This is a genomic window from Pseudomonas sp. MPFS (genome assembly GCF_022537035.1).
In the GTDB taxonomy this organism is placed as follows: Bacteria; Pseudomonadota; Gammaproteobacteria; order Pseudomonadales; family Pseudomonadaceae; genus Aquipseudomonas; species Aquipseudomonas sessilinigenes.
In genome coordinates, this window is the sequence record NZ_CP066123.1 from 4,375,968 (window position 1) to 4,433,332 (window position 57,365).

Here is a 57,365-nt window from a genome sequence, read left to right on the forward strand (position 1 = left end):
GGACAACGCCACCCCACTACGCATCCAGGGCTCCAACAGCAAGGCGTTCCTGGGTCGCGACAGCGCTGGCGAAATCCTCGATACCCGGGTCCATCGCGGCATCGTCAGCTATGACCCCACCGAACTGGTGATCAGTGCCCGGGCCGGGACGCCGCTTAGCGAATTGCAGGCGGTACTGGATGCCGCCGGGCAGATGCTGCCCTGCGAGCCGCCGGCGTTCGGTACCGGTGCCACCCTGGGCGGCATGCTCGCCACTGGCCTGTCCGGGCCTCGTCGGCCCTGGGCCGGGGCGGTGCGTGACTTCGTCCTTGGCACCCGGATCATCAGCGGCCTGGGCCAGCACCTGCGTTTTGGTGGCGAGGTGATGAAAAACGTCGCCGGCTACGACCTGTCGCGGCTGATGGCCGGCAGCTACGGCTGCCTGGCTCTGGTGACCGAAGTCTCGCTGAAGGTGCTGCCCAAGCCCCGCCACTGCCTGAGCCTGAGCCTGGAACTGCCTGCCGGGCAAGCCCTGGCCAGGCTCGCGCAATGGGGCCAGCAGCCGTTGCCCATCAGTGCCGCCTGCCACGATGGCAGCTTCCTGCACCTGCGCCTGGAAGGGGGCGAAGGCTCGGTGGCCGCGGCCCGCGATCGGCTCGGCGGCGAGCCCCTGGACAGCCGCTACTGGAACCGACTCAACGAGCAGCAACTGCCCTTCTTCGACCCCGGCCTGCCGCTCTGGCGCCTGTCGTTGCCGCACAACACCCCGGAGCTTGCGTTGCCCGGCATCCAATTACTGGACTGGGGCGGCGCCCAGCGCTGGCTCAAGTCCGATGCTCCGGCCGAGCGCATCCGCGCCGTGGCCAGCGCCGCCGGCGGTCATGCCAGTTGCTACAGCCATGGCCTGCTGGACAGCCCCTTCCAACCCCTGGAACCGACCCTGCTGCACTATCACCAACGCCTCAAGGCGCAGCTCGATCCCCAGGGTATCTTCAACCCCGGCCGACTCTACGCGGAGCTCTGACCCATGCAGACCACCCTCAGCCCCGAGGCCCGGCAGTTGCCACGGGCCGCCGAAGCCGAACGCATCCTGCGCAGCTGCGTGCATTGCGGGTTCTGCAACGCCACCTGCCCCACCTACCAGGTGCAGGGCGACGAGCTGGACGGGCCGCGCGGCCGCATCTACCTGATCAAGCAGGTACTGGAGGGCGCCGCGGTCACCCATCAGGCGCAGTTGCACCTGGACCGCTGCCTGTCATGTCGCAACTGCGAGACCACCTGCCCATCGGGCGTCGAGTACCACAACCTGCTGGACATCGGCCGGGCAGTGGTGGACGCCGCCCTGCCCCGGCCCGCCGGCCAGCGCCTGCTGCGCCAGGGCTTGCGGGCCCTGGCGGGCAACCCGCAGCTGTTCAAGACACTGGTGCTGGGCGGCAGCCGCTTGCGCCCACTGCTGCCCCAGGCCCTGCAAGACAAACTGCCGCGCCAGGTATCCACCGCCGGCGTGCGCCCGGACAGGGTCCACGCGCGGCGCGTGCTGCTGCTCGAAGGCTGCGTGCAGCCGGGGCTGTCGCCCAACACCAACGCGGCCGCGAGCCGGGTCCTGGATCGCCTGGGCATCAGCGTGCAGCCGGTGGCCGAGGCCGCGTGCTGCGGCGCCGTGGACTACCACCTGGATGCCCAGGAGCGCGGCCGCCAGCGGGCCCGGCACAACATCGATGCCTGGTGGCCGCACCTGCAACAAGGTGCCGAGGCCATCGTCCAGACCGCCAGCGGCTGCGGCGCCTTCGTCAAGGACTACGGGCACCTGCTGGCCGACGACCCGGCCTATGCCGCCAAGGCGCAGCAAGTCAGCGCCCTGGCCCGGGACCTGGTGGAGGTGGTGCGGGCCGAACCTCTGGCAGCGCTGCAAGTACGCAGTGGACAGCGCCTGGCCGTCCATTGCCCCTGCACCCTGCAACATGCCCAGCAACTGGGCGGCGCCGTGGAAAGCCTGCTGCAACGCCTGGGTTTCAACCTGACTTCAGTGCCCGACGGCCACCTGTGCTGCGGCTCGGCCGGCACCTATTCGCTAACCCAGCCCGCCCTGGCCCGGCAACTGCGCGACGACAAGCTGCGGGCCCTGGAAAGCGGCAGCCCGGACGTGATCGCTACGGCCAACATCGGCTGCCAGAGCCACCTGGATGGCGCCGGGCGCACCCCGGTACGCCACTGGATCGAACTGCTGGACGCCGCCCTCAACCCTTGAACCCCCTGGAGCCTGCCATGCACCACAAAGCCGTGTTGTGCCAAGACGACGTCAGCCGCATCCTCGCCGCCGCCCGCACCGAGGCCCACCGCCAGCAGTGGCCGGTGAGCATCGCCGTGGTCGATGATGGCGGCCATCCCCTGGCCCTGGAGCGCCTGGACGGCTGCGCACCGATCAGTGCCTACATCGCCTTAGAGAAAGCCCGCACCGCCGCCCTGGGCCGGCGTGAGTCCAAGGCCTACGAAGACATGGTCAATGCCGGGCGCAGCGCCTTTCTCTCAGCGCCGCTGCTGACCTCCCTGGAAGGCGGCGTGCCGATTCGCGTGGATGGCCAAGTGGTCGGCGCGGTGGGCGTGTCCGGCGTGCGCTCCGGCGAAGATGCCCAGGTGGCGCAAGTGGCCGCCAACTGCCTGGAAGGCTCCTGAGCCCTCAGCTACGGCGCAGGCTGCTGCGGTACATGAACAGCAAGGCCAGGGCCAGGCACAGCATCGCCAGGATACGGTTGCCGGAGAGTGCCATGGCCGGGTTGCCGAACCAGCCGAAATGGTCGATCAACATGCCCATGCCCAACTGCCCGAGGATCACCGCCACCGTCGCCACGGCAGTCCCGACCCGGGGCACCGCGCCAACCATCACCAGCATGTACACCACGCCGAACAGCGCGCCGCTGAGCTGCCATTTGGGCGCCTGCAACAGGCCCATGGCCTGGGGCGGCTGGAAGAACACGATCAGCAGCGAGGTGACCAGGGCACCCACGGCGAAAGTCAGCAGGCTGCTGCGCAGCACCCCCACGCTCTGCCCCAGGCGGCCGTTGATCGCCGCCTGCACACTGAGCACCGCACCTGCGGCCACCACGACCACCAGCAATAGGATCAGGTTCATGTTCAACCTCGGGCAATCAGGATCAGGGCGCCGACGATCAGCACCAGGGCCAGCCAACGCTCGGCGTTGACCGGTTTGCGGGCACTGCCGAACCAGCCGAAGTGGTCGATCAGCACGCTCTTGCCGACCTGGCCGGAAAGAATCGCGATCATGGTCATGGCAATGCCGATATGGGGGGTGGCCAGGGTCAACACCACCACGTAGATCGGCCCCAGCACTCCGCCCAGCAACTGCCAGCGCGGCAGCTGGCTCAAGGCCGGCCCCGGCTGCGGGCCACTGAACAGCAACAGCAAGGCCAGCAACGCCGCGCCGACGCCGAAGATGCTCAGGGTCGCCCACAGGTGGCCGACTTGGGCTCCCAGGGGGCCGAGCAAGCCGGCCTCCACCGACAGGCCCATGCCGGCCAGGATCACCAGCGGCAGCAGGGCCAGGCGTTGCCAGCCGGCAGTGGATACAGCGCTGGCCACTGGCGGTGGCAGCGTTGGGTCAAGGGTTTCGCAAGACATGGGGCACCTGTTCGGTTCATGGAATGGCGAACATTATTGGTTGCCCATGCTTTGCGATAAATGGGAGCATGCCGACAACACCTTTGCATAAAGCGCACAGCAAGGATTCCCCATGCAAGGCTTCAACGACCTGGGTTTCAAGGCCCTGCGGCTGTTCATCGCGGTGCTCGACCAGGGCAGTTTCTCTGCCGTGGCCCGGCGCGAGGGGCTAGCGCCCTCCTCCATTTCGCGGCAGATCCAGCTGATGGAACAGGCCCTGGGCCAACAGTTGCTGTATCGCCATACCCGGGCGGTCAGCCCCACCGAGGCCGGGCGCCTGTTGGGGCACCATGCCCGGCGGGTGCTGGCGCAATGGGAAGAAGCCGAGCAGGCCCTGCAAGAACAGCAGGACGAGCCGACCGGGCTGGTGCGGATCAACGCGCCGGTGGTGTTCGGCCAACGGCATATCTCGCCCTGGCTGGGCGAACTGCACCGGCGCTACCCCAAGCTGCAACTGGATATCCAGCAGACCGACAGCTACATCGACCCGTTGCAGGACGGCACCGACCTGCTGTTTCGCATCGGCGTGCTGGGAGACTCCTCGATGCAGGCCCGGCTACTGGCACCCCAGCGCTACCGGGTCGCCGCCAGCCCGGGCTACCTGGCCCGTCACGGCCACCCCCAGCACCCCGACCAGCTGCACCAGCACCAATGCCTGGCCTACAAGGGCGAAAGCGGCCAGCAACGCTAGTTCTTCCGCCAGGGCCAGGAGTCCTGGACGCCCTACAGCGTCACGGGCCCACTGACCGGCAACCACGCCGACACCCTGACCCAGGCCGCCGAACAAGGCCTGGGGCTGGTGATGTTTCCTTCCTGGCTGATCGGCGAGGCCCTGCACCAGGGCCGGCTGGTGGCGCTGTTCGAGGATTTCGAAGTGGCCACCAGCCTCGAACCGCAACAGATCGCCGCCCTGTGGCCGGGCAGCCGGCGCCTGTCGGTGAAGGTCCGCACGGTGATCGACTTCTTCGTCGAGACATTCGGGCCAATACCGTATTGGGATCGCTAGCGCGATCAGCTTCAAGCTGCAAGCTGCAAGCGGCAAGTTGAAAGACGGACGTGATCAGCCTTTGCTTGGACGCTCTGGCTTTGGCTCTGGCTCTGGCTTGAAGCTTGCCGCTAAAGGCTAGCTATGAGCCAGGCATTGGCTGCGCTGATCACGGCGAACAGGCTCCAGGCCAGCCAGCGGGTCGGCCAGCGGTTGACGAAGACGCCCATCAGGCGCGGGTCGTTGGTCATGCGGATCAACGGGTACAGGGCGAACGGCAATTGCAGGCTGAGCACCACCTGGCTCAGCACCAGCAGCTTGCCCACGGCGCCGTCGCCCAGCAGCCAGACGCCGATGAACGCCGGGATCAACGCCAGGCCGCGGGTGATCAGGCGGCGCTGCCAGCAGGGAATCCGCAGGTTCAGGTAACCCTCCATGATCACCTGGCCGGCGATGGTCCCGGTGAAGGTCGAGCTCTGCCCGGAGGCCAGCAGTGCCACGCCGAACAGCACGCTGGCCAGGGCCCCGCCCACCAGCGGATTGAGCAGGTGGTAGGCATCCTGGATCTCCACCACGTCGCTGTGCCCGGTGTTGTGGAAGGCCGCGGCGGCGAGGATCAGGATCGCCGCGTTCACCAGCAGCGCCAGGGCCAGGGAGCCGATGGTATCGATGCGCGCCAGGCGGATCGCATCGCTGCGGCTGGCAAGGTCCTTGCCCACCAGCCGGGTCTGGACCACCGAGGTATGCAGGTACAGGTTGTGCGGCATCACCGTAGCACCGAGGATGCCGATGGCCAGGTACAGCGGCGCGGCATCGCTGATGGCCGCCAGCGACGGGGTGAAGCCCCGGGCCACGTCCGGCCAGTGGGGCTTGATCAGCAACAATTCGATGAAGAAGCACACGCCGATGGTCGCCACCAGCGCCAGCATGATCGCTTCCAACCGGCGAAAACCACGGTTCTGCAAAGCCAGTACCAGCAAGGTATCGAAGGCGGTAATGACGATCCCCGTACTCAACGAGACTCCCAGCAAGAGGTGGAAAGCCAGGGCGCAGCCCAGCACTTCGGCCAGATCGGTGGCGATGATCGAGACCTCTGCCAGCAACCACTGGACCCGCGCCGAACGTGGGCTGTAGCGCTCGCGGCAGAGCTGCGCCAGGTCACGTCCGGTGGCGATGCCCAGGCGTGAGCAAAGGCACTGCACCACCATGCCCGCCAGGCTCGCCAGCAGCACCACGAACAGCAGGCTGTAGCCATAGCGCGAACCGGCCTCGATGGCCGTGGCCCAGTTGCCCGGGTCCATGTAGCCGATGGAAATCAGCAACCCGGGACCGGCAAAACGCAGCAGGCGCTTGAACAGCGAGGCACGGGGGTCGACGGTGACGGAACCGGCCACTTCCGGCGGGCAGAAAGGAGCGGTGGCGATTTTCGGCAGGCTGAATTTCACAAGGGGGATTCCACGGCGGCTTGAAGCAGGTGCCCAGCTTAGAGGTTTCGCCGCGACCGCCCAAGCCTGAAATTCATCGGCCAAGGCGAGTATGCTGCGCAGGTTCCGGCCCGGGCCGGACGTCGTTCCACCCTTGCAAGGTTTTCTCCGTGGCTGACTCCGCAACAACTCGGGCAGGCGATGCCCTGCCGCCCTTCCTGCAACCTGGCGAGCGAGTGCTGCTGTTCGATGGCGTGTGCACAACTGCGAATTAGCATGTACTGACACTCACACCATCAATTCATACCATGGACATCGTCGACAAGCGTGCAGCTCGAGATCGACTGTAGTGATCTAATTTAATCGCCCCCCATTGCGGACACCAGGACTGGAACACCATGAAGCCTGATGCCGACCTGGTGATCAAGGCTTTGGACATGGCGTATGAACGGCGTGACTGCCCCCAGAATGTGCTGTTTCACAGCGACCAAGGAAGCCAATACGGCAGCCGGAGCTTTCGCCAGCGTCTATGGTGTTATCGCTTCACGCAAAGCATGAGTCTGCGTGGAAACTGCTACGACAACGCACCGATGGAACAGTTGTTTCGCAGCCTGAAAACGGAATGGATACCGACCGAGGGCTACATGAGTGCATCGCTGGCACAGCAGGATATCGGTCGTTTTTTGATGCAGAGGTACAACTGGCAACGGCCACATCAATTCAACAGCGGGTTGGCGCCCGCAGTGGCCGAGGGAAAACCTAACGCAGTGTCCGGGATTAGTTGACCACTACACATTTGACGATACGTGTATCAAGGTACGTGGTCGGTGGTGAGGCCTATGTAAACGGCACCCCAGTGTTCGGAGAGACCTTCTCATATTGGTATGGTTTCCTCACCAACTCCTTCTTTGCTGACGGCATAAAACAGGCCAAGTAGCCTACAATGTCAGGGGCTGCAGGATGCACCGGGCGTCTCGCACGATCCGCGTCACCATCTCCCTCTGGTGGGCCACCGCTTGCCAGTATCCCTGACGCTCCGCCAGTGCCATTGCAAGCTGAAAATCCTGCTGCCTGATGGCCAAGGCTGTGTACTTGCGCGCCACCTCAGGTCAGGCGGCAAACAAGGTTTCCTCTGCTGAACGAATTGCACCCTCCTCGTCCAGCACAATGGGATAGTCGCCGTCACCGTCAATGGTGTAACACCAGGAGGAGTTTTCACTGGGCGAACAATCTAGGCCGAAGCTGACGGCCAATAGTTCAACAAAAATGCCCACCTCTATGAATGGGAATCGTGGGTGGGGCCTGGCTTCTCGCATCATGATCTCTTACCGCCTCTAATGGTCAGCATCCGGCTCCGGTACCGGACTGTCGCTCTGATTTCAGTCTGCAGAGGGAGCAGAGCCAAACTCAAGGCTTAGCGGACTGAAACCTTCGAGGCCACATGTCCCTACTGCATAACCACCAAGAGTCGGCAGAGAACATCAAGCTCTGGGCGAACAAAAATAGCTGGCTGCCGAAAGCACCAAAGCAGCTGGAGACATCGGCTAAAAAGACGTTCGCTTTGCGTTCAAAACCAAAACTCGATAACCCTGTTCATGCAAAGCAGAGCTATCCTAATCTCGTAGCTCGATTCTACTGGCGATCCGGTTCAGTAAATTTTTCCGAGTACTCCCTTCGTCTGTCTAGCTTGGCCGCTCTCGAAAAATCCGTAAGAATGCCATTTAGCCATTACCAACTGTACGGAACACTTACATGCCACGGAAGCGCAAAGGGAGCGGCGGCGGGCCGATCGCTCTATACGCCTTGTTATTCGTCGTTGCCCTCTTGGCACAAGTTCCTAAACAGGCATGGATTGCCCTTGGAATTATCTTGGGCATAGGCGTCCTAGTATGGGCCGTCAGACGCGCTACCCAGACAAAGCCCTACGCTCCTGGAGATGATATTGCCGCCGAGATTGCAGCCTCATCTCGACAAGCAACATCCCCCACTGTAACCGTTCAGTTCAATGCAAGCACCCGCGAGCGTGACTTCCACACCATCCAAATAGGTTCCCCCGGCGACAGCCAGAGCTACGCCATCCCAAAGCCAAGTGCAAAGCCCATGGGGGTTCGATGGCTTGCGGAAGGTGAATCCATTAACGTAGCCGGCCTGGCCATCCCTGGCGGAATGCTCTACATCACCGAGCGAGCGACACAGTTCGGTCAATCTGAGCCGTCCTTGATCGATGCCACGCTTCGAGTCGCGCGCTCACCTGTGAGTCTAACCGAACGGCAGATGCCCTATTGGCCAAACTACCGGAGCATCACGCCTGAGGCACGGCGAGCGTATCTGCAATGGTTGGCAGGAGGTCGTTGCCAGCCTGCTGATGCGGGATACGTGTTCCTGTTTTTCTATGGGCTTGAACGCCGCGCGTTGATCGATGCACCGACCGATCCTCAGGCCAAGGCGGAGATCCTGGCCATCAAAGCCGAGGTCAAGCGTTTGCTTGAACTCTACGGCGACAACAACTCTTTCCGTAGCTACGCCACCCGCTTGCTCGGCCATATCGACGCTGGTTCTGTTCAACCTCAAAGCTACATGAGTGAGCCCGCCGCCAGCGCCGCAGATGGTTATGAGCTGCCTATGTCACTGCGCGTTGCACTGGGCCAGATGGCCGTGGACAAGTATCCGCTGAACCCGGGCTGGGCATTGGCCTGGGCGCTCGCAGAGCCCAACATTTCCAGGCGTACACCGGTGACCCGGTGTCCTGAGCAATTCGCAGCGCTGTTCAAAAACGAATTCGCGAAACGCTATCCCAACGGCATTGCGCTCCCTCAGAACAAGACCAAGCTCAAGATTGCCTATCGCCCTGCCTCTGCCGGATTGAGCATTCCGGCAGTGGCCGTAGGCGACCTCCCCGATGTTGCGGCAACCTCAGGAACCCGTAATAAGCTGCAGGTAATTGTCGAAGAATGCACCACCGTACTCGACGGTTATAGCCGGTATCTGGGGCGCAACCCAGACGCAGGGAATAGCCTGGAAGCCATCCTGCAGTTGCCAACCGAACTCTGGCCTGCTGATGCTAAAACGGAACTCGATCAGTTGGAGCAACGCGTCGGTGGCGAAACCATCTGCATGAGCTTCGGGGAGTTGGCAGGTCGATTCAAATCCGCCGGCGCGCTTTCCCGCGACAAAGTGATCGCGCTCGCCCGGGCTTTGGAAAGCAAGCGGATCGGATTGGAGCCCGATATCCTTTCCGGCAGCCGTACGCCCAAGGCAGAAGATACCATCGCGCTGTTCGCCGCGGACTCTGACGAAGGCACGCTTCGCGCTACCGATGCCTACAGCGCTGCAGCAGTGACTTTAGACCTGGCCAGTGCAGTCGCTGCGGCAGACGGTGACACCTCACTTGAGGAGATAAGTCTGCTATCAAGCCACATTGACTCGTGGGATCACCTTTGCGTTGCGCATCGTAAACGCTTGAAAGCGCACCTCCAAATCCAGCTGAAGCAACCGCCCACACTAGCAAGCCTCAAGAAGAAACTTGAGCCGTTGACCATCGAAGCCAAACGAAAAATTGCTAGCTTTCTGGCCCACCTGGCACATGCGGATGGTGAAGTGACACCACAGGAAGTGAAGCTGCTTGAGCGCGTGTACAAATCGCTCGCTCTCGATCCGCAGTTTGTCTACAGCGACCTCCATAGTGCAGCCGTTCGCCCCTCTCATGTAGTGGAGGCAACAATCGTAACTGCCGCGCCGGGCACGGAAATTCCGGCATCAGAAAGCGCTGGTTCAGGCTTTGCGCTCGACATGACCAAAGTTGCTCGCCTGCAACAAGAAACGGCAGAAGTGTCGGCGCTACTGGCCAGCGTCTTCAGTGAGGAAGCGTCCACTGAAGCACCTAGCGCACTTGAGCCCGAGTCACCCCAACGGCAGGAAAACAGTACCGCCGAACAGCTTGCTACCGTACATGGCTTGGACGTTGAGCATTCTGCGTTCCTTCGACTTCTAGTTTCACGACCTGAGTGGAGCCGTGCCGAGCTGGAAGACGCAGCCAATGATATGGAACTGATGTTGGATGGCGCCTTGGAGCGGATCAACGACACAGCGTTCGAGCTATTCGATATGCCCGTGACCGAAGGCGATGATCCCATCGAAATCAACCCCGATATTCTGGATGAATTAGCCCTATGAGTAAGATACGAGCCAAGGATCGCGACGCGGTCATTCAATCGCTGCGTGCAGGTGTTGTGCCCCGTGTTGGGCAGCATCTGATCCAGGTAGGTCGGGCGGGTGAACTCGACTCACTGCTCAAAGATGTGGATCGTCTCGCGGATGGCGGCTCGGCATTCCGTGTCGTTGTTGGTGAGTACGGCGCGGGCAAAACCTTCTTCCTCAACCTGGTTCGCGGCATCGCTATGGAGCGCAAGCTCGTCACGATGCACGCTGACTTGAATCCTGACCGCCGTCTTCATGCTTCGGGTGGCCAAGCGCGCTCCCTTTATTCCGAGCTGGCAAAAAACATGGCCACGCGCACCAAGCCCGATGGCGGCGCGCTCCAGGGTATCGTCGAGAAATTCATCTCCCAAGCTAAATCGGAAGCCAAGGCCAATGGTGTCGAGAGCGAGGTGGTCATTCGTGAGTACCTGGCGGAGCTCACCGAGATGGTCAACGGCTATGACTTTGCCGACGTCATTGCCGCCTACTGTCGCGGCTTCGAGGAAGGCAATGAGCAGCTCAAGGCTGACGCCATCCGTTGGCTGCGCGGAGAGTTTTCCACCAAAACCGATGCCCGCGCTGCACTGGGTGTGCGTACAATCGTGGACGATGCTTCCGTCTACGATCAGTTGAAATTGCTGTCACGGTTCGTTCGCCTGGCTGGCTTCGGCGGCTTGATGGTCTGTCTGGATGAATTGGTCAACCTGTACAAGTTGGCAAACACCCAGGCCCGCAATGCCAATTACGAACAGATTCTGCGCATCCTCAACGATTCTTTGCAGGGCTCCGCTGAAGGCCTGGGCTTTGTGCTGGGCGGCACACCGGAGTTTCTAATGGATACTCGTCGAGGGCTCTACAGCTACCCAGCCCTGCAATCACGTCTAGCGGAAAATACCTTCGCGAAATCTGGCCTGGTCGACCTTTCTGGGCCTGTCATTCGGCTCAGCAGCCTGACCCCAGAAGACTTCTACGTACTGCTGCAGAAGCTTCGCAATGTCTATGCCTTCGGCGAACCTGAGAAGTTCTTGCTGCCGGATGAAGCCATTCCTGCCTTCATGGCGCACTGCAACCAACGCTTGGGCGAGGCGTACTTCCGGACACCACGCACGACCATTACAGCCTTCATCAACCTGCTCGCAGTAATCGAGCAAAACCCGACAGCGGACTGGCGAACGTTGCTGGGAGCCGTGGAGCTGTTCAGGGATGAGGGTGGGCAACAAGATCTTGAAGTCGAGGCCGACGATGAGCTCGCCAGCTTCAAGCTCTGACTCTTCTTCGTTCGAACGTCTACACCCCGAAGTTCAACAATGGGTCTGGTCACAGGGGTGGACGTCATTACGTGATGCCCAGGAGTGGGCGGTACCGGCCTTGGTGGGCGCTGATCGCGATGTGATTATTGCAGCGTCAACCGCCGCAGGTAAAACAGAGGCCGCATTCCTACCCATCTTGACCAACTTGCTCAACGACAGTGAACATGCTGGCGCGGTGCTGTATATCAGCCCGCTCAAGGCACTGATCAACGACCAATGGGACAGGCTTAGCCGGCTATGTGAAAGGCTCGAGCTACCCGTCGTTGCTTGGCATGGTGACGTGGCAGCAAGCAAGAAACAACGGTTTCTGAAATCGCCTGAGGGTATCTTGCTAATCACGCCGGAGTCCCTCGAAGCCCTCTTCGTAAACAGAGGCTCGAGTTTACCTGGAGCTTTTCAGAACCTGCGCTACATCGTCGTAGATGAGCTTCATGCTTTCATTGGTAGTGAGCGCGGGAAGCAACTGCAATCGCTCATGGAACGGGTTGAAATCGTCGTCGGCAGAGCCTTGCCTCGTGTAGGGCTTTCCGCGACTCTTGGGGAGATGTCACTGGCCCAAAAGTTCCTGAGGCCACTTCGCCCCGATGACATTACCGTCATCGAATCGAAATCCTCTGGCCAGGAACTCCAGGTACAAGTACGTGGGTACATTGAACAGCCCATGCAGCAGCTAGTGGCGGAACACCAGGGAAGTGCGTCAACAGATGAAGAAACCGAAAAGGAAGACACCTCAGGTACCAAAGTGGCTATCGCAGGTCACCTGTACAAAGTACTGAGGGGGTATAACAACCTGATTTTCCCCAACAGACGCCAAGAGGTTGAATGGTTTGCCGACCGTCTGCGCTCACTGTGCGAGAACGATGGAGTGCCAAACGAGTTCTGGCCGCACCATGGCAGCTTATCCAAGGAACTGCGGCAGGATGCAGAACGGGCGCTGAAAGCGGGAGATCCTCCAGCTTCTGCCGTATGCACTACCACCCTGGAGCTGGGTATCGACATCGGTAACATCAGGACGGTCGCGCAGATCGGCTGTCCGCCCTCCGTGGCGAGTCTTAGACAACGGCTTGGCCGCTCAGGTCGTCGACCCGGTGAGCCTGCCATGCTCAGGGTGTACTGCCGAGAGCACCCCTTAACGGATCAGTCTGACCTCTCCGATCAGTTGCGTGAAGGCCTTGTCCAAACGGTCGCCATGATCCGCTTGCTGATCAGTGGATGGTTTGAGCCACCTCGGTCGGGAGGCTTGCACGCCTCGACACTGGTGCAACAGTGCTTGTCGTCTATTGCTCAGCTCGGCGGTGCATCGGCGGCGCAATTATGGGGAAATCTTATAGCAAGTGGCGGTTTTGCGAGCGTCACCAAGCCTGATTTCCTGTCTTTGCTCAAAGGTATGGGTGAGAAGGAGTTGATCGTCCAGGACAGCTCAGGACTTCTGCTGCCAGGCGAACTCGGGGAGCGGTTGATCAACCACTATGAGTTCTACACCGCCTTCACGAGCGATGAAGAGTTTCGTTTGCTCCGGGATGGCAAACCACTTGGCTCGCTGCCCGTCAGCAAACCCCTGACTAAGGGGCAACGCATCATTTTCGGCGGCAGACGCTGGCAGGTTCAGGATGTTGACCTTGAAGCGAAGGTTATCGTGGTCACGCCGGCGCGGGGCGGCGAGCCCCCTCAGTTTGATGGGCTCGGTGCGCAGGTGGATGATCGCGTCAGGCTTGAAATGCGAAACGTGTTGATGGAAACCACCCCCTGTCCCTTCCTGGACAAGCACGCTCAAGCCCTTCTGGAGGATGCTCGGAGTAACTTCCGTGCCCTCGGCTTGGGTAGCACGTCAATTGTTGGCTCCGCCAGTGTCAGCTACGTGGCGACCTGGCGAGGGGACTACACCAACGATGCGCTGGCATTACTGCTACGGCATGTGGGTATTCATTGTGAAAACACAGGGCTCTTCCTGCAAGTTGCATTCAGTGTGGAGGACACGTTGCGAGCGTTGCGCGTGGTCGGTCAAATGGACGTTTCGGATGTGGAGCCCATCCTGGAAAACGTTGAAAACATGATCCGAGAAAAATGGGATTGGGCCCTTCCCCGCTCGCTCCTAATGAAGTCGTTTGCCTCAAGCCATCTTGATCTCCAAGCTGCAGTCATCACAGCGCGACTTCTAAGTGAGGAAGCGAGGGCGAAATATCCGTGGCCTCCTCTCCTAGAATCTGTCCCCCATCCTGGTTAACCAAAAGCCCCTCGAAGGGCCCATTTTTAATCAAACCAAATTCACTTGGTCAGCCAGGAATCCACAGTTTCAGAGCCATACTGCGCCTTCCATTCCTTCAGCGTCTTGTGGTTACCACCTTTGGTTTCGACGACTTCGCCTGTATGCGGATTCTTGTAGCATTTCACTTGGCGTGGCTTGCGAATGCCGGCTTTCGACTCGGTGGCAGGAGCACGGCGACCGGCTTGTGGGTCAAGCAGGCTGATCACGCTCGGTAAGCTGTAGCTGTACTCGGCGAGCAAAGCGCGTAGCTTGGTTTCAAATTCGATTTCTTTCTTGAGGCCAGCATCGCTTTTCAGAGCTTCCAATGCTTGGAGTTGCTCAGCAAGGTGTCTTTCGAGCTGGCGGAATTCGGTGAGCTTGGACATAACAAATCTCGATTGGTAGGTAGCTAACAGTATATTGCAAATTGCTCATTGGTATTGCTTACCACAACAGAGCCTAAACGAAAAAGCCAAAAATTATGGCTGAGCCATAATTCGGGATAATTCAGTTTTGCCGTTTTCTCGACCGCCTCCAACGATAAAAAACTAGTATCACTTGCAGCACATCGTCTAACACAATAAGCCTGGCCAGTTGGCCGAAATCAGCGGCATCTCCTCTCGTCGATACGCTCCACTTTGCTTATTTCCAAATCTACACCTGGCGTGGGGCCAAGCAGGTTTTTTCAGCCCGTGGATGTTGAGACAGGCAACCGACGAGCTCCAACACCTGGCGTTCTTGCATTCCCAGATCCCAATCGACCAAGCTGGGACACTGCATCCCCAAGTGGCTAAAGGTGTCGAAACCACAAAAGCCTAAAAGCCGATGGACTGAGTCAATTCAGTACTGTCCGAGTTCTTACCGCTCTACATCAACCGAGGGCCGCCACTCGCATCGTTCCTGACCTGTCAGCCCACGAAGCAAATCTCACATCAGTTGTAATAACCGGATAATGCGATCGTAGCCACAGTTTTAATGAATCGCCGAGAACCAAAGCTGCAGGCCAGGCGTTCTATCCGCTATGATCGACCCCTTCAAAGATCCTCTCTAACGTTGCAACCAGTCGTAAAAATACGAGTCACCTCTTAAGTTAAAGGGAAGTCAATTACAATGGTGACATCAAGGAAGCACAAGGTATATTTCAAAGGGATATCCACTGCTATACTGACCACTTTTTCAGCGATAGCTATCGGAATGAATTTTGAAAATAATAAGGATACCAACGGAATGCAGAGCATTAAGTTTCAAAAAGTAATTGATCTAAGCCATATTATTAGTTCCACGATCCCGCTCTGGCCTAACGACCCTCCAGTGGAGTTTGACGTAATAGCCTTACAAGAAAAAGACGGCTATTACCTGCGCCGCTTCAGTATTGGCGAGCACAGTGCGACTCACATGAATGCTCCCAATAGTTTTTATCCTAATGCCATTGGAATAGACTCCTATAAACCAGAGTCTTTGGTACGCCCAGCCGTCGTAATTGATATACGAGCCAAGGCTAGAGATAACCCGGACTATGTGATTGACCTTCAAGATATTGAGAAATGGGAACAGGCCAATGGCCGTATTCCCCAAAATTCATTGGTTTTATTTTATACGGGATGGCAAGCCCTGTGGAATGATCCCAAGCGTTTTATCAATGAAGACGCGAAAGGCCCACACTTTCCGGGTGTGGGCGCTGCCACGACCAAGTTTCTACTCGAAGAGCGCAAGATAGCCGGTGTCGGCATAGATACGCATGGTGTCGATCCTGGCCAAGATACGGTTTATGCCACTAACCGCCAAATTTTGGCGGGAAATGGTATCGTCCTAGAGTGCTTAACTAATCTCGATCAGCTACCTACAAAGGGCTCAACTCTGGTCATTGGTGTTCTTAAACTTAAAGAGGGGTCAGGTTCTCCTGTCTCCGTAATGGCGTTTTTGCCCTAAGGGCTTTCAACCTGAAGCTCAACCCACTACCGAAGTACTGGCCCGCAATTGCTGGTAGTTGGCTGCATGCTGAAGTACTTGGGTCAGACTCTGGAAATTTGCCGGTTTGGTTAAAATATCATTGGCGCCGGCGGCCTTAAAGCGCTTTATTTCGCTAGAAAACGCGCTTGCAGTAAACGCAACAATATAGCAAGTATCGCCCAATGGTAGGTTACGAATTCTGCGGATGGCTTCTAGCCCATCCATAACAGGCATATTTATATCCATGAATATAATGTCTGGAGTCCATGTCATACACTGATTGACTGCCTCCAGACCATCTGACGCAAGCGTAGGTGCATACCCAAGCGCCTGCAGCATTTCCAAAGCAACTTTTTGGTTAATCGGGTGATTTTCCACCAATAAGATATTGAGACAATAATTTCTAGAAAAAGACGAGTCGAAGCTCACCACTAGCTTATGATCATTTTCGGAGGGGATTTCCGAAGCTGAAAAAGGCTCTATGGGGAGAGAGAAGGAAAATGTTGATCCAACCCCAGGTTCACTAGTAAAGGATAAAGTCCCTCCTTGCACGTCGACTAAATTCTTGCAAATTGAAAGGCCGAGACCGCTACCGGTAAAGCGTTGACTCGTCGATCCTTTGAATTGAGCGAAGGGCATAAATAGGTTGTCTTGCCTCTCCCTAGGGATACCTATTCCGGTATCAGATATGGAGAAGTCCAGTTGAGATCGAGAGGGAGAACTGCTGGTCTTGACCTGGAGTGAAACTGTTCCACTTTCGGTAAATTTTACTGCATTCCCCATCAAATTGATCAATATCTGACGAAGGCAGTCGATATCGATTTTTACCAAAGTTGGCACATTCGGTGATACCTGCGCCTCAATGATGATTGGCTTGCCCTGAACATTTTGCCTAATCATTTCAAGGCTGGAGGACACCAACTTTCTTACTTCAAATACGCTAGGCCTCAACTCAAGCTTTCCCGCTTCGATTTTTGCCAGATCGAGAATATTATCGATAAGAGACAGCAAGACTCGCCCACTAGTATGAATCGTGTTCACCAGACCACTTTGCTCGACACTTAAAGAAGAAGCGGCTAGTAACTCCGTCGCACCAATAACTCCGTACATAGGCGTGCGAATCTCATGACTCATAGTGGCTAAAAATCTAGTTTTTGAGCGATCAGCATCCTCGGCGGCATTTTTTGCATGATTCAAAACCTGTTCATTTACTTGCAATTGCTGGAGATGAGTCCGCATACGAAATAAGTCAACCACAAACAAAAGACTAAAGGCGAGAAATACCAGAATGGCAAGTATGATATGGTGCAAGGAATCCTTTTTAAGTTGCTGGTAGTAGTTGGCCAACAATATCTCCGCTCCAGCTACATAAATCGTGCCGTCTTGAGACTTCATTGGAATGAAGACCGCACGAAAATCCCCCCAATGATCCGTGTAATCAATCCAGGTCGGTTCCGTACGACCAAAACTATCGAGCAGAGCCTGACTAGCATCAGGATAGGGATCAAAAAAGCGTACAAAGTTCTGCTCTTGAATTTCCTTTTCCAATGCGCTTGAGCTGACCAGATAGGCTTTCCCTGACCGTTTTATTACACTGTAGACAAAGGTAGTACCCATTGACTCGTTGAACTGAGAAAGCCGCTGAATAGTGTTCCAGTCTTCAGCCTCCGATTTGGAATGCCTGTCTACCAAGTTATCATGGTAGCGGTCGCCGAGGATGGCCGCTCCCCCCAATGCGGCATGCCGCAACTTGTCATTAAGATTAGCCGTTAGAATTCCTTTAGTCTCAGCATAGAGGTAGTAAATATAGCCACTAACACCTACTATATAAACTAAGAGAAAAGCCCATGTCTTCCGTCTGATTTTGAACATTCATGACAGCCTCCATACCGTCATCTAGATCATAGTTTGCTTTTGAATATTTTCAAGCCTCGATGAGTTATAACTCACCTGACCGAGTATATGGTTCCTCTGAAGCTCCTTAATTTTCTGCCCTGAGAGACGTGCCTGACTGGATCAACTTGAGGGAAGGTCAGATTGGTCTGTCCCGGAACTGGTGGACAGGTAGTTAAGAGTTACTGCTCGCATAGCGCCGCTCAAACTCCATCGGGCTGAGATAGCCCAGCGTCGAGTGGCGGCGACAGTGATTGTAAAAGCGGATGTAGTCGAACAGGTCGGTTTTCGCCTCGTGGTAGCTGGCATAGCGCGTCAGGTACCTACCGGATGGGTTCTTCGACCTACTGGTTATCGATGAGGGGCATGAGTACAAGTACAGCGGATCGGCCCAGGGCCAAGCTATGGGTGTTCTCGCGGCAAAAGCACGCAAAACCGTGCTGTTGACCGGGACGCTCATGGGCGGCTACGCCGACGACCTGTTCTACCTTCTGTTCCGTATTCTGACCCGCCGAATGATCGAGGACGGCTATCGGCCTAACGCCCGGGGCAGCATGGCGCCCGCAGCTATGGCGTTCATGCGCGATCACGGGGTCCTGAAAGACATCTATACCGAGCGCGATGGAGATTCGCACAAGACAGCAAAAGGCAAGAAGCTCTCAGTTCGAACAGTGAAAGCCCCGGGCTTCGGCCCGAAAGGCATCCACCGCTTCGTACTGCCCTTCACCGTGCTCCTCAAGTTGAGAGACATCGGCGGGAACATCCTACCCACCTACAACGAGGAGTTTATCGATGCACCAATGGCACCTGGTCAGGCATCCGCCTACCAGAGCCTGGCCTCCAAGCTGACAGCAGAGCTTAGACAAGCCCTTGCACGGCGAGACACTACCCTTCTTCTGGGCGTTGTCCTCAATGTACTGCTGGCCTGGCCAGACTGCTGCTTCCGATCGGAAATGGTCAAGCACCCACGCACTCGCGATACCCTGGCCTTCGTGCCGGCGATTTTCAACGACGAGCAACTGATGCCCAAGGAGCAGGCTTTGTTAAGCCTTTGCATCGAGGAAAAAACGAAAGGCCGCAAGGTCCTCGCCTACACAGTCTACAGCGGGACACGCGACACAACGTCCAGGCTGAAGAAGGTCCTCGAGCAGGCCGGTCTCAAGGTGGCGGTACTGCGGGCCAGCGTTGACACCTCGCACCGTGAAGACTGGATCCTCGATCAGGTCGACCGTGGCATCGATGTGCTGATCACCAACCCGGAGCTGGTCAAGACTGGGCTGGACCTGCTTGACTTTCCAACCATCGTGTTTCTGCAAACGGGATACAACGTCTACACCCTGCAGCAAGCAGCACGGCGGTCCTGGCGCATCGGGCAGAAACATCCAGTGCGTGTGATTTTTTTGGGCTATGCCGGCAGCTCGCAGATTACCTGCCTACAGCTTATGGCCAAGAAGATCGCAGTAGCTCAAAGCACGTCAGGGGATGTGCCGGAATCAGGATTGGACTCTTTAAATCAAGATGGAGACTCGGTTGAAATGGCCCTGGCCAGACAACTAATTACTGCATAAGTTAAGCCACCTTCGGGTGGCTTTTTACCCATTCGAAAATTTAAATTTTAAATTCTAATTACTCTCTCTTTTCAGGAGCAGTACCACGACAATGAGAACGAGTTTCACTACAAGCAGTACCGGCACCGCTTATGGACCGTTCTAATGATCGTCACAGACATGAACTCTCACGCCGAAGTTGAACTGGTTACGCTGATTTAATAGCAGGATCATAAAATTGCGCTTGCTTTCTTGACTATTGATAAATTCCTGCTAACAGGCGGCTCTGTATTCCGAACTAGATAGTTACTCGCTGACCTTCGATATTATGTTGACAGACATTGAATGGAGGTATAAAAACATCTCGCAGCATGGAGCCGAGCCAGAAGTATCTGGATGACCAGGGAGAAGGTACCTCAAGACGCGCCCACGTCATTCAAGATTGGCCTCAATTTCAATATATATGTTGAGGTAGTATCCTTGGAGATTCAACAGGCGTTCACTCTTCGTGAAAACGAAGTAGCACGAGACCATGGTCAAAGCGATATTATTTACACTGAAATCGCGTCGGCGGTGGTTCGCCATAATGCCATCAAAGAGCTTGATCGTTTTGGCGAGATTCTGGCCAGCCGACCGCTTGATCATGAGGGCTTGGCAACTTTCTTTGGGACAGTTTGGGCATTTTTCAAAGACGTTCCCTCTGGCATCATTGCTCTGGCTGCTCGTATTACTGACGAGTTACTGGCCGAAGACACCTGGAACGCAACTGCAAAAGCTGCATACGTGCTCTACGCATCTGTTGACGAGTTCGGACTGCACCAACATCAGCGACACATGCTACCTACTCATCACCAAATGTTCCGGGAACTGACTGAACATCTTGGGCTGAGTCATCAAGACCTGCACAATCCAGTTTTCGTCTTGCCTGAAGGGGTCGCCATGGGCGATGCAACGCATCGTCTCTATCGTTCTGATCAACTCGGTGAGGCGCTGGGATTCCATCTCGCATCCGAGATGACGTCATCCCGTGAGTTCCAATATTTCTTGGCTGGCTTCCAGAAGTACGCCAATGAATATGGGCTTAAAGACGAGGACGACCCGGTTCTGGCCTTCTTCGCCGTACACTGCGAGGTTGAACCTATGCATGTCTCCACTGGGCGGGACGTTTTGGTGTCGTTCCTGAATCGTGACGAGCGCATTGGCAAACAGGCATTGCGCGGAGCCATGGCCTTCATGGATGGCTTCGAACGCATGTTCGCCGCCTTGAATCGTAAGCTGAGTCACAGTATTCAGTAATTGCGCCAAGGGCGCAGGCCTCGCCCGCGCCCTTTTACATGGAGAGTAATCATGGTTAGCAAAGAATATGAGTGCAATTTCTGCCATTATGTTTATTCGGAAGAACAAGGCGAGGAGACAGAAGGGATAGTTCCAGGGACACAGTGGGAAGACCTGCCTGAAGACTTTAAATGCCCCCACTGCCGAGCAAAGAAGAAAAACTTCTCAGAACGGACGCTCTGACGTGCTGCCCGCAAGTGCCCTCAAAGCCTTTCTCTTTGGTATTACACTTTCCATTGCCGTAGGACCGATAGCATTAATAATCATTCGAAACGGTATTCAGCATGGCAGAGCCGTTGCAATAAAAAGTGCGTTAGGGGCTGCGTTTGGCGATCTTTTATTTAGCGCCTTCGCGTTTGCAGGTGCAAGCTTAATAGTAGGATTTTTATCCAGCCATCAAAAGTTCCTGAGCGCAGCTTCGGCGCTAATTTTAATTCTATTCGGACTATACATAATATATGGCGAGTTCAAGGCCAAGACTGATGGTGGCGGCTCATCAAAAAATATTGGTTTTACAGCCACACTTATGTTAACAATTTCGAATCCATTAACTATTCTGGCCATTTCAGCATTTGCAACTCAAATTGACGAGCGAACAACAGTTCCCCTTGTGATCTCGTGCCTTAGTTTGTTTGCAGGTAGCTTATTGATTCAATGTTTGTATGCATTGGGCGGTACCATATTAAAAACATTAATCGCCAACAATAGCCATATCAGAATTCTTGGGATTTTCAGTGGCTTGGGTATCACGATGTTCGGCTTCGCCGAGGCTGTTTTTTTATGGAAATAGTATTCCCCTTAATATTTTCTATACCAAAAAATACAGCTTTTTAAATTTCAAAACTTAACCTCCATGCACCCTACTATCGACATCAAGAGAGGGGCCTATGCTCGTTGAACACCGCTCCTTGGTCGTCGGGCTTTGCCTACTGTTCGCGCATAACATGCTCACCGGCTGGCAGGATGTATACCGCGCCGTTGCATTCCGGAAGCTAGACGTATTTTTCCTGACTTTCATCGCTTTCTTGATTGTCATCGCGACTTTCGAGGTGTGTTTCAGGATAAGTGGAGGTGAATCCCGGCTGCGATGGAGGACGGTCATCTCGCTTAACCTCTGGACCGCCGGAAGCTGGGGGGCGTTGTTCCTTTCAATCTGGCTCATCCCCCCAGCCCTCGCCGCGGCTATTGCAACCTCCCTCTGCCCAATATTCACTTACCTCGTAAACCGCCGACTGCGCCCGAGTTCGCCGGCTTCCCTTCGCGACATCGCTATATGCTTGGCTGCACTCGCAATCACTGCATTCTTATCTTGGGCGACAATCGCCTCAGATGCAGGGAAAGGAGCGAATGGCCTAGTTCTTTGGGGAATCTTCTTAGCCGTGGCAGCGGCGTTCTCGGATGCGTTCATGACCGTATCTATGAAGGCCTGTTATGACCGTAGGGTCTCAGGCTCCGAACTGCTCGCGCGGAGGTTCTATTTGCTGACTGGCTTGGCGTTCACGGGCGCGCTTGTGAGGGGAGCTTTCTCAGTGTCAACTGAAGAACTTATGAGCGGAGCCTCTCTCGCGTTTCTCGGTGTCATTCCTGCAACGCTCCTCCTGCAGAGAAGTCTTAAGTACATTGAGCCGGTACTTTTCGAAATTGTGCTCGCCACAGCACCGGCCTTTGTCCTCGCATTTCAGTTCACGCATTCCGCCCTTACCCCATCTACTCCAGCCATTGTGGGCGTCGTACTGGTCATCGGCTTGTCGCTAGTCCAGATCTATCACTCCTTCTTTGGTGCCCGCCATGCGTAGACTTGGAGTCATCGTTGATGCGTACTCAACCGGAAACAAACTCGCTAGGGAGTTCTCGGCCTACGGAGTCGAATGTTTCCACGTCCAGTCCAGGGACCCTATCCTGATTTTTGACGCGCCGTCCTTCGTGCCGGAGGACTTCGCCGGAAACTTCGTGTACAGGGGAGATGTGGCCAAGCTGGCTGAGGACATCGGGAAGCTCTCGCCGTCGTTTGTAATAGCCGGCTGCGAGTCGGGCGTCCCTCTCGCCGACGCGCTATCGGAGGTCCTCAAGCTGCCTTCGAATGGAACGCCTATGTCCAGCGCCCGACGAGATAAGTTCCTCATGCAGGCAGCCCTAAAGGACGCCGGCGTTGAGCATATTCGGTCGTTGCGAACGGCTTTGGCTGCAGAGGCGATCACATGGTGTGATCGGCACTGTGCATGGCCCTGCGTAGTGAAGCCCCTCGACAGCGCGGGATCTGATGGAGTCACCTTTTGCCATTCGCCAAATGAGCTCCGCGCGGCCTTCGCCTCCCTACTCGGTAGGGAAAATGCAATGGGGACAGTCAATACGCTGCTTATCGTGCAGGAAAGGTTGGTTGGCGAGCAGTACATAGTCAACACAGTCAGCCTTCAGGGGAGCCACTACGTCTCCGAGGTGTGGAAGGACGTTCGTCTTGACGTACCCGGGGCGTGCGCAGTTGGATACTACGAGGAGCTGCTCGAGTCCGCATCTACAGAATCCACTGTTCTCGGTCGTTATGCCGGCTCCGTTCTTGACGCTCTCGAGATTCAGAACGGTCCTGCCCACTTAGAGATCATGCTTGTCGAAGGACGCGGTCCCGTGCTCATAGAGGTGGGGGCCCGCATGCAGGGATCCATCTGCGACTCCGTGGTTCTTTCAGCCCTCAATCATAGCCATGTGACGCTCACTGCGCTGTGCTACGCGGACCCGAATGGCTTTACCAGCTATTCAAGTACGCCTTACCAGGTTCGGAAGCCGGTATTGGCGGCGATGCTTGTGTCCCCACGAAACCTTCGAGTATCGGACTCTAGGTTCCCGTCAGCGATCAGGGCTCTACCGAGTTATGCAGCGGACCAGGGACTGCCAATGTCTGGAACCTCCATCAAACGGACAATCGACATGGAGACCTGCCCGGGAATCGTCTACCTGTCCCATGAGTCGGCCGAAGTGTTCCAAGCAGACTACGTTCGCCTCAGGGAATTGGAAGTGCAGATGTACGAGGAAGCTGTGGAGGAAGTAGATGTTTAGGATTGGTTGCGACCCCGACAATCCCCCCTACACGGAACTGTCAGCCGGTGTGTGGCGTGGGACTGAGTACGAGTTCATCACCTCATTGCTTTATGAGACCAGGCTGGAATTCGAGATCGTCTCAGTTTCTTGGGGTGACATGTTTAATCAGTTGCGGCTTGGTAAAGTTGCTGCAATCTTCTCAAGCCTCTCGGCAACGGAAGAGCGGCAGCAAGAGTTCCTTTTCAGCGACGCCTATTTCGACTCCCCAGAGACGCTGATGGGATGGGAAGGTGTCGATCTGGAAAGTATCGAACTGGGGCGCTGCTCCTTGGCAGTGCTCGCGGGATCCAACCATGAGCGCTACGCGCGGGCATTCTTCCCAGAAGCGAATATCCGCCTTTTCAATAACTCAGTCGAGCTGCTTAATGCGCTCGAAAGTGCAACAGTCGACGTAGTTGTATCTGAGTTAAATGCGGCCCAACATTGGCTTCATGGTCAAGGCAAACGGGAGAAAATCCGAATTCTAGGAGAGCCGATAATCTGCCCGGAAATATTCGGTAATGGTTCTGCAGTAGCGGTCGGCAGGCCTTTCCCGGAACTGAGAGACTGGATTAACACTGCCCTGCGGGCACACCTGACCAGCCATCTGCAGGATTAGGTGCGTTGTAGAGAGTGGACCGGGGACACGAGTAATCGACTAGTGAACGCCAGAATTATGTGAACCAGCTATGTCAGGCCGCAGGTTGCTATGCGAACTCCAATGCTCCGATCTGATTGAGCATTTGCACCCAGCGCAGTAGTCCAGAGGCTTCAGTATTGTATGAGCAGCTCTCTGTCGGTCATGGCCACGCGGTGTAGTGGTCAGGTCCGATGTAAATGCCTGGTCAAGTTGAATGCAAATCGGAAGCGATCAGTTTGAAGGTCGAGTACCTGCGCCGACTGAATGCCACCACCTCACTGTACGTCCCCGGCTGGACCAAGACCGAGACCGGCCAACACCTCGATGACGCAGAACTTCACCTCGTGGGTTTCGAGAAGATGGCGAGCACCTTTAAAATATCGCGCTCCATGGTGACCTGAGCCAACTGTCAGAGGTATTGATGTGGTGCATCTGCCCTACCCCACCGACGACGTGCGTTTGCTGACACGGGAAGAGGTGGATGCCCCGGGGCCAAATATTCAGGCCAGGCTTCAAGTACATGCTCGACCTATGCCAGCCAGGCGAGTACACGGACGACCTTTTTGCGGTGTCGCAGCCGGCTGACGCAACTCGGGTAATGAAGATTCTGGACTAGATTAACGATCGTTGGGGCAGAGGCACGCTTCGCTCCGCAAGCGTGCCTACGTCTCCTTCATGGGGAATGCGTCGTGAGATGATGAGCCGCAGCTATACAACACGGCTGAACCAACTCTGGACAGTTCATTGCCATTAATCGTCCATGTCCAACGCTCTACCGCCTGATACAGGTTTCAGCTCATGCAGAGCCAGCAGATGAGTGCATCAAGTACTGGTTATTCAAATGGCCCTGCATCTCCTCTTTAGAGACCGGGCTTCCATCAGGCACATTGGCTCGTGCAGTTATCATTGAATAACGCTCATTATCAAACGCTGGAAATTCGGGGATAGCAGATGCTACCGCAAAAACCTCGGACTGAAATCGTGGATTATCCTGCATCAGGCTAGACTTATAGAAAAACCCAGCGACAACTTTTCGCTTATCCTGATTATCTACAATGCACACTGAGTAAAGATGAGGCAAGCTATAATAGCGATCTATATCATACTCACGGCGATCCGTATAACTTATCACCCCATCAGCATCATAAGTACAAGTATAAACAGCTAACGGCATCTGATTAAGCAAATCCTCAGCGCGAGCAAGTACTTTATTCAATGCCCCAACTCGCTGAAGCGCATTCAGAGTCCACCCAGATAAGCTTGTCAGTTCCTCCTTTCCAACAAGAACGATCTTCACCTCTCCTGTTTTTTTCATAACCAAATTCAAGACCAGTCCATCGTCAGCCTTAAAACTAGTCATATGACTTACAACAGACTTCAAACCAGGCGCCTCCAACTCCCCCTTTGACAATATACCTTCATTAGCTTGAAACCTTCTATCCGCCTCAGTCTCTACATCTGGAATTACCAAAGTTGATGCATATTCACTCAGTATCGCTACAAACTGAGAGGATGCTTCAAACCCCCAGCTAGCCAAAAATTCAGAGCCATCATTAAACTTAAATCGATGAATAAGCGCAGCAAACTGCTGCTGATACGTTGAAATACCAACAGCAGTCCCAATAATTCTATTAATCATTTTCATCCCTTTAGATAATTTAATTAGCTACTGCAACAGCTCTGAAAAACTCCACCTAGCACCATTCTAGTAGGTACCAACTACGACACTGCAGACTGCTGTTACCGCATGAGAGCATCACAGCACAATGCAACGACTGCAAAAAAAATGAAAGGCCATGAGCTAATTATTTTCTAATGCATTAAATCAGTTGGTCAGCGAGGGTGTTTGGTCTGTCCCGGAACTGGTGGACAGGTAGTTAAGAGTTACTGCTCGCATAGCGCCGCTCAAACTCCATCGGGCTGAGATAGCCCAGCGTCGAGTGGTGGCGACGGTGATTGTAAAAGCGGATGTAGTCGAACAGGTCGGTTTTCGCCTCGTGGTGGCAGGCATAGCGCAGGTACACCCGCTCAGCCTTCAGCGAACGGAAGAAGCTCTCCATCGCGGCGTTGTCCCAGCAGTTCCCGGGACGTGAATGGCTGGGCACGATTCGATGTCGCCGAAGTAAGGCCTGGTAGTCGTACGCGCAGTATTGGGCGGATTCAACCGGTCGTCGCAACACTGGATTGTTGAATTGATTTTAGATACTTGTTTAGTGCTTCGGCAGGTGTTTTCCAGCCTAGTGTTTTTCGAGGCCTTGTGTTCAACGCATGGGCTACGGCTTGGATCTCTTGGGCATTCCAGCGAGACAGGTCAGTACCTTTCGGGAAGTATTGGCGCAGAAGACCATTCGTATTCTCGTTCGTGCCGCGCTGCCAGGGACTATGCGGGTCAGCAAAGAAGACCTTCACTCCGGATTCGATGGTAAATCGAGCGTGATCCGATAGTTCCTTTCCACGATCCCAAGTCAAAGATCGCCACAACTCGATGGGCAGGTCAGTCACCGTTTTCTTCAGGGCGTTGGCCATAGTGACAGCCCCGTAGCCGGCCAGCGCCGGGCCATTTTTCGTGCGAGGAGTTAACCCATAACCTTCCTCGCGAGGCAGGTGAACGAGCATGGTGAATCGAGTTGAGCGCTCAACCAGCGTTCCAATCGCAGATCGATTCAGACCAAAGATCAGGTCTCCCTCCCAATGCCCTGGGACAGCCCGGTCTTCCACCTCAGCAGGGCGACTGGAAATCATGACATCCTCGCTGACGTGCGCCCACGTTTTAGCCTGCGCCCTAGCCCTCGGCACACGCAACGCTCGTCCTGTGCGCAGGCAGCTCACTAGCTCGCGTTTAAGAGCTCCTCGCCCCTGAATATAGAGAGCCTGATATATGGCTTCGTGAGAGATGCGCATGGATTCATCGTCCGGAAAATCGATCTTTAGCCGGTTGGTAATCTGTTCGGGCGACCAGCCATTGACCCATTTACGATCACTGCGATGTGGTTTATTTCGGCCTTTGAAGGGAGCTTGTCGAGGCCCAATAATCTCGCGACCATTAGCGCCGTGAACTTTACCCTCCAGACGGTCTTGCACGTAGTGACACAGGCGCAGGTTAGCCAAAAGTTTCGCGGGCTTCGGTCTTTTGGCAACCAGTTCTGCCTTCCATTGTGCGACTGAAGCTCGATACTCAAGCCGACCGCAACGAGTTGCAGCATTACGTGAATCGCCCCGGGTTTCGTAGACACCTCCATGCCTTAAAATGAGGCCAATCAGGAGGTGCCATGAGCAACCCGCGTTATCCCGAAGAATTCAAAATCCAAGCGGTCAATCAAGTGACCGAAAAGAAGCTTCCCGTCGCTGACGTAGCGGCCCGTCTTGGTGTGTCGACGCATAGCCTCTATGCCTGGATAAAGCGCTACAGCAAACCTCAAGAAGAACGGCAGCAGGATGATGATCAGCACGCTGAGCTACGTCGTCTGCGAGCGGAACTCAAGCGCGTCACTGAAGAGCGAGACATCTTAAAAAAGGCCGCCGCGTACTTTGCCAAGGAGTGCGGCTGAAGTACGCCTTTATCAAGCAGCGCGCGGGCGACTATTCGATTCGACGGCTTTGCCTGCCGCTGAAAGTCCATCCCAGCGGTTATTACGCCTGGCTGTCTGAGCCGCAATCTGTACGAGCCAAAGACGACCAGCGACTGCTGGGTTTGATCAAGCATTCCTGGCTGGAGAGTGGCGGCGTTTATGGCTATCGCAAAATCCACGACGATCTGCGCGAGGTCGGTGAGGATTGTGGTCGTCATCGTGTGGCGAGGCTGATGCGTCTTGAAGGTCTGCGTTCTCAGACAGGTTATCGACGCCGCCCAGGGAAGTACGGCGGTAAGCCAGCGGTCGCCTCACCCAATTTGCTGAAGCGCCAGTTCGATGTTGTGGAACCCAACAAGGTTTGGGTAACCGACATCACGTACATTCGTACGTATGAAGGCTGGTTGTATTTGGCGGTGGTACTGGATCTGTTTTCTCGGCAGGTCGTTGGCTGGTCAATGAAGTCGCAGATGACCAGTGATTTGGCTATTGATGCGTTGTTGATGGCGGTTTGGAGGCGTAAACCGAAGCAAGAGGTGATGGTTCATTCCGACCAAGGCAGCCAGTACAGCAGCTCCGATTGGCGTAGCTTTTTGAAGGCAAACAATTTGGTTGCCAGCATGAGTCGCCGAGGCAACTGTCATGACAACGCCGTGGCCGAGAGCTTTTTCCAGCTTCTGAAACGGGAACGGATCAAGCGAAAAATCTACACCACGCGGGAAGATGCTCGTAGCGATGTGTTCGACTACATCGAGATGTTCTACAACGCAAAACGCCGTCATGGTTTCAACAATCAGCTGTCACCGGTAGAGTTTGAAAAGCGTTACGCAATTAGTTTGCAAGGTGTCTAGAGAATCTGGGGCGATTCATACAGTGTCGGAGCCATATTCACTCTTCCACTCCTTCAGAGTTCGGTGAGTACCACCTTTGGTTTCCACCACTTCACCATTGTGAGGATTCTTATAGACCTTCACTTGACGCGGTTTACGGACTGCAGCTTTCGGCTCATTAAGAGCGATACGACGGGCAGAGTGCGGATCTAGCAGGTTGATTACATCCCTCAGGCTAAAACCGTACTCGCTGAGCAAAGCGCGCAGCTTGCTTTCGAACTCCATTTCCATTTTTAAACCAGAGTCACTTTTCATGGATTCGAGTTCGGCCAGTTGGGCAGCCAATTGCTGTTCAAGTTTACGATATTCGGCAAGGCGAGACATGCTATATCTCCCGCAAGTAGGTTGACAAACCTATTTAAGCACACCATAGGGACTCCTGAAAGCGTTCGGTACGTTTTATGTAAATATATTTTTACCTAAAAACTAAAACATGATCGAAATTAAAATCTCGCCTACCCAACTAAAACCTGACATTGAAATCACCACTTAGAATCAAGCCCAACAGAGAAAGTTTCGAACCAATTAATCATAGTCATACCAGTCAGCGCATGCGCGACACATGTCAATTCACCTCCGCATAAAAATTAATATGTAATTAAAGAAAAACAGACACTGGACAACCAGATAATATTGAGCCCGCAGCAAGAAAATATTGTGCAAGCAACGAGTAACCAAACACAAAATACATACTTTATTTCTCATGACTTAACATAAAGCCTTGTAAGCTTTGAGAACAGCATGAAAAATAATTAATAAATTTAAAAAATCCGCTTCATTACTTATTCTCAAGAATTCAGGGTATACCTTAACTCCGTTGATTCAGCATGAGAAACTCCCAGACAGTGTGGGTAGCGCCTTATTTTTAAAAACGGACTTCTGCGCAAGAGCCTCGGAAGAGGTAGATCACCGTTAACCATTGATGAAACCATTACCCAATATCTACAAGATTTTTGCACAGCAGGTTCAGGTATTAGAGGCCTTGATTGAGAGTCTGCCCTCTTAAGCCCCCATGTCCATAATCTATTTTTCGACGACTCTGCAGCGATCTGTGTAGCCAAAACCATGATCATTCTTTTATCGATTTTATTTCCATATAGGGAAAAGCCATTCGTGACTTGTTCCGAGCGAGCCATCTGCATATTACTGAAGGTGCTGATCAGCAGAACACAGAGGATTAGCAATAACAAATCAACATATTTAGAAACTTTTTTTAAAAAAACGGAGTAATCCGTCTCATTATTGGTTAAAAAAAAGCCCATCTTTGAAGGGCGTTTTAAGAAGGTGTCATTCACCATGATCCAAACCTACGTTGAAAGTCTGGAGCAAAGAGATAGGTTCGTACAAAATCACCGAGCGCTGCAGCTGCCTGATCTGTATCTATGCTCAAGCCCAAATTCATCTCTAACCATAGACCGCTGAATAATGAAAATAAGAGCCTCGCCGATCCTTGCGGAGAAAGGTCAGAACGCACCCAGCCCTCAAGTTGACCATGGGCTAAAAGCTCACTCAGTTGCTTACGCATTTGCTGTTCTAAATCAATCAGCTTGATTTGGCCATGACCCCGTGTTATTTCCAACCAACTATCCAAACTGAGATCAAACTCCCCTAGCTGCAACTCTTGCGTTAGTTTCTCTGCACTGATGCTAGCTAAACGATGCAATCCCTCCTTACTAAACAATTGCTGAGCCTGACAAAAGTAGCGTTCGCACTCCTTTGCGATAACACCGTCAATAATTTCTCGCTTGTCGGAGAAATAGCGAAAGACAGCCCCAGCGCTCATGTCCGCCTGTTGGCAGATGTCTTCGGTGCGTGCACCATGGAAGCCTTTTTTCTTGAAGACGCGGGTAGCCGCCAACAGAATCTGTTCGCGGCGTTGCTCATGCAGTTGTTCGTTGCGTGTACGGGCCATGACTAGCTCAACCTAATAACCGGACTGAATAATCTCATAATCATCCATTACCGTGGCTGCCGTCAACCACTAGGTGGGTTAGCTTGGCTCCAGAAACGGTGATCAGGTGGTTGGAATGGTCGAGCTGGCGCTTGAAGGCTGCTTCCTCGGGCTTGGTCGAGGCCAGGTTGTCTGGACGCGAAGTAGGGCTTGGCGCGTTGCGGGATCAAATTCTGCTCGGTGACCCAGAGAGGTTCTAGAGGCGCGATAAGAGGCAGTCACATCAGTGGGTACACTCACGATTACTCTGGACTGCTCCTGAGTCTTAGACATCTCCAAGCTATGCTTTAAGCATAGGGGACACCCATGAACACTGGACTTCCCAGCTATCAACTCGAACACCGACAAACCGTTAATACGTTGAGAAGATAAGCACAATCCTCCTAGACGGGCCATAAGTTCAGCAGTGCTAACCCAAAAGTAGAAAACGAATGCAAACTGCAAAAAATGAAAGGTTCCCGGTTAACCATTTCTTGAGGCGCACCACAAACCTCTAGCGGCATGCTTTGGAAACAGTCTTGCCAGAGTCCCGCCACCCGTGAACCGCCATCTACTCTCGACATCTACACGCCGCTCATTGATGACAGCGCTGACCATGATCGTTGCAGGCGGCATTGCAGTCAGTCCGGTGATCGAAGCCGCTACAGCATCTGAGCAAACCAACATCGAAGTCATGGTCAGGCAGCTCAATGCCCTTGAAGACTCTGCGCGGCGTAGCAGCGCCATCGCAGGTGAACCAGGGCAACGCTACTACTTCGACTATGACCGCCTGGCTGCAGACATCCAGCGGATCCGCCAAGGTCTCCAGGATTATCTCACCCCGAGTCGTGCCCAACCTCGAGACGCCGCAGACCTCTCCGGTCAGTACACCACCGGAGGGAAGTGGCAATGAGCATAAGCTCTGCGCAATCTGACGCATTCAACGCAGCAAGTGGTGCGACCGCCCAGGCTAGTACCAACCTAATCGTCGGGTCAGTGATGACCGTCGCAATGCTCTGGGCGGCATGGGCGCTGTACAGCATCTGGCGTGGCTGGGCCACCAAAAACATCGATCGTTCAATCGCCAGTTCATCGGCCATCCGAGTGCTGCTGCTTTTGATGGTCCTGTCCTTCATCGTTCTCAGTTGATCAAAGGAGCAATCATGCCCACCCCAAAAATTCACCTAATCGCATTGCTTGCCGCTGCATCTGTCATCCAGACAGCGAACGCGGCCTTACGAGGCCTCTCGTAATGAAGGAACCCCCGAAACTAGGCGAAACCGACTTTCGGAAATGGCTGAGGCGATGGACATGTTCACCATGGGTACGGACGGCGAGATGTTCAACTTCAGCGCATCGGCGAGGACATCAGCGAGAAGCTCGATTACACACCTGGCGTGTTCACAGTCGAGCAACATGTACGTGGAAAGTGGGCCTGCCCCTAGTGCGAAACACTGATCCAGGCACCGATCCGGCACAGTTAATCGACAAGCAGCTCCCGACCGCAGGCCTGCTGGCGCATCCGCATAAGTGGCATACGGTGTAGTAACTGACGGGCTGATACCCTGAGGCAAAACGTCAGGAGCCTGAAAGGAGCACCTATGATTCGGAAAGGATTACCATCGGACGCGAAAGCTATTGCGCAAGTCCATATCAGCAGTTGGCAAGAGGCGTATCGTGACTTGATGCCAGCTGAATACTTGCTGTCATTGGGCGCTTCGCTGCCACAGCGGGAATCCTATTGGATTCGCTCGATTGAGTCGGGCGAATCGAACGTATTCGTCGCGGAACTGAACAACGAGCTGGTCGGCTGGATATCTGTCGGGGTATGCCGAGATGAGGATATAACCGCTGAAAATTTAGCTGAGGTCATGGCTCTCTACGTTATTGCTGAACACTGGAAAACTGGAGTCGGCTTTGCTTTATGGCAGGCCGGGTTACAGCACTTGATAAAGCAAGGTTATCAGCGTTTAACCCTTTGGGTCTTGACCGAAAATGAGCGAGCTATCCGATTTTATCGCGGCGTAGGATGCATTGAAGAAACGGGAAGTGAGCGCGATCTCGAAAGGGGGGGCGCAGCACTTGTAGAGGTGAGGTATCGACTGCCCCTGATCATCTGAGGTCGAGCAAGGTGAGATGCCCGGGCGGATACGCTCTAGAACACTATTGCGATGCTGCATGGCCTCAGCTGCCTTGCGAAGCCGCCAGCGATCCCCCGGATTTATTGCTCGTCAGCCAGTGCATATAAGAGCTCGACTTCGGCGCGGACGTTCTGGCATATCTCGATCAGCTCCTCTGCCTCATGACTCTTGCCAGCCACGACTAGGCTATTAGCAATGCTGATAATATCTGCTGCTGCCCAATCCAAAGTTAGTGCAGATGACTCTAGGTCTTCGGAGAGCTGTTGGTTGGAGCGCTTGAGCCGCATTTACTGATCCTGTCGATCGATTAAATCAATAGACCATCAGGTGATCACGGGCGATGCAAGGCGTCGCTTAAATCCATATTGATAATGTCCCTGCATAAATCAATTCGTGGTTAGCTTGCAAATTAGCTAAGGGGGATGTATTGAAACGAAAACTTATGAGGCGTCAATCTCTGCATACCAGTCCTAGCGCCCTGACTCGACGGAGAGAAGGCAGTGAACACGCTTCAAGCATTAATTTTCGATGTTCAGGGGACTGTCACCGATTTTCGTTCGAGCATCGCGCAACAGGCGGCAGCCATTGCAGGTAGCCGGGCTACCGGCGTCGACTGGGGATGTTTTGTCGATGACTGGCGAGGCAAGTATCGCCCGGCCCTCGATGACATTCTTTGTGACAGGCGGCCATGGACGTCTGTGGATCGTCTCTATCGCTGCGCCCTCGATGAGGTCATCGAGACGTACCACGTAGGATTTCTCTCCCCCGAGGAGCGTGAGCGCATCAATTTCGCCTGGCAGACGATTGCTCCCTGGCCCGATGCTGTTCAGGGCCTGCATAGACTTAGGACCCGCTTCAAGATAGTGACCTTGTCAAATGCCGATGTCAGTGCGGTGGTCAACATTTCAAAAGCAGGAGCTTTACCCTGGGATGCCATCTTCGCTGCTGAGATGGTTGAGACCTTCAAGCCTGATCCGCGGACTTATGAAATGGCGCTCCGTTATCTTGATGTGGCCGCCGACAATGCCATGATGGTTGCCTGTCACAAGTACGATCTGTTGGCGGCGGGGGCATTGGGTATGAAAACTGCGTTCGTCGCCAGGCCGCTGGAGTTCGGGCCTCAGGGTAATGTCGATACGGCTTTTGATGAGCGCTTCGATATCAATGCCCGAGACTTTCTGGACTTGGCTGATCAATTGGACTGCTGAATAGTCCTGGCAGCGTATCAGAGCCACGTGAAGAAGATTACAACCTCTAGGCAGGTGGCGTGGTGATGATAATTAGTGTGATTATGCTAATTTATCTTATTACTGATGTCGTATATGCATATCTGAATTTATGATTGCTAAATTTGAGGGTGCATGAATATTAGGTGTCACGCGACATTGAATATCGCAAAATAAAATGTTATGCAGGAATCTGTAGGTAACTTTTAAGGTTAATCACTGGAGAAGTAAATTGGAAGTCAGGATTGAAGTATTGGATTCTCCAACAGAAAAAGATCAGTCAGTTTTGGATAGTAGGTTTTCAGAATATCTTCGGATTCAATACCCAGATCTAACACCAGAGTCGGAAGATAAGATGTTTATGCTGGTTGCGCACGACGACGTAGGCGAGTATGTCGGTGCAATTAAGTTTAATTGTTACTGGGATGGGGTGGAGATTGATACCTTTTGGGTTAAGGAATCTCATCGCGGTAGAAAAATTGGTTCTATGCTATTGGAGAGGGCAGAAAAAATTGGCGTTGAAAATGGGGCGATGGTTGCATTCTTAAAAACCTTTGATGCTAAAAACTTCTACGAACAGCATGGGTACGAGATTTATGGTGTTCTGGAAGGTCGACCTGTTGGGACCAGCCTGTATCACCTAAAAAAACGGCTGGTAAAAAGTGCCTAACAAAGGATGCAAATGATTCGCTTCGCTCAGCAATAAGGGCTAAAGCCCGTCTTTTAAAGAATAAAACTGAAGCGAAAATCCGCTTTAGGAAAAATCGCGAGATACGCCTACATTCCAGGTCGAAAAATGAGTGCGCTCCATGAAAGACAAAGCCCCGAAGTGCGTAAGTCTTCGGGGCTTCTATTTTCGCCAATCCCCTTGTTGATGGCGAACGTGGCGCGGATGTTAACAGCGAGTCTTGATGGTGTCGATGGGGCTCTATTGTCTGGAGGCTCAGGCAGACCGACAGCCCGGAGGTGAAGGTGCGGGCAGTGCTGCAGAGCACCGAAAGCTGATCGGGTACGAGCGCTTGCTCGTTGCGGCAGTCGCAGCTTGCGTGTGATCAGCAGATGCTGGTCAAAGCCGGAGCAGGAGAGTGCGTGTGAGCAGGCCTGCGCCAGTTTGGCGAGATAATATGTGGGAAATCGTCGGCGTGCTGCCGGATGAGGCGGACGTTCTGCTTAATCGTAGGCAAACTGGTCAATTAACCCGAGACGTGGAACGTGTGTCTTTGGCCGCAATAGAGCACCGGGTGCGATGACTGCGTTCGCCCCAATTTTGCAGCCATCGCCGACCAAGGCACCGAATTTCTTAATTCCTGTTTCGATCACATTATCTGCATAGCGGATTTTGATATCCACACCATCTAGCTCGTTGCGGTAATTGGCTATAATTGCACCTGCTTCGACATTCACGTTCTCGCCAATCAATGAGTCGCCGACAAAATTGAAGTGCGCCAGCTTGCTTCCGGCAAGCATGAAGCTGCTTTTCACTTCGCAGCTTGGGCCAACAATGCATTCACTGTCGAGATAAACACCCCCACGTAGGTAGGCACCCGCCGCCACGAAGGATCCTGCGCCGATGATAATCGCGCCCTTTAACACAGCACCTTGCTCAACAACGGCAGTTTCATGGACTGCACAGTTTCCGTGGCGTCGATAACCTGCGCCAAGCCGTGCCAGCAAAGCCAGAACTTGATTTTCGCAGTCTTGAGAAACCATCCAAGCGGTAGGGGGAGCCAGGCCCAGCAAGGGCCATCGAGCAATAAATGTACTGATTTCTGGTAGTTTCATCGAAAATTTTCCAGGCAATAAGGTATGGAAATATCCGCGTTCCTAGCGCAGAAGACAATCGCGCTCTTGGGAAACTCAACTGCATACTCTGTCTTGGCTTGCAAAACTGGATAGATGACTTCGCTGGACGGATACCCATTTTCCACTGCAGATGCATGGAGCTGCAGCGCTTAAAGAGGCGCGCATGAGCAACATCGCATACACGATGCTTGGTCAGGTCACAGGCTCGTAGCTTGCTGTCGATTGCCAAATCGAAGAGGGCTAAATCACGAGTGTCTTGCGCGATTTGAAGCCTTACCCGAATGGCCCAGATATCTTTCAGTCGGAGCGGGGCTTTCTGCCCAACCAGTTTTCCTTTGTTCCAAGGCTGACGTCTGCTGGTTGTAATAGTGTTCATGTCTTGTCCTCCATGTGAGGGAGGGCAAGGATAATCAGCTCGGTCCAGTGGCGCTAACCGACCCATTGCAATCACTCATGGAGAACAGCGACAATCCCCATCGCCGGTTCGTTTGTAAGGAAGCAGATATCAATGAAAGCATTGATCGTGATTGATGTGCAGCACGGGCTATTTACACTATTGCCCAGGCCCTACTCATAATTAGAGGTCATGAAACGGATTAACGAATTGTCACGGCGCGCTAGATTGGGTAACGCGCCCGTTATTTTTGTTCAGCACGAAGCTATCAGCGGCGACTATTTCATGCATGGCAGCGAAGCATGGGCCCTGGATGCCAGCCTGACTATAGGCAGCACTGATCACTTTGTTCGCAAGACCACCCCTGATTCATTTTTGAGAACAAATCTCGAATCCGTACTGTTAGAAAACAGCATTTCTCATCTTGTTATATGTGGCTATGCCACGGAATTCTGCATCGACACTACGGTCCGTCGTGCAGCTTCACTGGGGTATGACGTGGCCATTGTGAGTGATGCTCACACTACTCACGACAAAGCCCATGACGAGGCGGCGCACATCATCGCTCACCATAATGCCACTTTGCCCAATATCAAAAGCTTTGGGGTGCATATACTGGCCCAGAAAAGTAAAGCCGTTGAGTTCGCTCACGTTTAGGCGTCCAGCATTCTGCCAGATCAGTGACATGCCCACTCGAATGGCTGCATCGGTCCGGGTCCATCGTGGCCCTAAGCTGCTCTTGGCAGAGGGTAGCCAACCGCAAATAGTAGCGTTCAGTCTATTCCTGCTTTTTCGGTTCACAGTGGGCATTCAAGAGTGCTGGTAAATAGGTGCAAGTTCACTACCTTTGGTCTGTCCCGGGCTGAGTGGACACTGACTTAAGGTGGATAATGTCCACCGCAAGGAGTGTTCATGACCCAGACCAGACGACGTTTTCCCGAATCCTTCAAACGCGAGGCGGTAGACCAGGTACTTGCCGGCACGCCGCTTCGTCATGTAGCCGAGACGCTCGGCATCGCTGAAAGCCTGCTGGGCAAATGGAAGCGCCAGTACGAGCAGCAAGGTGACGATGCCTTTCCGGGCAACGGCAAGCAGCGTGGTGAGAGCGCGGAGCTGCGGCGTCTACGCTAGCAACTGGCTCAGGTCACCATGGAGCGCGATGTTTTAAAAAAGGCGCTCGCCATCTTCTCGCAGCCCACGAAGTGAAGTTCCGCGCCATCGAGGCGTTGGCTGGTCGCTATCCCGTAGCGGCTTATATGCCTGGCAGCAGCGGCCACCTTCGTCGAGAGAGATGGCGAATCGGCGTCTAAGCAAGGAGATCCGCACCATTCACCACGAGGTGAATGGGATCTATGGCCATCGCCGAATCAAGGCCGAGTTAGCGGCCATGGGGCATGCGTGTGGTCGACACCGGGTTGCTCGACTGATGCGCGAAGCCGGTCTGCGCGTTCCCTCGCGCAAGCGCTGGCGGCTGCTTTCCAGCAGTCGTCATGCTCTGCCGATTGCCCCGAACCACCTGGATCGCCAGTTCGCCTCGGATCGCGTCAATCGGCACTGGGTCTAGGACATGACCTACGCGCGGACGGCCCAAGGTTGGCTGTATCTGGCAGTCGTGCTCGATCTCTATTCACGAGCCGTCGTCGGTTGGGCGATACACCACCGCATGCAGCAGGCCTTGGTACACGCCACGCTGGAGATGGCCATTGAACGCCAGCAGCCGAAAGAAGAAGTGCTGCTGCACTCGGATCGAGGCAGCCCAATACTGCGCGTACGACTACCAGGCCTTACTTCGGCGACATCGAATCGTGCCCAGCCATTCACGTCCCGGGAACTGCTGGGACAACGCCGCGATGGAGAGCTTCTTCCGTCCGCTGAAGGCTGAGCGAGTGTATCTGACGCGCTATGCCAGCTACCACGAGGCGAAAACCGACCTGTTCGACTACACCCGCTTTTACAATCACCGCCGCCGCTACTCGACGTTGGGCTATCTCAGCCCGATGGAGTTTGAGCGGCGCTATGCGAGCAGTAACTCTTAACTACCTGTCCACCAGCTCCGGAACAGACCAAAGTTCCTATCGAAGGAAAAATAATAGTTAGGGGTGACGCTCAAAAAATAAGAAAAGCCACCAGCTTTAGGTTTCCTTAACAATCAATCTAAGCATATAAAAAAATCATCTAACTGAGCCCTATATTTTCCTTCGAGTATTTTCACAGGGTGTTGTGGATCACAGAATTCAATGACTGCTTTGTATCCACACTCATGTCAATCAAATAGAAGGAACTGTCCTATGCAACTCGTTCAGAGACTCTCCCTGCTGCTGCTTCTCACCTTGGGAGCAGGCCACTTCTCGCTCGCCAATGCCGAACCCGTCAGGGCCGCAGGATGTCCGCTTCCCAATAGCCAGGGCCTTTGACAGGCCACCTGCTGGATACATCCAAATTGCTACTACCCATTATGCAACCAACCTTCAATAGTACGTATGCCATTACATGGAGTTCCGTCATGCCTTTTGAGATGAATGCCTTTATAGAAGCTAAACAGGACGCCGAGGATAACCTGATATCCACCATCCTTGACGAAGCGGCCGCACGTTGGGAAGAAGATCCCGAGCGGGCAGTCGTCTGTTGCACGGAAGAAAGATAGAACAGCGATAACCTGGGGGAGCGGCCTAAGGGCCGTTCCTCATCGTGGAGTACATCCAGCATGGAAGACAAACATGAGAAGAACACCGGCATTACAAGATGTATTGGCCTATCGCAATGATGCCCTGGTTAAGACCATGTCGAAAAAACATGGACTGCCCATCCACGAATGCCAAGAACTGTTTATTGATTTGAAGAAATGGATATGGCTCATCGGTACTAGGGACGAAAGACCTTTCGCTTTCCCCTGCTTTCAGGAGCAATGGGTACTAGATGGTTTCTGGCACGAATTCATTCTCAGTACTCGAGAATACACCGACTTCTGCACTTATTACTTTGGTCACTACATACACCACAAACCTGCCCCTGATGATGTGCAAGGTGCAGGCGCCACACTGATCAGACAAGACCTAGAGCATTTTATCGACATCAATAAAGGCTTGCTGGAAGAAGCAATGTTGGAAGTCCAGCAGAAACTGGGACGGGAAGTTGTCATCCGTTGGTACAGGGATATTCCGAGGCAGTACCCGCTACTGACCTGAAAGTCTACGCCGCAAACTAAGCCTCACAAGGATGTAAGACATGCCAACCATGAGAAACGTAATACTGGATGACTTGACGAGTGATGAATGCATACTTGAAGTCATACCGTCATGGACAGTGGAAAACGCCGACCAACATCTCTGGCTACATAGTGAGAAAGGCGACTCCATCGTCTTCTCCAATACTCAGGACGAGTACCACATCCTGGCGGATGCCTCATCTGATGGACTCATAGGTCGTCGAGTGTCAGCCTCCACCGGCAAACGATATCGCACCTCCGCGCTGGCCAACCTCTGGGAGTTGGGACTCATTCGGGTTCATGACGGGAGCCCACGCGAAGCTGCCGATACTGAAACTCGCTTCGTCTGGCAGGACGAATATTTCAAGGCATTCGCCAGCAGTACGAACTCAGTCCAGCGGATGAACACTCGCTTGCAGAACTCAACGGTATGCATCGTCGGCGCTGGCGCCGCAGGCTCTCTGGCGGCACTCATGCTGGCCGCCGCCGGAGTCGGCGGTATACGCCTGGTGGACGGCGACCGCGTGGCGCGGAGCAACCTCCCCCGACAATTTCTCTACCCAGAAAGCAGTATTGGCCAGCACAAGGCCGAAGTGCTGCGCGACATTCTTTTGGCTCAGCACTCACCGGTGCGGGTTGAGGCACTGACCAGCTATGTCAATAGCCAGGAACAGGCATTGAGCGCGGCTAGCGGCACCGAATTCATATTGCTGACCGCTGATCAACCAAGACTGAAAATTCGCGAATGGATCGGCAAGGCTTCGCTGGCGCTGCGCACACCCTATCTGGCCATGGCCAGCAACTGGATTGGACCGATCAGCGTTCCCTTCCAGTCGCCCTGCTATCTCTGTCAGGCACGTACATACCGATCGCGCTATGCAGACCCGGCCAGCTTCCTGCAAAAGCTCACCGCGCACCCGCTACCTGCACGCGCCGCTTTTGGTCCGAGGCCCGCCTTGGTAGCGAGCTTCATGACTTCGACGATCCTGCATTTTCTAACCGGCAATAGCAGCCAGGAAGCGCTCTTCGAAAGCTTCAAGGTGTCCCTGGATGGATACACGGAACGCCAGGCCTACATCCGCTACCGAAACTGTCCAGCCTGCTCTGAGTCCACCACTGTCTGACGCTGCCTCCCTGAAAAACCACCCTCCAGAGGTCACGCCTTAATGCTTCGTATATCTCTATCTCCCGTTCTGTTTGTCTGCATACTTGGCATGAACAGTATGGGGTCGAGCCTGACTACCTTCGGGATTGCTGCATGGATATTCCATGTAACAGGTTCCTACAGCGCAATGACCTTACTGGGAATCATCACTCCACTCACAGTCCTTCTGTTTGCTCCCATCGCGGGACTGGCCAGTGATCGCTACGAAAAGAAAAAAATTCTGATCGCCGCCGACAGCCTTTCTTGTGTCAGCCTGCTGTTATCCCTCACTCTGTATCGATACGGTCTGTTCGGAACTCTTCAGGCCATTACCCTGGCATTGTGCCTTGCTTGCGCGAACGAATTTCGCTATACCGCCTCGGCCTCTCTGATCCCAGAGATCACGCCCAAGGACGCGTTGCTGAAGGTCAACTCGGTCCAGCAAGTCTTCCGTGGCGGCTCACTCATATTAGGACCAATACTGGGGGCAGTCGGCTTCGACTACCTCGGCCTCCCTCTGCTGCTCGGTAGCGACGCACTGACCTTTGTCACCAGCGCAACTCTGCTGCTTTGCTGCACGTTCAGCGTTACTTTCAGCTCCCCGCTTCGCCTCCCGAAAAGTCCCCCAGTGATCGCTGAGATTCGACAGAGCCTGCTTTGGCTCTTGAGCAAGCGCCCCCTGGTGACCCTGCTACTCGTCTTCATGCTGATCAACGCTCTGCTTTCGATCTTCATGGTCGCCCTGACGCCTTATGTACTGAATTCGCGATCCAATCTTGAGTTAGGGTTGGTATCAGCAGCGATCGGAGCTGGAATGCTGCTCTCGGGGCTCTCCATGGCCCGGCTCAAGAAACGTATTCACCCCGTGTATTTGCTGATCGCCAGTACCTTCATTCTCGGCTTCAGCTTCATTGCCATTGGGCTGGCGGCCTTCAGGGAGAGTCTTTGGTTACTGACACCCTTGGTCGGGGCCTCAGTAGCACTCCTGGCCAGCTCCAACCAGACTATCTGGCATACCCATACGCCACAGGACATACAAGGCAAGATCATCGCGTTACGCTCAATCACTCAGTACCTAATGACCCCGACGTCCCTTTTACTGTCGGCCCCTGCGGTTTCCTCTTTGATCACCCCTATCGTCAACAGACACACCAGTGCAGCGCTCCTTTGGGGCAACGGCCTGACAGGCTCGCTAGGATTAATGATCTCCGTCATAGGAACCCTCTTGCTAGGAGTTGGGAGCGTCACCCTGTTTAGCCGGCACATTCGTAAGCTCATTCCTGCACCAAGAGAAACACGTGCCTCTGGCAATCAAGGAACTCACGCTACCATGCAAGAAGGTATAACGGATGTGTAGGAATCCCCGGACGACCACGTCATCCATGAGTCTATGGGGCGTACCTGATAAAATATTAACTATATAATAATCAGAGGGTTATGAATGAGTGCAAGTTTCTCGGGCATTAGCTGGGGCTTTCTTACTATCGATCGACGTTTACTGAAAGTACAACTCAGCTTTTTACTGATGGTGCTTGGGGGCAGGTGTAATCAGCTGGCGGTAGCCTGGTGGGCTCTACAAGAAACTGGCTCTGCACTTTATTTTGCTAATATGATTGCCTGTGCTATCACGGTAGAGGTATTGGCCAAACCACTCCTCGGTTGGCTAGGGGACAAGTACAACAAAATTACAATCATAAAAACCGCTTCATGGATCAGCTTACTGACTACTCTATTGATGGTACTGTTGTCGCTCATAGGGGAGTTCAATCCTTGGATGGTTGGTGTGCTGATGCTGATCAGCAGCGCGATTGTTGGAATACGCGACCCTCTTCAATCGTCGATTATTCCTTTGTTTGCAAATGATGACCAGGTATCTCTAGCTTTTCGTAGCAAAAGTGTGATGTCGTCATTTTCTATTTTGTTAGGACCCGTGCTCGCCAGTGGGCTGATCTATGGAGTCGGCATAACGTTTGCTTTTGTCGCAGATTTTTTTGCAGTTCTTATTGCGGGAATATTGATTGCAACTATCCCGAGCCACATAGGCGCCTCTGTTCAGGACGAAAGAAGTCAAGGCAGAGGAGGTTTCAGTATGATCTATGAAGGATTCAAAGTAGTTTACGGTGTAAAGGTTGAGTTTTATCTTGCCGTTATTGCAATGATGATAAACTTCGCCCTTTTCCCGTTCTTCACTATTCTTATTCCGCTATACGTTAAGAATGTCATGCATTACCCGGTGACTTACATTGGTCTCTTGGACTCCTGCTTCGGACTAGGTATCTTGGCGGGAAGTTACAAAATAATAAGCTGGATGTCTGACAAAATTCCACGTGATTTATGTGTATCTTCTGGCTTTGCTTTCCTAGGGTGTAATCTATTGGTAGCCGGCAGTATTTCATCCCCACTAATTGTATCTATTGCATTTTTCTGGGGGGGCGTGGGGCTAATGCTAATAAATATCCCAACGTCTGCTGTTAGGCTGCTTGCAACTCCCAAAAACTATCGTAATCGTATATTTGCTACAGTCTCATTTTTATCTGCGGCAGCTAGCCCAGTGGGAAGTTTCGCCATGAACACTCTAATCGAAAACTTCGGAATAGAACTAACCATTACATTACTAGGCGGAATGGTTTTATTATTGTCTCTATTGGTTTTCTTGATACCCGACTTCAGAGCGTTCATGCGCTCCCAAGACACACAGCTTTGTGACGCCTACTTAGAAAAGTACCCCAAAGCTTTTTCGAAATATTGATCCTATACGAGACCCGATTCTCGGGTCATGACTCAGTTGACAAATACGCTTATAGCCTCGGTCACGTATGTTTCCCCTGCCAAACTTAAGCAGCTTATACTTTCGGTTTTGTCTTGAGGAGGCCCCTAATCACCTATGCGCTCATCAACAAAGTGGCTATTTTCTTCATACAGAACGTAATGGCCTGATAGCACTATTGGAAGAGTGGCAAGCTGCAGCAGTGAACCATGCGGCGCTCGGCATTCAATTTTCACAGCGACCTGCCGCCGAAGTGATTCAGGAAATAGCCGAAGATGCTCTACCGCCCTTTTCATCACTTCAGGGCCCGCCGCCTATTGCGCTAGATTGGTAGAGTTCAAGGCTAAAAGGTGTAGTACGTCAGTATGACTTGATGGCCGTAATCGACACCAGAAAATCCCAACGTCTTGGTTATCCATTTTCTACTGCACTCAGTTTTGAGTCGACCCAGGCTGTACCTATCTACTAATGACTAGGTATAGCCCGTATGTTAAAAGCCATCCTCCTTATCATCTTCGGTTCACTTGCACTTGGGGACGCTCACGCTGAAGCCTGGGCAGTCACCGACTCCGCTCATCCACTGGTAGTTCCTGCAGGCGTTCAGGTTCGCGTCATTCTGTTGGATGGCCAGGAGCGCCTAGAAAACCAGCTATCACGTAACCTCCCCCCCAATCCCCAGCAGGCCACAATCGCTGCTCAACGAATGATGAAGAGCGCAGAAGGCGTCCGCTTAATGGGGGAGTTGGCCAAGGCACAGCAGGGGCTGACTGTAGTGGTCAACTAATCCCGGACACTGCGTTAAGTTTTCCCTCGGCCACTGCGGGCGCCAACCCGCTGTTGAATTGATGTGGCCGTTGCCAGTTGTACCTCTGCATCAAAAAACGACCGATATCCTGCTGTGCCAGCGATGCACTCATATAGCCCACGGTCGGTATCCATTCCGTTTTCAGGCTGCGAAACAACCGTTCCATCGGTGCGTTCTCGTAGCAGTTTCCACGCCGACTCATGCTTTGCGTGAAGCGATAACGCCATAGCCGCTGGCGAAAGCTCCGGCTGCCGTATTGGCTGCCTTGGTCGCTGTGAAACAGCATATTCTGGGGGCGGCCACGCTGTTCATACGCTATATCCAAAGCCTTGATCACCAGGTCGGCATCGGGCTTCGATGAAAATGCCCAGCCCACTACGCGGCGGGCGAACAGATCGATCACAACCGCCACATAGTGCCAGCGGCCTTGAGCCCAGATATAGGTGATGTCACCGCACCAGACCTTATTCGGTTTCTCTACAGTGAACTCCCGATCCAGCACGTTCGGGATATCTGGCCGTTCCACTGTCGCCTTTTTATAGGCATGTGAGCCAGGCTGCTTGCTGACCAGTTTCATCTCGCTCATCAGCTTGCGTACCTTGAATCGCCCAATCTCTATGCCGTCCTCACGCATCATGAACGTGATGCTTCGGCTGCCCGCCGCGCTGCGGCTTTGGGAGAACAGCTCGTTCACGCGACTACGCAAAACCATCCGCTCAACGTTCGGAGATCGACGCTTGCGGCAGTGCGCCTAATAGCAAGATCGGGTGACTTCAAATACCGAGCACAACAGATCAACAGGCTCTTCAGAGCGAAGTTGATCAATTAACGCGAACGCTCGTGTTCCTCGGCCATCAAGAGCGCGGTGGCCTTTCTTAGGATCGTTTTTTCCCGTTCCAGCCGATTGATCCGGGCCTCTAACTCCTGGATTTTTTGCTGCTCGGGAGTCAACACTTTGCTTTGCGGAGTCACGCCATTGCGCTCCTGTTGAAGTTGGTTAACCCAGCGACGCAGCGCAGACTCGACAACTCCAAGGGAACGACATGTTGCCGCTGACCGAAAACTGACCCATTAAAGGCTGTTCTGCCGACTGAAAACTGACCCAGGTGTTCAACTGCTTCTGCTCACTTTCCGAGCAGGAGAACACCAGGTGATCAGCATGGAAATGATGGGAAAAATTCGGCGGATGTACTTCCGCGACAAGCTTTCGCTTCACCAGATAGCGAAGCGTACCGGGCTGTCCAGAAACACTATCCGAAAGTGGATCAGAGCCCCCGAAACCAAACAGCCGGTGTACCAGCGGCAAGCCGCTTTCAACAAGCTCAGTCCTTTCCACGAAATACTGGAGCAGGCACTCAAAGCCGATTCACTTCGGGCCAAACACAACCGCAGAACCGCCAAGGCTCTCTTCGAGCAGATCAAAGCCGAGGGCTACGACGGCGGCTACAGCCAACTGACCGCATTCATCCGCGCGTGGCGCGGCGAGCAAGGAAAATCCTTGCGAGCCTTTGTGCCGTTGACGTTCGCGTTGGGCGAGGCTTTCCAGTTCGACTGGAGTGAAGAAGGTCTGCTGATCGGTGGGCTGTTCAGGCGGATCCAGGTCTCCCACATGAAGCTCTGTGCCAGCCGCGCATTTTGGCTGGTGGCCTATCCCAGCCAAGGTCACGAGATGCTGTTTGACGCCCATACTCGCTCGTTTGGGGCATTGGGCGGCGTTCCTCGTCGCGGCATTTACGACAACATGAAAACGGCTGTCGACAAGGTCAGCAAAGGCAAAGGGCGGACGGTCAACGCCCGTTTTGCCGTGATGTGCTCGCATTATTTGTTCGATCCAGACTTCTGCAACGTTGCCTCAGGTTGGGAAAAAGGGATCGTCGAGAAGAACGTCCAAGACAGTCGGCGACGAATCTGGCTCGATGCTCAAGATTGCCTGTTTCATACCTTCGATGAGCTGAATGTCTGGCTCGGCCAGCGCTGCCGGACTCTCTGGAGCGAGCTGCCGCACCCGCAATATAAGGGGCTTACGGTGGCAGATGTTCTGGAGCTGGAGCGGGTGGAAATGATGCCGATGCCCAGCGCTTTCGACGGCTATGTCGAACGCACAGTGCGGGTCTCCAGTACCTGCCTGATCAGCGTGGCGCGCAATCGTTACTCGGTGCCTTGCGAACTCGTCGGTCAGTGGGTCAGCAGCCGTTTATACCCTTCGCGGGTTGTGGTCGTTGCTGATGAGACAACTATCGCCAGTCATGAGCGGCTTTTTGATCGAGACCAGGTCAACTACGACTGGCAGCACTATATACCGCTGATCGCGCGCAAGCCTGGCGCGCTTCGCAATGGCGCTCCGTTTGCCGATTTGCCCAAGCCATTGCGCCTGCTCAAGCGTGGCCTGCGGCGTCATGTGAACGGTGATCGCGTCATGACCCAAGTCTTGGCTGCGGTGCCCATTACCGGCCTGAACTCCGTTTTGGTGGCCGTGGAACTGGTGCTTGAGTCCGGCAGCTTGAGCGCGGATCACATCCTGAATGTCCTGGCTCGACTCACGTCGACGGCACCGCCTCCTTCTGTAGAAACGAGTCTTCAGCTCAAGGTCGCGCCGGCTGCCAACACGGCTCGGTACGACCAACTGCGCGCCAAAGATGAGGAGAGCCGAAATGCGTGACTTGATGGCAGAACTTAAAGAGCTTCGCCTGCATGGCATGGCGCACGCCTGGGAAGAACTGGCAGCCCAAGGAGAAGCCTCGACAGCGTCCTCAAAATGGTTGCTGGAGCATCTGCTCCAGCAGGAACAAGCAGATCGTGCCGTGCGCTCCGTGAATCATCAGATGAACATGGCCAAGCTCCCCATGCACCGTGATTTGGCAGGTTTTGACTTCAGCGCTTCCAGCGCTGATGCCCGTCTGGTCAAAGAGCTATCCAGCCTGGAGTTCACGAAAACGGCCAAAAACGTGGTGTTCATCGGCGGCCCTGGAACAGGCAAAACACACTTGGCCAGCGCACTGGCTGTATCCGGGATCACCGTCCACAACAAACGAGTCCGCTTCTTCTCCACGGTAGACCTGGTCAATCTGTTGGAACGTGAAAAGTACGATGGGAAAACGGGCCGAATTACACAGGGGCTGCTGCGCACAGACCTCGTCATCTTGGATGAGCTGGGCTATCTGCCCTTCAGCCAAAGCGGCGGAGCGCTGCTGTTTCATCTTCTGTCCAAGCTCTACGAGCACACCAGCGTGATCATCACGACCAACCTCAGCTTCTCGGAATGGTCGAGTGTGTTTGGCGACGCCAAAATGACCACAGCGCTGCTGGATCGACTGACGCACCACTGCCACATCGTCGAAACGGGTAATGAATCCTATCGTCTGCAACACAGCACCCTGGCTGACCAGACAAAGATCAAGACACGAGAACGTAAGCGTAAGGAAGAAGATGCAGTTGAGGACGATGAGCCATTTTGATCCCCATCGGAAAATGCCCTGTCACATGCGCACATGTGGTGGGGCTTTCGATCTTTTGAGATCGGACAGGACTGCTACGCTAATCCACAATTGCTGATAACAAATCGGCAATCTGCCCTGGGTCATTTTTCAATCGGCAGGGTGGGTCAGTTTTCAATCAGCGCCGACAAACGACAGGCTTCGATATGGCTATAGCCCTGATCGAGCACCAGACATGCAGCTTCGCGCTTGAACTCAGGAGTAAAGGTACGGCGTTGCTTGGTCATCGGACACCTCTCTGTGGCGAGCATTCTCGCCTAAATGAGTGTCCTGTTTCATTAGACCACTACATTTCAAATACTACATTCACGCTTTTACTTGCAGGCCACCATCATGCACATCAACCCTGATCACTTTCTACAGACGGAGAATGGGCGCATTATCGACGCTGAGCTCAATAGACTGGCTTGGCAGAGGGCTCATCTTGCCCTATCAGAGGCTCTGCTAGCGACTCCTAAGCCTTCTCGTCTGTATCTATTGATAGGCGCTCAGGGTGCAGGAAAAAGCACTTGGGCCAAATCGATGCTTTTAATTGAGCCTAGCGCTGTAATCTTTGATGCCATCCTGGTTCAACGCTGTGAGCGTGAATCGCTCATACAGATTGCCAAGAAGCATGAGCTTGATGTGGTTGCAATTTTTTTTACTACTTCGCTGGAAGACTGTTTGGCACGTAATCAATTGCGCCCTGATAATGAGATGGTTCCTGAAAATGCCATTAGGAACGTCTTTAAAGCACTTCAGCCTCCACGCTTGAGCGAGGGTTTCACCGAAATTTTAGCCGTTGATGCACAGGCTAGCGCGGACGCTTATGTTCCTAAAGACTGAGTCGACTTCCAGCTATGCGGCAACAACTCGGCTAGCTGCTCGCCCAAGGACGGTCGCGAACATCCTCGATCTATTCAACAGTGCTGCAGGCCGGACATATTATCGTTCCCCCACTTCTGAATCAGAAACATTACCACCAGTCTGTTCCCTAGGTAGTAGCACAATGCCCTAAAACCCTCTCACCGCTAAAAATGGTTTTTTGTTGCTGGCATTCCGCCTGTAGAGAAAACCCGCGCCATGAATTCTCATGGCGCGCCCAATGCAAATTCTTTCCTAGCTCAGCCGAAAACCGGCTAGGCCTCCCTCAGAAGCATCTCCGCAAGGCTTCCACCTACCGGCAAACGCAGCTGCGCTGCTGAACACTCCACAACGCCAAGAACGCCTGGAGAACATATGGCGCCGCGCTTCGCTTTCACACCAACAGTTCAACACGCTTCAGCATCAGCCGCTCGAGCGGTATGCAGAACTGGTATAGTTGATGCCAGCTTCGGAAAATCATCAGCACGCCCATCTAGGTGGCCTGCTTGATCACAGGCTGGAGATCGTGGCTTACGCTTTGAAGACCCATCAAGCCTACCTTCTACCGATCGGCGCCCTGTAGTGGTCTACTAACCCCGGACACCCATTTAGGCGAGAATGCTCGCCACAGAGAGGTGTCCGATGACCAAGCAACGCCGTACCTTTACTCCTGAGTTCAAGCGCGAAGCTGCATGCCTGGTGCTCGATCAAGGCTACAGCCATGCCGAAGCGGCCCGTTCGCTCGGCTTGGTCGAATCAGCACCGCGTCGATGGGTTAATCAGCTTCAGCAGGAGCGCAGCGGCGTTACGCCGGCCAGCAAAGCGCTGAGGCCAGAGCAGAAATTCAAGAGTTGGAAGCCCGGATCGCGCGCCTTGAACGCGAGAGATCGATACTAAAAAAGGCTACCGCGCTCTTGATGTCGGAAGATCTCGAGCGTACGCGCTGATCCGCCAGCTCAGCGACCATGAGCCCGTTGATTGTTTGTGCGAAGTGTTCGAAGTCACTCGCTCAAGTTACTACGCACATCGTCACAGAAGGCGAATTCCGGACGTTGAACGACTTCGATTACGCAGTCGAGTCAATGAGCTGTTCACGCAGAGTCGAAGCGCCGCCGGCAGCCGCAGCATCGTGTCGATGATGCGGGAAGATGGAGAACAAATCGGGCGATTCAAGGTGCGTGGATTGATGCGGGAGCTGGCGTTAGTCAGCAAACAACCTGGAGCACATGCCTACAAACAAGCGACGGTTGAGCGGCCGGATATTCCGAACATCTTGAATCGAGAGTTTGAAGTGCCGGCACCTAACCAAGTCTGGTGTGGTGATATCACCTACATCTGGGCACAAGGGAAATGGCATTACCTAGCTGTCGTGCTGGATCTCTATGCGCGTCGAATTGTGGGTTGGGCGCTGTCGAGCAAGCCAGATGCGGATCTGGTTATCAAGGCGTTGGACATGGCTTACGAACAACGTGGCAGGCCTCAAGGCCTACTGTTCCACTCGGTGGTCTGTCCCGGTGCTGGTGGACAGGTAGTTAAGAGTTACTGCTCGCATAGCGCCGCTCAAACTCCATCGGGCTGAAATAGCCCAGCGTCGAGTGGCGGCGACGGTGATTGTAAAAGTGGATGTACTCGAACAGGTCGGTTTTCGCCTCGTGGTAGCTGGCATAGCGCGTCAGGTACACCCGCTCAGCCTTCAGCGAACGGAAGAAGCTCTCCATCGCGGCGTTGTCCCAGCAGCTCCCGGGACGTGAATGGCTGGGCACGATTCGATGTCGCCGAAGTAAGGCCTGGTAGTCGTACGCGCAGTATTGGGTTACAAATTAGGCTGAACCGATATGGTTCAAGGAGCGTACTGGCTCTAGAGAAGAAGCAGCAGACGGCTTGACGGTCAAGCTGCCCTCAAGCCTGCCAGTGAAACTGAGACCTAGCCGGCGGGTTGATTGATCAACAACGGCTCGACGGCCTGACCGGCGGCCAGCGCCAGGCGAATACTGAACAATCGCAATTGGGCGACGGCCTGGGCTTGCTGCAGTTTTGTATTCATTAACCTATTCTGAGAGTTCAGCAAGTCCAAAAGACTACCCATTCCGCTCTTATAGCGGCCGTAGGCAACTTGCACAGCCTGTTGCGAACTGAGCAGCGAACTGCGAGACAAGCTGACCTTCTGCAGAGATGCCAGCACCTCTTGAAAATAGGTCCAGACATCCAGCTCCACTTGGTTTTCCACACCGTGTAATTGCGCCTGGGCAACATCAACCTCGGCAGCCGCCCTGGCTCGTTGCGATCTGGCGGAAAAACCATCGAATATCGGGATGTTCAAGGTCAATCCAGCACTGTTAGACAGATAGGAATAGGTGTAAGCATTGCCTGAGCTGATGGACTCGTTGTATTGAATATTGGCAAAGAAAACGAGCGTTGGCTTGCCCTGAGCCCCTGCCGAGCGGGTATTGGCTTCCGCGGCCGCCAGACGCCCACGAGCCGAGCGCAGCAGCGGATGTTCATTCTGGGCGGCAAGCAGATAGTCCTGGAGATTGTTTAACTTTAAGATGGAGGGTGCCACCAACTCTGTCTGCTCGACTTTCACATTTACCGAAGGCTTGAACCCAAGGGCGAATGCAAGACGGCCCATGGCCATGACCGCTCCGGCATCATCTTGTAAGACATGCAACTGCATGCTATCTCGGGCCGCAATCGCCTCCAGCAGCTCGGCTTTGGAGCCGGCGCCAAGGGCAAACCGCTCTTTTGCGATTGCCACACTTAACTCCAAACTATCCAGGGCCTCGTGGCTGACTCGAGCAAGGTTATGGGCCAATAGAAGGCTGTAATAGGCGTCTGCGGTATTGATCACCACTTGGCTGACAGACTCGCGATATGAGTCCAATGCCACATCGAGCAGAATTTCTTCATAATCCTTGTGTGCATCACGAGCACCAAAATCGAACAGCAGCCAACTGAGCGACAGCGCGCTGCTAGTAGGTTTGGTATTGACGGCATAGTCAGCGTATCGGTCATCATCGATCGACGTCTTTCCATGCCCTCGGGATTGACTGTAGCTGGCTTGGAGCTTGGGTAAATACTCGGAGCCGGCCTCCGTCACACGGGCCCTATGGCGATCGACATTGGCCCATCCTTCTGCGGTGAGTGGATTTCTGCACAACGCCAACTGCACTAGGCCAGACAGGTTCCAGGTCTGCCTAGAAGTCAACTCAGGACACAGACCGGCGCTGGGCGAATGCTCTCCCATCTTAGCCGAAGCGGACTCTCCCGTCTGAGCCAAGGTCGTGACTGCCCGGGCGGATGCCGGCACGGAGAAAATCAGCATAATCATGAACATTAATGTGCGCACACATCACCTTGAAGACTTGCTGTTGACAAAGACTGTCGATAGTCAGCCGTGGACATGACGAACTTGACCTTGCCATTTTCAAGTTTGATGATTTTTTCAGACTGCAGAATGGTTTCCAGCCGATGCGCCACCGATATCCTGGTGATCTGAGTAGTTTTTATATTGTTATTCACAATGCTTTCTGTAACGGGATCCAGATGGCTAGTCGCCTCGTCCAAAATCAACAGCCTGGGTCGTTTGTACAAGGCACGTGCCAGAAGGATTCGCTGTTTCTGCCCTCCAGACAATACCCCCCCCATGTCCCCTACCAAGGTGTTGTAGGCCATCGGCATCTGCATGATTTCCTCATGTATGGCAGCGGTCCGAGCACACTCCATGACCCAGTTCATCTCCACCTCTTCGTCAAAGAAAGAGATGTTTTCCTGAATGGAACCGCCTAATAGCGTGTCATCCTGCATGACCACAGCCATGTGCTCGCGTAGTGCAAGCAGATGTTCCGTAGTAACTTCCCGTCCATCGACAGTAATGCTTCCATGCTGTGCGCTATAGATCCCCATCAGCACACCCAGCAAGGTGCTTTTACCGCAGCCCGAACTGCCGACAATACACACAGACTCGCGACCCGCTACACAGAAACTGATTCCTGATAAAATATCCGGCTCAAATTCTGAATGACGGAAGGACAGATTCTTTACTTCAAGAGAAATAGCCGTGTCGCGAAGCAGATTGCACTCTGGAATTGCGACAATCCTCTCCGCTGGCGACAACACAATGTCGCCGAGCATTTCACCCTGAAGTTGAAGCATCTTGAACTCGATTGAGCGATCAATAAGGCTAGATACCCTCAGGGTGAACTGCCCCTTATAAGCCAGATAAGCCATCAATGCTCCAACCGTGAAATTACCCTGCAATACCATATTCGCTCCCAGATATATCGCTAGCACGCCCTCAACACCAAAAATGCATGTATTGATCAGCTGAAAAGCAATCTGAAGCTTCTGTACCACTACCCCGGCATTGATCTGGTCGACCAGTAGCCTGATCCACTGAGAGCACCTTTGCTCCTGCCGTGCAAACAACTTGATTGTCCTCACCCCTCTCAGCGTCTCTAGAAAATGGCTTTGTTGCCGGGCGGAATTAACCACCTGTTCCTGCGACGCACGGCGCAAAGGCAAGTACCAGCCCCACCGGCTGAGCCCATAGCAACTCAGCGCCAAAAGAGAAACTACTGCCAGGCTAGGGGCATAGACAAACATCAGTACCAGAACCAACAGTGCCATCACTCCGTCGATGATCACCGTAGTAAAAGACGTTGTGAGGGTCGATTGAATAGAGTCCACCGCGCCAAACCGCGCTAACACATCTCCCACATGCCTTGAGAAGAAGTAGCGCAGCGGCAACTTCAACAAGTGAGAAAACAGGTTCTCTTTCCATTGCAGGGCAAGGGTTACCGAGTAGTACATGACCATATAACTACGCAACGCGCGCAAGGCCTGCTGGCTGAGGGTTACCACCAAGAATCCGGCAGTCATGATCACCAGTAAGTCCTTGTCGTTGGCTACTAGTACATGGTCAATAACCCACTGAATGAAAAACGGGCTGACAAGTACCAACGCTTCAATGGCGAAAGATACGCATAGCAGTTGCCAGGCGGCTTGCCCTATGCCACGGACCGTACCCATCAAGCCCCACAACGAAGGGGTGTGCCTGAGTGACTTCGCCACAAAACTAGGTGTAGGCCACAACTCCAATGCCACCCCTGTAAAGCTTTCGCGCAATTGCTCAGACGAGACAATCCGTAAGCCACTAGCCGGATCATGCAGATAATATTTACCGCGACTGATTTTATCGAGCACTACAAAGTGGTTGAAATTCCAATGCAGGATGGCCGGCAGCTTCAAGTTTTGAACCTCTTCGCTTTCCAGCCTCAAGGCACGAGCACTCAGGTTCAGCTTTTTCGCCGAACTCGTCAGGTTGGCCAGTGTTGCCCCCTTCAAGGACACATCAAACATCTGCCTGAGTCTTGACAACTCGATATCTAGCCCGTGAAAACCAGCAATCATACCCAGACAAACCAGACCGCACTCGGCGCTCTCTGCTTGATAAAGCAAAGGAAGTTTCTTTTTCCCGGAAAATTTCAGTAGATCTATGCTCATGTCACAACCTGCCCGTGACTGAAATGACGGGCTCCAAGGCCCATTCATACAACTTTCGGTTTTCCAGAATAATGCTCGCCTCCACCAGCATTCCTGGGATCAAGGCTTGCCTGACCCCATAAACTTCGACCCACTGTTGGTCCAACTCTATAGTCACCTTAAAGAGAGCCGCGGCACTTTCAGCATTGTCCAAACCGACTGCAGTACTGATTTCTTTACTCAACAAGGACGCCCGTGCGACTGTTATCACCCGGCCATGTTTCAAACCGAACTTTTGGTAGGGGAAGGCCGGATAACGTAAGGAAACGGGGTCCCCGGGTTTGACAAAGCCAATGGCGGAACTAGGCGCATAGACTTCGGCAATCAGTTGGGCATCCACCGGAACTATGGTCATTAGAGGTTTATCGGCGGAGACAAACTGCCCTGCCCGCGCCGTAACGACCGTGGCAATGCCGTCCTTGGGGGCTCTCAGCTCACTGCCCTGATTCAGCGCACTACGCGCCAGCGCTTCGTTAGTAACGTAGATCTTCTTATCGATTTCCGAGAGTTGGGCTTGATACGCCAGCGCTCTTTTTTCCAGTGTCGCGACCTTGGACTTAATGCCCAAGTTTGCCCCTGCCCGTTCACGTTGTAGTGTCTGTAAACGAGCACTCTGTTCCAGGTAATCCGACTGCTTGATCTCTGATTCTTCCTTAGAGATGTAATCTTGCACATAAAGCTTGCGGTATCGGTGGGCGTTTTCCTCGGCCAAGTTCAGCCTGGAACGCTGAACCTCGATTAGCCTGTTCAAGCGCTCAACATCGGCCTGGGCCTGGGAAACCTCATCCTGCAACAGTGTCTGCTCCTGAGAGAACAACACGCCAGCCTGATGCCTGTCGCTATCCAGAGACCCCAGCGTAAGCTTCAACTGCTCGCCCACCGCCCGCTCAGTCATACCGAATGGGGCGCTGACACTGTCAAATGAGAGCGACATCATTTTTTGATTCTCGCGTACCAGGTCTCCATCGTTGACGAATGACTCCAACACCACCCCCGAGCGCATTGGGTAGAGTTTCAACACGCCACTCACCGGCACCAACTCCCCTTTGACAGAAATCTTCCTAGAATAACTACCCGCATAGATCAATATTAAAAATGCCAGCAATACCATTCCCACCAGTAGTGCGACGAACTTAAATGCCCCTGGCCCCATCAAAATTATGGTACCTAATCGTTGTTTGGAACGGGCCTCTACCGCCGTTTGTGAGTACAACTGTTCCAGATCATCTCGGGCGCTATTCAATGAGGAAGTACCTGTTCCAATGCCATCAACCTGGTTTTGGCGCTGGGAACATGATCGCGGCTCAGCAGGTACCATTTTCTCGCGGCGCCCAGGTCCTGCTGAACACCCAGTCCCTTCTCATACAAGTAACCAAGATTGGCCTGGGCCAGCCAATATCCCATCTGGGCTGACCGCAGATACAATTCAGAGGCAGCGAGGAAGTCCCTGCTGCGCCCAACCCCCGTAGCAAAGCACTTACCCAACAACAGTTGTCCTTCGGCATTCCCTCCATCCGCGGCCTTCTGAAAACAATCACAGGCATTTTCAGCACTGGCGTTGGAGCCCACGCCATCTGCATATAGGTAGCCCAGTCGGAGCGATGCTTTGAGTAGGCCCAGATCGGCTGCCTGTTGATACAAACGCTCGGCTTTTGGGTATGACTGTTCTACGTCCAGTCCCATTTCGCTTAGATAACCCAGGTTATAAATGGCCTCAGGGTCTTTGGCGGTCGCGGCCTGGGTACTGTAATAAAGCGCCTTGCCTATATCGCGTGGTATCGTATTGCCTTCGATATACAGGGCGCCCAATACCGACTGAGCGGCAATGTTTCCCTCCTGTGCAAGCGATTCCCACTCTTTGACCGCCCGACCGGTGTCACGCTCAACGCCTTGCCCGTAAAAGAATAGCCGGGCTATAAAAATACGTGACGCTTGAGAGTTATACCTGTCACGCACAGCCCGAGCGATTTCATAGGCCTCGGCATAGTTCTCCTGTTTGTAAGCGACCAGGGCCTGGTCCATATCCGCCGAACAGGCCCAGGGAAGGAAAAACAGCGTAGTCATTAGCACAATCAGCCTACTGGACATTATTCAGGCACCCCCAGCCCTGATTGAAATCCACCACCAATTGGTAGTGTTCGAATGCGTTCCATCCCAGAACATAGGGCAGCAGGTAAGTGCGTGTTGGCGAATACAGCCTTTGTACTGGTCTGTCCTTGCCAGCAAGACTAATAACTTCACTGGCTTGATATTGAGCTTCATGATAGGAACCAGTCAGATCGTTTATCCGGTTGCTTAGAACTAAAACACCACTGCCGAGCGGTTTTTTCCCACCACTCAGGTACTCCATATTTCCGGTGTCCAATAGAACTGGAACCTTCTCGCCATCAACCAGCAGATAGGTAAATAGGAACTGTGTGGTACGAGACAAGTTACTTCCAAGAAATACCTTTGACTCACACAGGCTCTGATCAGCAGTACTACTAAAGGTGATACCCGAGGCATTTATGCTTATTCGGCCCAGTTTAGAGAGGATATCTAGTCCCAGGAGCGTCTCCGTGCTTCCCATCAAAACAGCAAAATTTTTAAACCTTTGTCCTGAAACATCAAGGGTCTTCAAGAGCACCATCTTCGACTTCACGGTTGAGTCCTGGTAATAGGTCGCCAGATCAAACTCCCAAGGACTGGCCTGTAGGTTCAGGCGTCGAGCATCGACGGCCGATAAATGGCTGACGCTGGCTCCAGTATCCAGCTTGGCCTTGAGCGCAACGCCATTTATTTCAACAGTCAGATACGGCTTTGCCCTCAACATCAGAAAACCATTGTCCACCGTTTGCCACCCGACTGCTGTTGCACCAGGCGCAGGGGCCTGTTCAAAAGCGGGGAATTCATCGATGGCCGCCAGGCTCTGGTCATTAAGTCCTGGCACCTTAGTTGACCAGATCGCTCTACTACCCCCGTCCAGCAGCCGATAAAGCCGGAGCATTTCTTGATAGTTCTTTTGATTGAATGCCTCGCCTAGCAGCAATAACTGGCAGGCCAACTGCCTTTCTTCGGTAACAATTTGAGCGCACGTAAGGTTGCCCGTTCCAGCACCTACAACTGACTGCAAAGAGCGTCTGAGAATTATCGCGGCGATCACACTCTGATCATTATTTTTATTCAGAAGTTTTGAAAGGACCAGAGTTTTAGGCAGAAACGTCGCTTGTTCGATACCTGACAATTCACTGGATGCCGCAAAGGCTCCGGCGCCACCCCACAAAAATATGACATACATAAGAGCAATATTGCTCAAGCCACGCACTTTCATCATCGGACTCGCAACGACTGCAACGCTTCAAAAAGAGGTACGAACTAAAAT

At 53.9% G+C, this 57,365-nt stretch carries 50 protein-coding genes and 13 pseudogenes (1 of these 63 only partly in view); 40 read left to right on the forward strand and 23 right to left on the reverse strand.

What is annotated here, in order from left to right; all coding sequences use genetic code 11:
* The 3 genes in view from glcE to I9018_RS19980 are tightly spaced (at most 17 nt apart) and all read left to right on the forward strand, a layout consistent with a single transcriptional unit that may run on beyond the window.
* On the forward strand, positions 1–1,003 hold the 3' portion of the coding sequence (gene glcE, locus I9018_RS19970) for a glycolate oxidase subunit GlcE (RefSeq protein WP_241107323.1). Its footprint begins 62 nt before the window's first position; the window shows 1,003 of its 1,065 coding nt (coding positions 63–1,065); its start codon lies beyond the left edge, outside the window; it ends in the stop codon at positions 1,001–1,003.
* A gap of 3 nt (positions 1,004–1,006) precedes the next feature.
* Complete coding sequence (gene glcF, locus I9018_RS19975) at positions 1,007–2,227, forward strand: glycolate oxidase subunit GlcF (RefSeq protein WP_241107324.1); 1,221 nt, start codon at positions 1,007–1,009, stop codon at positions 2,225–2,227.
* Positions 2,228–2,244: 17 nt separating this feature from the next.
* Positions 2,245–2,652 (forward strand): heme-binding protein, encoded by a 408-nt coding sequence (locus I9018_RS19980; protein WP_124348041.1) that lies wholly within the window; start codon positions 2,245–2,247, stop codon positions 2,650–2,652.
* A gap of 4 nt (positions 2,653–2,656) precedes the next feature.
* Here I9018_RS19980 and I9018_RS19985 read toward each other — a convergent pair whose 3' ends face one another.
* Both I9018_RS19985 and I9018_RS19990 read right to left on the reverse strand, forming a co-directional pair.
* On the reverse strand, positions 2,657–3,109 hold the full coding sequence (locus tag I9018_RS19985) for a DMT family transporter (protein ID WP_068582482.1): 453 nt from the start codon (positions 3,107–3,109) through the stop codon (positions 2,657–2,659).
* Positions 3,110–3,111: 2 nt separating this feature from the next.
* Positions 3,112–3,615, reverse strand: a complete 504-nt coding sequence (locus I9018_RS19990) for a DMT family transporter (RefSeq protein WP_068582479.1) — start codon at positions 3,613–3,615, stop codon at positions 3,112–3,114.
* 112 nt (positions 3,616–3,727) lie between these two features.
* Between I9018_RS19990 and I9018_RS19995 the strand changes: the two are divergent.
* Positions 3,728–4,660: pseudogene (locus I9018_RS19995) on the forward strand (LysR family transcriptional regulator).
* A 110-nt stretch (positions 4,661–4,770) separates the two neighbouring features.
* On the opposite strand, the gene I9018_RS20000 reads toward I9018_RS19995, so the two are convergent.
* A complete protein-coding gene (locus I9018_RS20000; RefSeq protein ID WP_241107325.1) occupies positions 4,771–6,084 on the reverse strand; it encodes an Nramp family divalent metal transporter in 1,314 nt (437 codons plus the stop codon).
* 374 nt (positions 6,085–6,458) lie between these two features.
* Here I9018_RS20000 and I9018_RS20005 point away from each other — a divergent pair.
* Positions 6,459–6,848 (forward strand): annotated as a pseudogene (locus tag I9018_RS20005) (DDE-type integrase/transposase/recombinase); the annotation flags it as partial.
* Between the two features lie 324 nt (positions 6,849–7,172).
* Here I9018_RS20005 and I9018_RS20010 read toward each other — a convergent pair.
* Complete coding sequence (locus tag I9018_RS20010) at positions 7,173–7,382, reverse strand: hypothetical protein (protein ID WP_241107326.1); 210 nt, start codon at positions 7,380–7,382, stop codon at positions 7,173–7,175.
* 433 nt (positions 7,383–7,815) lie between these two features.
* On the opposite strand from I9018_RS20010, the gene I9018_RS20015 reads away from it, so the two are divergent.
* The 3 genes from I9018_RS20015 to I9018_RS20025 are packed head-to-tail and all read left to right on the forward strand — an operon-like array spanning position 7,816 to position 13,794.
* The gene (locus I9018_RS20015; RefSeq protein WP_241107327.1) at positions 7,816–10,236 is read left to right on the forward strand and encodes a TerB N-terminal domain-containing protein; all 2,421 of its coding nucleotides are present in this window, start codon (positions 7,816–7,818) and stop codon (positions 10,234–10,236) included.
* Complete coding sequence (locus I9018_RS20020; RefSeq protein ID WP_241107328.1) at positions 10,233–11,528, forward strand: ATP-binding protein; 1,296 nt, start codon at positions 10,233–10,235, stop codon at positions 11,526–11,528. Before I9018_RS20015 ends, I9018_RS20020 begins: the two co-directional genes overlap by 4 nt.
* Entirely contained in the window at positions 11,503–13,794 is a 2,292-nt protein-coding gene (locus tag I9018_RS20025; protein WP_241107329.1) for a DEAD/DEAH box helicase, read from the forward strand. Before I9018_RS20020 ends, I9018_RS20025 begins: the two co-directional genes overlap by 26 nt.
* A 41-nt stretch (positions 13,795–13,835) precedes the next feature.
* Here the strand turns inward: I9018_RS20025 and I9018_RS20030 are convergent, their stop codons facing one another.
* Positions 13,836–14,201, reverse strand: coding sequence for a histone-like nucleoid-structuring protein, MvaT/MvaU family (locus tag I9018_RS20030; protein WP_103323776.1), 366 nt, complete (start codon positions 14,199–14,201; stop codon positions 13,836–13,838).
* Positions 14,202–15,009: 808 nt separating this feature from the next.
* On the opposite strand from I9018_RS20030, the gene I9018_RS20035 reads away from it, so the two are divergent.
* On the forward strand, positions 15,010–15,744 hold the full coding sequence (locus I9018_RS20035) for a cyclase family protein (RefSeq protein WP_241107330.1): 735 nt from the start codon (positions 15,010–15,012) through the stop codon (positions 15,742–15,744).
* An 18-nt stretch (positions 15,745–15,762) separates the two neighbouring features.
* Here the strand turns inward: I9018_RS20035 and I9018_RS20040 are convergent, their stop codons facing one another.
* Together I9018_RS20040 and I9018_RS32745 are read right to left on the reverse strand one after the other, a co-directional pair.
* Positions 15,763–17,637 (reverse strand): ATP-binding protein, encoded by a 1,875-nt coding sequence (locus I9018_RS20040; protein WP_241107331.1) that lies wholly within the window; start codon positions 17,635–17,637, stop codon positions 15,763–15,765.
* A 196-nt stretch (positions 17,638–17,833) separates the two neighbouring features.
* A complete protein-coding gene (locus I9018_RS32745; RefSeq protein WP_277398114.1) occupies positions 17,834–18,091 on the reverse strand; it encodes an IS3 family transposase in 258 nt (85 codons plus the stop codon).
* Between I9018_RS32745 and I9018_RS20050 the strand changes: the two are divergent.
* The 9 genes and pseudogenes from I9018_RS20050 to I9018_RS20090 form a co-directional block, all read left to right on the forward strand.
* A pseudogene (locus tag I9018_RS20050) lies at positions 17,976–19,226 on the forward strand (helicase-related protein); the annotation flags it as partial. The gene I9018_RS32745 and the pseudogene I9018_RS20050 overlap by 116 nt on opposite strands.
* Positions 19,227–19,685: 459 nt before the next feature.
* The gene (locus I9018_RS20055; protein ID WP_241107332.1) at positions 19,686–20,501 is read left to right on the forward strand and encodes an iron-containing redox enzyme family protein; all 816 of its coding nucleotides are present in this window, start codon (positions 19,686–19,688) and stop codon (positions 20,499–20,501) included.
* Between the two features lie 51 nt (positions 20,502–20,552).
* Positions 20,553–20,723, forward strand: a complete 171-nt coding sequence (locus I9018_RS20060) for a rubredoxin (protein WP_241107333.1) — start codon at positions 20,553–20,555, stop codon at positions 20,721–20,723.
* 1 nt (position 20,724) lies between these two features.
* On the forward strand, positions 20,725–21,330 hold the full coding sequence (locus I9018_RS20065) for a LysE family transporter (protein WP_241107334.1): 606 nt from the start codon (positions 20,725–20,727) through the stop codon (positions 21,328–21,330).
* Positions 21,331–21,427: 97 nt separating this feature from the next.
* Positions 21,428–22,336: a hypothetical protein gene (locus I9018_RS20070; RefSeq protein WP_241107335.1), complete on the forward strand. Its 909-nt coding sequence runs from the start codon at positions 21,428–21,430 to the stop codon at positions 22,334–22,336.
* Positions 22,329–23,591, forward strand: coding sequence for an ATP-grasp domain-containing protein (locus I9018_RS20075; RefSeq protein ID WP_241107336.1), 1,263 nt, complete (start codon positions 22,329–22,331; stop codon positions 23,589–23,591). The genes I9018_RS20070 and I9018_RS20075 overlap by 8 nt, the downstream gene beginning before the upstream one ends.
* The gene (locus I9018_RS20080; protein ID WP_241107337.1) at positions 23,584–24,231 is read left to right on the forward strand and encodes a transporter substrate-binding domain-containing protein; all 648 of its coding nucleotides are present in this window, start codon (positions 23,584–23,586) and stop codon (positions 24,229–24,231) included. Before I9018_RS20075 ends, I9018_RS20080 begins: the two co-directional genes overlap by 8 nt.
* 218 nt (positions 24,232–24,449) lie before the next feature.
* The gene (locus I9018_RS20085; protein WP_241107338.1) at positions 24,450–24,653 is read left to right on the forward strand and encodes a hypothetical protein; all 204 of its coding nucleotides are present in this window, start codon (positions 24,450–24,452) and stop codon (positions 24,651–24,653) included.
* 13 nt (positions 24,654–24,666) lie between these two features.
* Positions 24,667–25,006, forward strand: a pseudogene (locus I9018_RS20090) (DUF4113 domain-containing protein); the annotation flags it as partial.
* A 42-nt stretch (positions 25,007–25,048) separates the two neighbouring features.
* On the opposite strand, the gene I9018_RS20095 reads toward I9018_RS20090, so the two are convergent.
* The 3 genes and pseudogenes from I9018_RS20095 to I9018_RS20105 all read right to left on the reverse strand — a co-directional run.
* Positions 25,049–25,891 carry a hypothetical protein gene (locus I9018_RS20095; RefSeq protein WP_241107339.1) on the reverse strand — a complete coding sequence of 281 codons (843 nt, stop codon included), beginning with the start codon at positions 25,889–25,891 and terminating at the stop codon, positions 25,049–25,051.
* A 238-nt stretch (positions 25,892–26,129) separates the two neighbouring features.
* A pseudogene (locus I9018_RS20100) lies at positions 26,130–26,351 on the reverse strand (integrase core domain-containing protein); the annotation flags it as partial.
* A gap of 61 nt (positions 26,352–26,412) precedes the next feature.
* Positions 26,413–27,459 (reverse strand): annotated as a pseudogene (locus I9018_RS20105) (IS30 family transposase); the annotation flags it as partial.
* 62 nt (positions 27,460–27,521) lie between these two features.
* Here I9018_RS20105 and I9018_RS20110 point away from each other — a divergent pair.
* Positions 27,522–28,672 (forward strand): IS3 family transposase gene (locus tag I9018_RS20110; protein ID WP_103323772.1). Its coding sequence is split into 2 segments (ribosomal slippage): positions 27,522–27,756 and positions 27,756–28,672, totalling 1,152 coding nucleotides; the frame shifts between segments, so codons are not numbered across the junction.
* A 15-nt stretch (positions 28,673–28,687) separates the two neighbouring features.
* On the opposite strand, the gene I9018_RS20115 is transcribed toward I9018_RS20110, so the two are convergent.
* From I9018_RS20115 to I9018_RS20125, 3 genes are all read right to left on the reverse strand, one after another.
* A complete protein-coding gene (locus tag I9018_RS20115) occupies positions 28,688–29,035 on the reverse strand; it encodes a histone-like nucleoid-structuring protein, MvaT/MvaU family (protein ID WP_103323771.1) in 348 nt (115 codons plus the stop codon).
* Between the two features lie 464 nt (positions 29,036–29,499).
* Positions 29,500–30,009 (reverse strand): hypothetical protein, encoded by a 510-nt coding sequence (locus tag I9018_RS20120; RefSeq protein ID WP_207255083.1) that lies wholly within the window; start codon positions 30,007–30,009, stop codon positions 29,500–29,502.
* Complete coding sequence (locus I9018_RS20125) at positions 30,003–30,623, reverse strand: TetR/AcrR family transcriptional regulator (RefSeq protein WP_085600478.1); 621 nt, start codon at positions 30,621–30,623, stop codon at positions 30,003–30,005. Before I9018_RS20125 ends, I9018_RS20120 begins: the two co-directional genes overlap by 7 nt.
* Positions 30,624–31,242: 619 nt before the next feature.
* Between I9018_RS20125 and I9018_RS20130 the strand changes: the two genes are divergently transcribed.
* From I9018_RS20130 to I9018_RS20145, 4 genes and pseudogenes are all read left to right on the forward strand, one after another.
* A complete protein-coding gene (locus I9018_RS20130) occupies positions 31,243–31,554 on the forward strand; it encodes an RAQPRD family integrative conjugative element protein (RefSeq protein ID WP_103326306.1) in 312 nt (103 codons plus the stop codon).
* Entirely contained in the window at positions 31,551–31,790 is a 240-nt protein-coding gene (locus I9018_RS20135; RefSeq protein WP_103326305.1) for a TIGR03758 family integrating conjugative element protein, read from the forward strand. Before I9018_RS20130 ends, I9018_RS20135 begins: the two co-directional genes overlap by 4 nt.
* 197 nt (positions 31,791–31,987) lie before the next feature.
* Positions 31,988–32,163 (forward strand): annotated as a pseudogene (locus I9018_RS20140) (IS66 family transposase zinc-finger binding domain-containing protein); the annotation flags it as partial.
* Between the two features lie 79 nt (positions 32,164–32,242).
* Positions 32,243–32,761, forward strand: coding sequence for a GNAT family N-acetyltransferase (locus I9018_RS20145; protein ID WP_103326304.1), 519 nt, complete (start codon positions 32,243–32,245; stop codon positions 32,759–32,761).
* 101 nt (positions 32,762–32,862) lie between these two features.
* Here I9018_RS20145 and I9018_RS20150 read toward each other — a convergent pair whose 3' ends face one another.
* The gene (locus tag I9018_RS20150; protein WP_085600502.1) at positions 32,863–33,069 is read right to left on the reverse strand and encodes a hypothetical protein; all 207 of its coding nucleotides are present in this window, start codon (positions 33,067–33,069) and stop codon (positions 32,863–32,865) included.
* A 213-nt stretch (positions 33,070–33,282) separates the two neighbouring features.
* Between I9018_RS20150 and I9018_RS20155 the strand changes: the two genes are divergently transcribed.
* Together I9018_RS20155 and I9018_RS20160 are read left to right on the forward strand one after the other, a co-directional pair.
* Complete coding sequence (locus tag I9018_RS20155; protein WP_085600504.1) at positions 33,283–33,990, forward strand: haloacid dehalogenase type II; 708 nt, start codon at positions 33,283–33,285, stop codon at positions 33,988–33,990.
* 250 nt (positions 33,991–34,240) lie between these two features.
* Positions 34,241–34,678, forward strand: coding sequence for a GNAT family N-acetyltransferase (locus I9018_RS20160; RefSeq protein ID WP_085600506.1), 438 nt, complete (start codon positions 34,241–34,243; stop codon positions 34,676–34,678).
* 500 nt (positions 34,679–35,178) lie between these two features.
* Here the strand turns inward: I9018_RS20160 and I9018_RS20165 are convergent, their stop codons facing one another.
* The gene (locus I9018_RS20165) at positions 35,179–35,790 is read right to left on the reverse strand and encodes a transferase (protein ID WP_103326302.1); all 612 of its coding nucleotides are present in this window, start codon (positions 35,788–35,790) and stop codon (positions 35,179–35,181) included.
* 184 nt (positions 35,791–35,974) lie between these two features.
* Positions 35,975–36,187: pseudogene (locus tag I9018_RS20170) on the reverse strand (integrase); the annotation flags it as partial.
* Between the two features lie 210 nt (positions 36,188–36,397).
* Here I9018_RS20170 and I9018_RS20175 point away from each other — a divergent pair.
* The 10 genes and pseudogenes from I9018_RS20175 to I9018_RS20220 all read left to right on the forward strand — a co-directional run bounded on the left by I9018_RS20175 (position 36,398) and on the right by I9018_RS20220 (position 44,105).
* A complete protein-coding gene (locus I9018_RS20175; protein ID WP_241107340.1) occupies positions 36,398–36,862 on the forward strand; it encodes an isochorismatase family protein in 465 nt (154 codons plus the stop codon).
* A 255-nt stretch (positions 36,863–37,117) separates the two neighbouring features.
* Entirely contained in the window at positions 37,118–37,336 is a 219-nt protein-coding gene (locus tag I9018_RS20180; RefSeq protein WP_058017057.1) for a transposase, read from the forward strand.
* 572 nt (positions 37,337–37,908) lie between these two features.
* A complete protein-coding gene (locus I9018_RS20185; RefSeq protein ID WP_158091455.1) occupies positions 37,909–38,241 on the forward strand; it encodes an integrase core domain-containing protein in 333 nt (110 codons plus the stop codon).
* Between the two features lie 467 nt (positions 38,242–38,708).
* Positions 38,709–38,849 (forward strand): hypothetical protein, encoded by a 141-nt coding sequence (locus I9018_RS20190; RefSeq protein ID WP_158091456.1) that lies wholly within the window; start codon positions 38,709–38,711, stop codon positions 38,847–38,849.
* 73 nt (positions 38,850–38,922) lie between these two features.
* Positions 38,923–39,390 (forward strand): hypothetical protein, encoded by a 468-nt coding sequence (locus I9018_RS20195; RefSeq protein ID WP_085600514.1) that lies wholly within the window; start codon positions 38,923–38,925, stop codon positions 39,388–39,390.
* Between the two features lie 40 nt (positions 39,391–39,430).
* The gene (locus I9018_RS20200) at positions 39,431–40,534 is read left to right on the forward strand and encodes a ThiF family adenylyltransferase (RefSeq protein ID WP_103326301.1); all 1,104 of its coding nucleotides are present in this window, start codon (positions 39,431–39,433) and stop codon (positions 40,532–40,534) included.
* A gap of 42 nt (positions 40,535–40,576) precedes the next feature.
* Complete coding sequence (locus I9018_RS20205) at positions 40,577–41,911, forward strand: MFS transporter (RefSeq protein WP_103326300.1); 1,335 nt, start codon at positions 40,577–40,579, stop codon at positions 41,909–41,911.
* A gap of 84 nt (positions 41,912–41,995) precedes the next feature.
* Positions 41,996–43,303, forward strand: coding sequence for an MFS transporter (locus tag I9018_RS20210; RefSeq protein ID WP_103326299.1), 1,308 nt, complete (start codon positions 41,996–41,998; stop codon positions 43,301–43,303).
* Between the two features lie 154 nt (positions 43,304–43,457).
* Positions 43,458–43,655, forward strand: a pseudogene (locus I9018_RS20215) (LLM class flavin-dependent oxidoreductase); the annotation flags it as partial.
* Between the two features lie 153 nt (positions 43,656–43,808).
* Positions 43,809–44,105, forward strand: a complete 297-nt coding sequence (locus tag I9018_RS20220) for a DUF1525 domain-containing protein (protein WP_103326298.1) — start codon at positions 43,809–43,811, stop codon at positions 44,103–44,105.
* On the opposite strand, the pseudogene I9018_RS20225 reads toward I9018_RS20220, so the two are convergent.
* Positions 44,098–45,167: pseudogene (locus tag I9018_RS20225) on the reverse strand (IS3 family transposase); the annotation flags it as partial. The gene I9018_RS20220 and the pseudogene I9018_RS20225 overlap by 8 nt on opposite strands.
* Before the next feature lie 118 nt (positions 45,168–45,285).
* Here I9018_RS20225 and istA point away from each other — a divergent pair.
* On the forward strand, positions 45,286–46,785 hold the full coding sequence (gene istA, locus I9018_RS20230; protein WP_241110179.1) for an IS21 family transposase: 1,500 nt from the start codon (positions 45,286–45,288) through the stop codon (positions 46,783–46,785).
* Positions 46,778–47,581 (forward strand): IS21-like element helper ATPase IstB, encoded by an 804-nt coding sequence (istB, locus tag I9018_RS20235; RefSeq protein WP_241107341.1) that lies wholly within the window; start codon positions 46,778–46,780, stop codon positions 47,579–47,581. The genes istA and istB overlap by 8 nt, the downstream gene beginning before the upstream one ends.
* Before the next feature lie 149 nt (positions 47,582–47,730).
* On the opposite strand, the pseudogene I9018_RS20240 reads toward istB, so the two are convergent.
* A pseudogene (locus I9018_RS20240) lies at positions 47,731–47,847 on the reverse strand (transposase); the annotation flags it as partial.
* Between the two features lie 106 nt (positions 47,848–47,953).
* On the opposite strand from I9018_RS20240, the gene I9018_RS20245 reads away from it, so the two are divergent.
* From I9018_RS20245 to I9018_RS20255, 3 genes and pseudogenes are all read left to right on the forward strand, one after another.
* Complete coding sequence (locus I9018_RS20245; RefSeq protein ID WP_103326297.1) at positions 47,954–48,445, forward strand: AAA family ATPase; 492 nt, start codon at positions 47,954–47,956, stop codon at positions 48,443–48,445.
* 247 nt (positions 48,446–48,692) lie between these two features.
* Positions 48,693–49,040 (forward strand): annotated as a pseudogene (locus I9018_RS20250) (TraI domain-containing protein); the annotation flags it as partial.
* Between the two features lie 65 nt (positions 49,041–49,105).
* Positions 49,106–49,964, forward strand: a pseudogene (locus I9018_RS20255) (IS3 family transposase); the annotation flags it as partial.
* A gap of 423 nt (positions 49,965–50,387) precedes the next feature.
* Here the strand turns inward: I9018_RS20255 and I9018_RS20260 are convergent.
* The 5 genes from I9018_RS20260 to I9018_RS20280 are packed head-to-tail and all read right to left on the reverse strand — an operon-like array spanning position 50,388 to position 57,317.
* The gene (locus I9018_RS20260; protein WP_241107342.1) at positions 50,388–51,785 is read right to left on the reverse strand and encodes a TolC family protein; all 1,398 of its coding nucleotides are present in this window, start codon (positions 51,783–51,785) and stop codon (positions 50,388–50,390) included.
* An 11-nt stretch (positions 51,786–51,796) separates the two neighbouring features.
* On the reverse strand, positions 51,797–53,965 hold the full coding sequence (locus tag I9018_RS20265; protein WP_103326294.1) for a peptidase domain-containing ABC transporter: 2,169 nt from the start codon (positions 53,963–53,965) through the stop codon (positions 51,797–51,799).
* Position 53,966: 1 nt separating this feature from the next.
* Positions 53,967–55,247 (reverse strand): HlyD family efflux transporter periplasmic adaptor subunit, encoded by a 1,281-nt coding sequence (locus tag I9018_RS20270; RefSeq protein ID WP_241107343.1) that lies wholly within the window; start codon positions 55,245–55,247, stop codon positions 53,967–53,969.
* A complete protein-coding gene (locus I9018_RS20275) occupies positions 55,244–56,068 on the reverse strand; it encodes a tetratricopeptide repeat protein (protein ID WP_158250066.1) in 825 nt (274 codons plus the stop codon). Before I9018_RS20275 ends, I9018_RS20270 begins: the two co-directional genes overlap by 4 nt.
* A 13-nt stretch (positions 56,069–56,081) precedes the next feature.
* Positions 56,082–57,317: a retropepsin-like aspartic protease gene (locus I9018_RS20280; protein WP_103326292.1), complete on the reverse strand. Its 1,236-nt coding sequence runs from the start codon at positions 57,315–57,317 to the stop codon at positions 56,082–56,084.
* Between the last annotated feature and the right edge of the window lie 48 nt (positions 57,318–57,365).

Coding starts and splice junctions, on each gene's coding strand:
- I9018_RS20095 (WP_241107339.1), bottom strand. CDS start 25,891: ATGATTAATAGAATTATTGGGACTGCTGTTGGTATTTCAACGTATCAG.
- I9018_RS20220 (WP_103326298.1), top strand. CDS start 43,809: ATGTTAAAAGCCATCCTCCTTATCATCTTCGGTTCACTTGCACTTGGG.
- I9018_RS20130 (WP_103326306.1), top strand. CDS start 31,243: ATGACAGCGCTGACCATGATCGTTGCAGGCGGCATTGCAGTCAGTCCG.
- I9018_RS20015 (WP_241107327.1), top strand. CDS start 7,816: ATGCCACGGAAGCGCAAAGGGAGCGGCGGCGGGCCGATCGCTCTATAC.
- I9018_RS20115 (WP_103323771.1), bottom strand. CDS start 29,035: ATGTCTCGCCTTGCCGAATATCGTAAACTTGAACAGCAATTGGCTGCC.
- I9018_RS20190 (WP_158091456.1), top strand. CDS start 38,709: ATGCCTTTTGAGATGAATGCCTTTATAGAAGCTAAACAGGACGCCGAG.
- I9018_RS20035 (WP_241107330.1), top strand. CDS start 15,010: ATGAATTTTGAAAATAATAAGGATACCAACGGAATGCAGAGCATTAAG.
- I9018_RS20125 (WP_085600478.1), bottom strand. CDS start 30,623: ATGGCCCGTACACGCAACGAACAACTGCATGAGCAACGCCGCGAACAG.
- istB (WP_241107341.1), top strand. CDS start 46,778: ATGCGTGACTTGATGGCAGAACTTAAAGAGCTTCGCCTGCATGGCATG.
- I9018_RS20020 (WP_241107328.1), top strand. CDS start 10,233: ATGAGTAAGATACGAGCCAAGGATCGCGACGCGGTCATTCAATCGCTG.
- I9018_RS20210 (WP_103326299.1), top strand. CDS start 41,996: ATGAGTGCAAGTTTCTCGGGCATTAGCTGGGGCTTTCTTACTATCGAT.
- I9018_RS20135 (WP_103326305.1), top strand. CDS start 31,551: ATGAGCATAAGCTCTGCGCAATCTGACGCATTCAACGCAGCAAGTGGT.
- I9018_RS20030 (WP_103323776.1), bottom strand. CDS start 14,201: ATGTCCAAGCTCACCGAATTCCGCCAGCTCGAAAGACACCTTGCTGAG.
- I9018_RS20040 (WP_241107331.1), bottom strand. CDS start 17,637: ATGTTCAAAATCAGACGGAAGACATGGGCTTTTCTCTTAGTTTATATA.
- I9018_RS20145 (WP_103326304.1), top strand. CDS start 32,243: ATGATTCGGAAAGGATTACCATCGGACGCGAAAGCTATTGCGCAAGTC.
- glcF (WP_241107324.1), top strand. CDS start 1,007: ATGCAGACCACCCTCAGCCCCGAGGCCCGGCAGTTGCCACGGGCCGCC.
- I9018_RS20205 (WP_103326300.1), top strand. CDS start 40,577: ATGCTTCGTATATCTCTATCTCCCGTTCTGTTTGTCTGCATACTTGGC.
- I9018_RS19990 (WP_068582479.1), bottom strand. CDS start 3,615: ATGTCTTGCGAAACCCTTGACCCAACGCTGCCACCGCCAGTGGCCAGC.
- I9018_RS20075 (WP_241107336.1), top strand. CDS start 22,329: ATGCGTAGACTTGGAGTCATCGTTGATGCGTACTCAACCGGAAACAAA.
- I9018_RS20060 (WP_241107333.1), top strand. CDS start 20,553: ATGGTTAGCAAAGAATATGAGTGCAATTTCTGCCATTATGTTTATTCG.
- I9018_RS20175 (WP_241107340.1), top strand. CDS start 36,398: ATGAAACGGATTAACGAATTGTCACGGCGCGCTAGATTGGGTAACGCG.
- I9018_RS20245 (WP_103326297.1), top strand. CDS start 47,954: ATGCACATCAACCCTGATCACTTTCTACAGACGGAGAATGGGCGCATT.
- I9018_RS20195 (WP_085600514.1), top strand. CDS start 38,923: ATGAGAAGAACACCGGCATTACAAGATGTATTGGCCTATCGCAATGAT.
- I9018_RS20165 (WP_103326302.1), bottom strand. CDS start 35,790: ATGAAACTACCAGAAATCAGTACATTTATTGCTCGATGGCCCTTGCTG.
- I9018_RS20180 (WP_058017057.1), top strand. CDS start 37,118: ATGACCCAGACCAGACGACGTTTTCCCGAATCCTTCAAACGCGAGGCG.
- I9018_RS20260 (WP_241107342.1), bottom strand. CDS start 51,785: ATGCTGATTTTCTCCGTGCCGGCATCCGCCCGGGCAGTCACGACCTTG.
- I9018_RS20265 (WP_103326294.1), bottom strand. CDS start 53,965: ATGAGCATAGATCTACTGAAATTTTCCGGGAAAAAGAAACTTCCTTTG.
- I9018_RS20200 (WP_103326301.1), top strand. CDS start 39,431: ATGCCAACCATGAGAAACGTAATACTGGATGACTTGACGAGTGATGAA.
- I9018_RS20070 (WP_241107335.1), top strand. CDS start 21,428: ATGCTCGTTGAACACCGCTCCTTGGTCGTCGGGCTTTGCCTACTGTTC.
- I9018_RS20085 (WP_241107338.1), top strand. CDS start 24,450: ATGCCTGGTCAAGTTGAATGCAAATCGGAAGCGATCAGTTTGAAGGTC.
- I9018_RS20275 (WP_158250066.1), bottom strand. CDS start 56,068: ATGACTACGCTGTTTTTCCTTCCCTGGGCCTGTTCGGCGGATATGGAC.
- I9018_RS20025 (WP_241107329.1), top strand. CDS start 11,503: ATGAGCTCGCCAGCTTCAAGCTCTGACTCTTCTTCGTTCGAACGTCTA.
- istA (WP_241110179.1), top strand. CDS start 45,286: ATGGAAATGATGGGAAAAATTCGGCGGATGTACTTCCGCGACAAGCTT.
- I9018_RS20150 (WP_085600502.1), bottom strand. CDS start 33,069: ATGCGGCTCAAGCGCTCCAACCAACAGCTCTCCGAAGACCTAGAGTCA.
- I9018_RS20120 (WP_207255083.1), bottom strand. CDS start 30,009: ATGGTGAATGACACCTTCTTAAAACGCCCTTCAAAGATGGGCTTTTTT.
- I9018_RS20280 (WP_103326292.1), bottom strand. CDS start 57,317: ATGATGAAAGTGCGTGGCTTGAGCAATATTGCTCTTATGTATGTCATA.
- I9018_RS19985 (WP_068582482.1), bottom strand. CDS start 3,109: ATGAACCTGATCCTATTGCTGGTGGTCGTGGTGGCCGCAGGTGCGGTG.
- I9018_RS19980 (WP_124348041.1), top strand. CDS start 2,245: ATGCACCACAAAGCCGTGTTGTGCCAAGACGACGTCAGCCGCATCCTC.
- I9018_RS20010 (WP_241107326.1), bottom strand. CDS start 7,382: ATGATGCGAGAAGCCAGGCCCCACCCACGATTCCCATTCATAGAGGTG.
- I9018_RS20080 (WP_241107337.1), top strand. CDS start 23,584: ATGTTTAGGATTGGTTGCGACCCCGACAATCCCCCCTACACGGAACTG.